This is a genomic window from Aquabacterium sp., assembly GCF_016195855.1.
Classification (GTDB): domain Bacteria; phylum Pseudomonadota; class Gammaproteobacteria; order Burkholderiales; family Burkholderiaceae_C; genus Aquabacterium.
In genome coordinates, this window is the sequence record NZ_JACPYU010000022.1 from 56,096 (window position 1) to 112,729 (window position 56,634).

Consider the following 56,634-nt stretch of genomic DNA (forward strand, 5'->3'; position numbering starts at 1 on the left):
CACTGTTTGCTGAAAAAGCCAAGCAGCTGCTGACACAAGACAAGGTGGCCGTGACCTTCGGTTGCTGGACGTCCGTGTCGCGCAAGTCGGTGCTGCCGGTCTACAAGGAAAACAACGGCCTGCTGTTCTACCCCGTGCAGTACGAAGGTGAAGAGCTCGAGAAGAACGTGTTCTACACCGGTGCCGCACCCAATCAGCAAGCCATTCCTGCCGTCGAGTACCTGATGAGCAAGGACGGTGGTGGCGCCAAGCGTTTCGTGCTGCTGGGCACGGACTACGTCTACCCCCGCACCACCAACAAGATCCTGCGTGCCTTCCTGAAGTCCAAGGGTGTGGCCGAGGCCGACATCCTGGAGGAGTACACCCCCTTCGGTCACTCCGACTACCAGACCATCATCGCCAAGATCAAGAAGTTCGCTTCTGAAGGGAAGAAGACCGCGGTGGTCTCCACCATCAACGGTGACTCCAACGTGCCTTTCTACAAGGAGTTGGGCAACCAGGGCCTGAAGGCCAAGGACGTGCCGGTTGTGGCCTTCTCGGTGGGTGAAGAAGAGCTGCGCGGTGTGGACACCAAGCCGCTGGTGGGCCACCTGGCTGCCTGGAACTACTTCATGTCCATCAAGAACCCGACCAATGACGAGTTCATCAAGAAGTGGTCGGCTTACGCCAAGGCCAAGGGCATCGCTGGCCACAAGGACAAGCCTTTGACCAATGACCCGATGGAAGCCACCTACATCGGCATCAACATGTGGGCCCAGGCTGTCAAGAAGGCCGGCTCTACCGATACCGACAAGGTGATCGCGGCCATGGCCGGCCAGACCTTCAAGGCCCCGGGTGGCTTCATGTCCACCATGGACCCCAAGAACCACCACCTGCACAAGCCCGTGTTCATCGGCGAAGTGAAGGCCGATGGCCAATTCAAGGTGGTGTGGAAGACCCCCGGTCCTGTCAAGGCTCAGCCCTGGAGCCCCTTCATCGAAGGCAATGACAAGAAGAAGGACGAGCCCGAAACCAAATAACTGGTTTGAGCGATCGAGTGCCCGTCCTCTCTGACGGGTTGAACCATGAAGCAGAGCGGTTCGCCCCGTTGGGGTCACCAACGGGGCGTCTTTTTTTCCTGCTGAATTGTTTGAGACAGGACATGTCTGTGACACCACTTCACGCCGAGACCAAGCCGGCGATCACCTCGCGAGCAGGGCGCGCCCTGTCGGCCTCCTTGCTGACCTTGAGCCTGACGCTGGCCCTGGCATTCGCAGTCGGGCCGCGCGATGTCCACGCGCTCACTGCCGACGAGGCCTATGCCCTCTCCGCCGGAGACAACGATGCCCGCATCGCCACCTTGCAAAAGCTGGTCGCCAAGGGTGACCCCGCTTTGCCTGCTTTCCTGGATGCGCTCGCCGCCGACACCGTCAAGGTGGCGGGCAACAAGGCCTACATCGTCTACGGCGACGAGGTGAAGGACGCTGCCACGGGCGCGCCTGCCAAACTGCCCGACGGCGCAGAAGACGTGGTCAACAACAACCGCATGAGCAGCGAGATCGAGGCGGCGCTGGGCGCAGGCAAGTTGCTGTCCAAAGATGTGGCCACGCGCGCTGAAGCGATAGATTCCTTGTCCAAGGCGGCGGACGAATCCAAGCTGCCCTTGATCGACAAGGCCTTGGCTGCTGAAACAGATCCCAAGCTCAAGACCTTGCTCAAGGCGGTGCGCGCCAAGGCCATGTTGTCGTCTTCAGACGCAGGCACCCGCATTGCCGCCACCAAGGCCCTGGCCGAAGACGCCACACCAGAAGCCCGCGCGCTCCTGATGGAGCGCATGGCCGACGGCAGCGAGACGGATTCGGCCGTGAAAGGCTCGCTGCAACTGGCGCTGGACAAAGTCAACCGCAAACTGGCCTGGGGCGAGTACGCCGGCGTGCTGTTCACCGGCATCAGCCTGGGCTCCATCCTGCTGCTGGCCGCGCTGGGCCTGGCCATCACCTATGGCCTGATGGGCGTGATCAACATGGCCCATGGTGAGCTGATGATGATCGGCGCCTACGCCACCTTTGCGGTGCAGAACGTCTTCCGCAACCATTTCCCCGGGGCGTTTGATTGGTACATCGTGCTGGCTGTGCCCGCGTCCTTCCTGGCCGCCGCCGCCGTGGGCGCTGTCCTGGAGCGCGGGGTGTTCCGCTTTTTGTATGGCCGCCCGCTGGAAACGCTGTTGGCGTCCTGGGGCGTGAGCCTGGTGCTGATGCAGGGCGTGCGCAGCCTGTTTGGCGCGCAGAACGTGCAGGTCGAGAACCCCGCGTGGATGTCTGGCGGTTTTGACATCCTCAGCAACCTGACCTTGCCTTACAACCGCCTGGTCATCATCGCGTTCGCGGGCGTGGTGCTGCTGGCCATGACCCTGCTGATTGCCAAGACCCGCATGGGCCTGTTCGTGCGCAGCGTCACCCAGAACCGCCCGATGGCGTCGTGCATGGGCGTGAACACGGCGCGTGTGGACACCATGGCCTTCTCGCTGGGCGCGGGCATTGCCGGCCTGGCGGGTTGCGCCTTGTCGCAGATCGGAAATGTGGGGCCTGACCTGGGCCAGAACTACATCGTGGACTCGTTCATGGTGGTGGTGCTCGGTGGCGTGGGCCAGATCGCCGGCACCGTGTACGCCGCGATGGGCCTGGGCCTGATCAACAAGTTCCTGGAAGGGTGGGCCGGTGCGGTGCTGGCCAAGATCATGGTGCTGGTCATCGTGGTGATCTTCATCCAAAAGCGCCCGCAAGGCTTGTTTGCCATGAAGGGCCGCAGTGCCGAAGCCTGAGGAAATCAAACCATGAGTGCCGTGATGACTTCTTCCATGCCCCATCTGCCTGCGGTCACCGTGCCGCGCAGCGCCTTGGGATCCAAAGGCTGGACGGCCGTGGCCGCCGCCGTGATCACGGTACTGGTGCTGGCCCCCGTGCTCAACCTGCTGGTGCCCGAGGGCTCGGCCTTGCACCTGTCCGACTATGCCGTGGCCCTGATCGGCAAGATCATGTGCTACGCCATCTGTGCGCTGGCCATGGACCTGATCTGGGGCTATACCGGCATCCTCTCGCTGGGACACGGGCTGTTCTTCGCGCTGGGTGGCTACGGCATGGGCATGTACCTGATGCGCCAGATCGGCCGTGATGGCAGCTACCACAGCGATCTGCCGGACTTCATGGTCTTCCTGGACTGGAAGACCGTGCCCTGGCACTGGACCTTCAGCGAGTCCTTCATCGCGCAGATGATCCTGGTGGTGCTGGTGCCCGGCTTGCTGGCCTTCATCTTCGGCTTCTTTGCCTTCCGCTCGCGCATCAAGGGGGTGTACTTTTCCATCATCACCCAGGCGATGACGTTCGCGGCCATGCTGCTGTTCTTCCGCAATGAAACGGGCTTTGGCGGCAACAATGGCTTCACCGACTTCAAGCGCATCCTGGGCATCCCCATCGCGCAACCGTCCACCCGCATGGTGCTGTTCGTGCTCACGGGCATGACGCTGATCGGCTTTTACCTGATGGCCCGCTGGCTGGTGAACACCAAGTTCGGCCGCGTGCTGCAGGCCATCCGCGATGCCGAGAACCGCGTCATGTTCTGTGGCTACAACCCGCTGGCCTACAAGCTGGCCATCTGGACGCTGTCTGCCGTGATGTGTGCCATTGCCGGGGCCCTGTATGTGCCGCAGGTGGGCATCATCAACCCCAGCGAGATGTCGGCCGCATCGGGTATCGAGATTGCCATCTGGGCGGCGGTGGGTGGTCGCGCCTCGTTGATCGGGCCGATCATCGGCGCCTTCTTTGTCAACGGGGCCAAGAGCTGGTTCACCCAGGCGTTTCCCGAGTTCTGGCTGTACTTCCTGGGCGCGCTGTTCATCCTGGTGACCCTGTACCTGCCTGACGGCATCGTTGGTGGTGTGAAGAAGTTGCTCAACAAGAACCCCGAGGTAAAAGCATGACACCGGAGTTGATGGAAGCGGGCACGCAAGCCCTGAACAAGCACTTGGGCCTGGTCACCAGCAACGCAGGGGAATCCGGCGGACGTGCAGCCTCGTATGGGCGCGTGGTGGAGCCCGATCAACTGGATGTGACCCATGGCTCCATCCTGTATCTGGACGATATCTCGGTGAGCTTCGATGGTTTCAAGGCGCTCAACAAGCTGTGCCTGAACATCGCCGTGGGCGAGATGCGCTGCATCATCGGCCCCAATGGCGCGGGCAAGACCACGATGATGGACGTCATCACCGGCAAGACCCGGCCTGATGCGGGCACGGCTTACTTCGGATCGACGATCGACCTGCTGGCCCGACGCGAAAACGAGATCGCGCAGATCGGCATCGGGCGCAAGTTCCAGAAGCCCACGGTGTTCGAGCACCTGAGTGTGTTCGAGAACCTGGAGCTGGCCTTGAAGGCAGACCGCCGCGCACGTGCCTCGGTGTTCTTCAAGCTGAGCGGCGAGCAGCTGGACCGCATTGGCGAGATGCTCAAGCTCATCCACCTCAAGGGGCAGGCGCAGCGTACGGCGGGTTTGCTGTCGCACGGGCAGAAGCAGTGGCTGGAGATCGGCATGCTGCTGATGCAGGACCCCAAGCTGCTGCTGCTGGACGAGCCCGTGGCGGGCATGACCGATGAAGAAACCGAGCGCACGGCCGAGTTGTTCTTGTCGCTGGAGGGCGCGCACTCGCTGGTGGTGGTCGAGCACGACATGAAGTTCATCAACGAGCTGACCACGCGCGGCGCCAACGCCAATCGCAAACGGGTGACGGTGCTGCACGAGGGTTCGGTGCTGGCCGAGGGCACGTTGGCCGATGTGCAGGCCAACGACAAAGTCGTTGAAGTCTATTTGGGGCGTTGAACATGTTGTCGGTTGAAAGCGTTAACCAGTACTACGGCGGCTCGCATATCCTGCGCGGCCTGGACTTCGAGGCCAAGGTGGGCGAGGTCACGGTGGTGCTCGGCCGCAATGGCGTGGGCAAGACCACGCTGCTCAAGAGCCTGATGGGCCTGGTGCCGATCAAGTCCGGCGCCATCAAGCTGGGTGGGCAGGGCATCGACAGGCTCAAACCCTACGAGCGGGTGCGCATGGGCGTGGGCTATGTGCCGCAAGGCCGCGAGATCTTCGGGCGTCTGACGGTGGCCGAGAACCTGCAGATGGGGCTGGCCAGCAAGCCGGGCAGCACGCCTGTGCCGGAGCAGCTGTTCGAGCTGTTCCCCGTGCTCAAGCAGATGATGCACCGCCGCGGTGGCGACCTGTCTGGCGGGCAACAGCAGCAGTTGGCCATTGCCCGCGCGCTGGCGGCCGGCCCGAAGCTCTTGATCCTGGACGAGCCCACCGAAGGCATCCAGCCCAGCATCATCAAGGACATCGGCCGCGCCATCCGCAAACTGGCCGATGAAGGTCTGAACGGCCAGAAGATGGCCGTGGTGCTGGTCGAGCAGTTCTATGACTTCGCCGCCGAGCTGGCGGATCAGTATCTGGTGATGGAGCGCGGCGAGATCATCAAGCGAGGCAGGGGGGCCGACATGGCCACCGATGGCGTGCGGGACTTGATGTCGATCTGAGTCCAGCCGTCAAGGACGGCGCGGGGCATCAAAGAATGGCAGCAAGGCCTTGGCTGCCTCGATGCGCAAGGCCATGGCCACGGTGTCATCGTTCATGACCTTGAGCAGGAAGCGCTTGGGGTCAAGGGCCGGCGCCGTGTCCCTGCTGCTGGCTTCGCGCAGCTCCAGCTGGTTTGGCTGGGGCTGGTCTGGCGATGGCGTCAGTTGCCCGCTCAGCCGCGCCTCAGCGCGCTGAAAGTCGGCGGGCGCGATGCTGTCGAGCCGGGACAGCAACTCTGCCTGGCCATGCTCGCTGGGCGGGAAGTCGAGCCAGGGCGTCTCGGCGAAAACAGGGGCCAGATCAGGCGCCACAAACGCCGACCAACGCTCGGCTTGCGCCTGCGGGGCCGGCACCAGGCTGGCGTGCTGGAACTGCAAGGGCGCCAGCGCAGTCACAGCCGGCAGCATGCGGAGGCGTTCTGGCCCGATGCCTGGCAGATAGCGCACACGCAGGGCTTCCAGGAAGGCTGATGCGCGCGTGGCGGGCAGCGGCTCTGCAAGCGAAAACCAAAGTTGGTAGCCATCGACACCGGATACCGCGATGGCCGGCGCAGGCAGCGCCAGGTCCACCTGCACGCCGTGCCAGACGGCAGACAGCGCGTCCCAGTCAGCCGGCCTGGCCAGTTCCAGCACCATCGCCCGTGTCCGGCCCTGGGCGTCAACGAGCCCGCTCGCCTGCGGATTGGCGTCCTGGTCGCCCGTTGCAAGTGGCAGGTAGAGGCGGCGCCGCTCGGATTGCAGTCTGCTCATGGCGGCTCAGCAGCGCCCGGATCGCCGGCTGCGCGGCTGCAATTTATCCAGCTCGGCCAGTTGTTGCTTGAGCAGAATCAGCAAGGTGCGCGCGTCATCAACGGGCAGGGACAGGCAACTGATGACGGCTTGCTCATCGCGTGCCGGGCGAGGCTGCACCAATACATCCACGCCCAACTCGATCAGGCCCCGGTTGTGCCGGGCCGATTTCAGGCGCTGAATTTCGATGTCGTAAGTTTTCATGTGTTTTCCCGCGAGTAAGGCAAGGCCCGATTGTCGGGCAATCTGTGACGGCATAGCCCGCTCATGCCTGGGTTGAATGCACCTGGCTTCTCGCAACGCCCCTGCGGCGCAACCCCAGTTTGCGCAACTCGCTGACCCACAGCACGGCGCTGCCCATGGCGACACAAAGCCCCCATTGCGCCAGGGTCAGCGGCGCGGTGCCAAAGGCCAGGTTCAACCAAGGCAGCTCGACCACCGCGATCTGCAAGCCCAGCCCCAGTGCCACGGCGGCCCACAGCCACCGGTTGCTGAACAGCCCTTGAAACGCGCTGTCGGTGTCGGAGCGGGCATTGAAGGCATTGAAGAACTGGCCCATTACCAGCACGGTGAAGGCGGCCGTTCGGGCGGTGGTCAGGTCCTGCGTGCCCTCCAGCAAACCGCCGGGCAGGAACAGGTCCAGCGTCACCAGCGTGGCCAGCGCCAGCGCCAGGCCTGACTGCAGGACCGTGGCCCACATGCGGGCATCGATCACCCGGTCGCTGGGGTGGCGCGGGCGGCGGGCCATCACGTCGTCGCTGGATGGGTCCACGCCCATGGCCAGTGCAGGCCCTGAGTCCGTGATCAGGTTGATCCACAACAGTTGGGTGGCCAGCAATGGCAGCACCACGTCACCGGACGCGTCGATCAGCCCAAGGACACGGGCACCGACCACGGCCAGCAGCACCGTCAACACCTCGCCCATATTGGACGACAGCAGGTAGCGCAAGAACTTGCGGATGTTGTCCAGGATGTTGCGGCCTTCGCGCACCGCGGCCACGATGGTGGCGAAGTTGTCATCGGCCAGGATCATCTGCCCGGCCTCCTTGGTGACCTCGGTGCCCGTGATGCCCATGGCCACGCCGATGTCGGCCAGCTTGAGCGCGGGTGCATCGTTGACACCATCGCCAGTCATGGCGACGACATGGCCCTGAGCCTGCAGCGCCTTGACGATGCGCAGTTTGTGGGCCGGTGCGACGCGGGCATACACCGAGGTGCTACCTACGGCTTCGGCCAGGCGGGCATCGTCCATGGTGTCCAGATCGGCGCCGGTCAAGGCCGTGGCCCCAGGCGCGACGATGCCCAGGTCGCTGGCGATGCGGGCGGCGGTGCGGGGGTGGTCGCCTGTGATCATGATCACGCGGATGCCGGCGCGGTGTGCCTCCTTGATGGCCTGCGCAGCCTCGGCGCGAGGCGGGTCGATGATGCCGACCGTGCCCACGAAAATCAGGTCGCGCTCCAGGGCCTCGCCTTGCTGCTCGTGCTCATCGGGGGCCAGGGGCCGGTAAGCCACAGACAAGGTGCGCAAGGCCGCATCGGACAGTGCGTTCACATCGGCCAAGGCCTGCGCCCTGGCGTCGTCGCTCAAGGCGCGCACCTCCAGGCCCACCCGGACGTGGGTGCAATGGGCCAGCAGCACGTCTGGTGCGCCCTTGGCGATGATGACGCGTTCACCGTCGTGCTCATGGTCAATGGCCAGCGTCGACATCATCTTGCGGTCAGAGGTGAAGGGGATGTCGGCGATGCGCTCGAAGCGTGCCTGGCGACGCTCATGCACACCCAGCTTGCGCTCGGCCACGAGGAAGGCCGCCTCGGTCGGGTCGCCCTGGATCACCCAGTTGCCATCGGGCGCCTGACGCAGATCCGCATTGCCGGCCAGGCTGCCCCCGCTGAGCAGTACGACGTGTTCGCTGTGCATCGGGCCGTGCGACAGGACTTCACCCGCCTGCGCCTGATCCAGGTGGTGCAGTTGCCCCTCGGGCGCGTAACCCACGCCACCGACGCGGCTGCTGCCGGACGAGGTCACGGCGCGCTCGATGGTCATCTCCGAGCGTGTGAGCGTGCCGGTCTTGTCAGAGCAGATCACCGACGCCGAGCCCAGCGCCTCGACCGAGGACAGGTTCTTGACGATGGCCTTGCGCCCCGCCATGCGCTGCACCCCCATGGCCAGGACCAGCGACAAGATGGCGGGCAGCCCCTCCGGCACGGCCGCGACAGCCAGGGAGACACCGAGCAGCAACACGGACACCAGGTCGTGCAGTGTCCGGATGTTGGACACCAGCAGCACCGCTGCGATGACCGCGATGCAGATCAGGACGACCGCGCGGCCCAGCATGCGGCCGATCTGACGCACCTCCTTTTGCAAGGGTGTGGCTTCCTCGATCGTGGTGTTGAGCAGATGGGCAATGGCGCCAATCTCGGTTGCCATGCCGGTTGCCGTGACCACGGCCCGCCCGCTGCCTTGCGCCACGGCCGTGCCCTTGAAGACCATGTTGCACCGCTCGGCCAGCGGCGTGGCAGCCGGCAAAGGGGCGGGCTCCTTGAGCACCGCTTCGCTTTCCCCAGTGAGCGAGGCCTCCTGAACGCGCAAGACGCTGGCCTGGATCAGGCGGGCATCCGCCCCGACGCTGTCGCCTTCGCTGAGCAACAAGAGGTCGCCACAGACCAGCTCGGTGCTGGGCACGCGCTGCGGCACGCCATCGCGCAGCACGGCAGACGTCACGCCGGTCAGGCGGATCAAGGCTTCGGCCGCGCGGCGTGACCGGGTCTCTTGCACAAAACCCAGCAGGGCATTGAGTGCCACCACCACCAGGATGACCAGGGCATCCATGGGCCAGCCTTTGCGCCCTTCGAGCGCCCAGACAACCAGGGTGATGAAGGCAGCGACCAGCAGCAGGTAGACCAGCGGGTCTTGAAATTGTGTCAGCAGGCGTCGCCAGGAGGGCGTTGGGGCCTGGGTCTGCAAGGCGTTGGGGCCGGCCTGTGTAAGCCGCCGTTGTGCTTCGGCCGCGGACAGGCCCGTGTCCACCGAGGTGTCGAACTGACGCGCCACCTCTTGCTCGGTGAGTTGACAGGGGGCGAGGGACTGGCTGGTGGCAGCAGGCATGGTCGTTTCCTGCGGGCCACTATAGCGGGCGAACGACCGGCTCAGACGCCCTTGCCTTTGGCCCCATACGGGCAGTGACCTGGCCTGGGCCCGACCTGGGGGTGACTGCGGCAGGTGTTGGGCCGTTGCTCGTACACCTTGCAGCGCCGGGTGACGGCGTCCAGAAAGTGGCAGTCGCCATTGGCGCGCCGGGCGAGGGTGAAGATGCTGTACTTGAAGTTGAAGTGCTCGATCAGGCCTGCCTTGCTCAGGCGTTTGGCAATCTGCTTGGGCGCCTCATGCTCCGCCTCGAAGGGGTCGACCAGTTGCAGCCGCACCAGATCCGGCAGCTTGACCTCGACCGGCATGGTGCAGCAGTTGGCCACGCAGGTGTCGCACAGGCCATTGCGGTAACGGGTCCAGGTGTCAGGGCGGTCAACGTCGACAAAGTAGATGGAGGGCTTCATGGCGAGGGCGGGGCAGCACAGTGCGCATTTTGCCCGCTCGGGAATCTGGTCCTCGTTCACGCCATGAAACACACAGGGTCGCCAAGCAGGTAGACTCGGCGCTCTTTTCCAATCAGGACAGTCGAAAGGACCTGCCATGCCCGTCATCACCACCGCCTCCGGCCTGCAATACGAAGATACCGTTGAGGGCTCTGGCGAGGTCGCCAAGGCCGGCGCTTATGTGACCGTGCACTACACCGGCTGGTTGTACGAAGGCGGCGTCAAGGGCGCCAAGTTCGACTCCAGCAAGGACCGCAATGACCCCTTCGAGTTCCCCCTGGGTGCCGGCCACGTGATCCGCGGCTGGGACGAAGGCGTGCAGGGCATGAAGATCGGCGGCAGCCGCACGCTGGTGATCCCGCCTGCGCTGGGCTACGGTGCCCGCGGCGCCGGCGGCGTGATCCCGCCCAACGCCACGCTGATGTTCGAAGTCGAACTGCTGGGCGTCTGATCGCTCATGTTCGCGCCCAGCCAGGAGCAGGTTCGCCGCTTCTTTTGCGAGGCCTGGTCCAAACACCAGGCCGGTCAGCCCCTGACGCCGCTTGAGGCGCAGGCGGCCGACTGGATCGCCGAGCACCCTGAATACCATCAGGACCTGGCTGACGTCGAGGCGGCCATAACCCGCCAGTACACGGTGGAGGAGGGGCGCACCAACCCCTTCCTGCACCTGTCCATGCACCTGTCCATCACCGAGCAGGTCAGCATCGACCAGCCGCGCGGCGTCAAGCTTGCCATCGAGCGCCTGGCCCACCGCCTGAACTCCCTGCACGAAGCCCACCACGTCGCCATGGAAGCCCTGGGCGAGATGGTCTGGGAAGCCCAGCGCTCGGGCAAGCCATTTGATGGCGAGGCCTATATTGATCGCATCCTGATGCACGCAACGCGTTGATCGGGGCGCTGTCAAGTGTGACTTTCATCACGGATCATGTGTGCGATGTGTGACGTAGTCCATCCACACAGGGGATGCGTGCGGCTTTAAGCGCATCCGGGCAGGCCCTAAACTCACAGGGTTGTAGTCCGCTGTATCGGGTGCCTCATGCCAATTCTTGCGATGTCCGCCGGGACGGTCACTGCCGTCTGGGGTAATGCCTTTGTCCGTTTGCCCAATGGTTCGCTCAAGCCCGTGCAGGTGGGCGACAAGGTCAAGGGTGGTGAGCGCATCCTCACCGATGAAGACGGTATCGTCGAAATCTCGCCGGCCAAGGGCGCTTCTGTGCTGGTCAAGGCCATCGCGGCACCTGAGACGGTCAACAAGGCGATTGCGGGCATTGAGGGGCAGGACCCCGACCAGGCGCCTGCTGCAGGCCTGACCGGTGGTGCCGAAGGCGGCATGCAGCCAGGCTTGCGCGTGGACCGCGTGTCCGAGTCAGTGGGGCAACAGGCCTTCGATTTCGGGACGGGGCCTGGGCAGGCCAACGCGCCCTTGGGATCATCTGCCGATCAACGCCTGCTGGCCTCGCCCCAGGCGGCTCCTGAAGTGGCGCCGCAAGCCAGCATCAACAACGTGGATGTCAACGAAGGCGCAGGGTCTGCCGTCTTCACGATCACACTGGACAAGCCTTCCTCCAGTCCGGTGACGATCCAGTACACCACGCAGGAAGGCAGCGCATCCTCCAATGGTGATTTCACGCCCACCAGCGGCAGCGTGACCTTCAACCCCGGCGAGACGAGCAAGTCGGTGACGGTGCCGGTGAAGAACGACGCGGTCTACGAAGGCTCGGAGCAGTTCACTGTCAAGCTGAGCGCGCCCACGAATGCAGCGCTTGCCAAGGACACCGGCTTGGCCACCATCCACGACGACGGCACAGGCAGCGTGCCCACTGACGTCGTGCCAGACGATGACCGCCCGCACGTGGTTATCGTGAGCGACGCCCAGACGACAGAAGGCGGTGAGCTGGCTTTCCACGTTCAGGTTTCCAACAGCAGCACCACGGTGACCACCCTGACGCTCAAGCTGTCAGGCCTGGGTGAGCATCCCGCCACCCCGGGCACCGATACAGCCCCCGAGATCAAGGTGTCGGTCGGCAATGGTGAGCCTTTGCCCGCCCAGATCGACGCGGATGGCAACATCACCTTCCCCTTGCCCGCCTTCACGGGACCCGAGACCGACATCGTCGTTCACGTGTACACCAAGACCGATGGCCAGGTGGAAGGCCTCGAGGCGCTGCAGTTATCCGTCACGACGCCGCACGATACGGTGATGCCGGCCAACACCGGCACCGGCGTCATCGTGGATGCCGACACCAAGCCCTACATGCTCGTGCTCAACGGCGAACCAGCCGTGGAAGGCAGCCCGGTTGGCTTCAACGTCGTGCTGACGCACGCCTCCAGCGAGTCGGTCACAGTCAAGCTGGCTCTGGCCAATCTCACGGATGCCAGCGGCGTGCCTGAGGCTGACGGCGCGCGCATCGGCCTGGATACCGGGACGCAACTCGAATACGAGACGGCCGATGGCAGTTGGGTGCCCGTGCCGTCCTCAGGCTTGCTGACGTTCTCCCCTGGTGACACCTTGCTCCATGTTCGTGTCGCCACCGTGGACGACAAGGAAGTCGAGAGCATCGAGTACGTCAAGCTGGTTGCCACGGTTGTGGCGGGCGACACGGCCAATGGCCTGAACGTGCCTACATCCAACAAGACCGCCCTGATCGACAACGATCTGCCTCCGGTGGACGCCATCCATGACCATGTGTCGGCCACCGACACCAATCTGATGATCGTGCTGGACACCTCGGGCAGCATGAACACCGACAGTGGCATCCATGGGCTGACGCGCATGCAAGCGGCCATTGAGGCGATCAACAACCTGCTGGACCGCTACGACCAGATCGGCGATGTGGCCGTGCGCCTCGTGACCTTCTCGACCAACGCCAGCGAGCAGGGCACGGGCTGGCTCAGCGTGCCTGATGCCAAGGCCTTGTTGAGCGCCCTGGAGCAATCCGGCGACGGCGCCACTTATTACAACCGGGCCCTGTCGGAAGCGAAGGCGGCTTTCGAGACGGTTGAAGGCAAGCTGGACAACGCCCAGAACGTGGCCTACTTCCTGTCTGATGGCGTCCCCACCGAGCCTCACGTCGGCACCAACTTGGGTGACGGCAAGCTCTCGGCAGAGGCGCAACTGGATTGGTTGCGCTTCGTGGACAGCCACCAGATCAAGAGCTATGCGATCGGCATGGGTGGCGACGTCAGCAAGACCTTCCTTGACGGGATTGCATTCGATGGCCAGGCCGCGGCCGACACCGATGGTGTGGTGGTGTCCGACTTTGCGCAGCTCGACCAGGTGCTCAGCGGCACGACCAACGACTTCGTGCAGGGCAGCCTCTCGGTCGGTGGTGCGCTGGGGCAACCCGGTAGCCCCTTCCTGCATGTGTCCAGCATCGTGGTGGATGGCACCGAGCATGCGTTCCAGACTGGCGTGTTGACTGTGCACACCAATCTGGGCGGCCAGTTCTCGATCGACATGAGCACGGGTGAATACAGCTATGCCGCACCGGCCATGCTGGCCGATGGCGTGGCCAACGAGACCATTGGTTTCAGCCTGATCAACGACCAGGGGCAGACATCCACCTCGACCCTGGGCATCCAGTTTAACCACACCCACGTGATCGCAGGCACGAGCCTGGGCGAGTCCCTGACTGGCCACACGACGGCCGATTGGTTGATGGGCCGCTCGGGCGATGACATCCTGATTGGTGACGGTGGCAATGACCAGCTGTTTGGTAATGCCGGCAACGACGAGTTGCATGGCGATGCCGGCGATGACCTGATCGTGGGCGGACAGGGCCATGACACCATGTTCGGTGGCAGTGGCTCCGACGTGTTTGCCTGGCACTTCAGCGACCGTGGCGCTTCTGGTGCCGAGGCCGATCGTGCTGTAGACACCCTCAAGGATTTTGACGCGCACGCACCATCAGCTGGCGGTGACGTGCTGGACCTGCGCGACTTGCTGCAAGGTGAGAACACCACCGGCGGCACGGGCAACCTGGATCACTACCTGCAGTTCGACACCTCGGGCGGCAACACCGTCATCAAGGTGGCGCCCACCGGCGACTTTGTCCCCGGTGATGCCAGCGCGGGAACGGCTTCGCAGCACATCGTGATCGAGGGCGGCCACCTGCTGTCGGATCTGGGGCTGGATGCGGGGGCATCGAACCTGCAGATCATTGCCAAGCTGCTTCAGCAAGGCAACTTGCTGGTCGACCACGCCTGATCACGCTGGACCACGAAAAGGCCCCACGCATGAAAAAGCCCGCTTGGTAAAGCGGGCTGATCTGCGCGGTGGCCTTGCGCTTACTCTTACTGCTTGAACTTGGGCTGAGGCACCGTCTTCAGGTCGGAGGGCAGGCCGCCAATGTAATTGGCCAGCATCTTCAATTCAGGCAAGGTGAACATCTTGGCCTGTGCGCCCATGATCGGGTTGGCGCGGCCAATCTGCGGGTTGTCCGAGGTCTGATAAGCCTTGAGCGCCACATACAGGTAGTCAGCATGCTGGCCTGCCAGCTTGGGGTAGCTCGGGTCGATGGGCTTGTTCAGGCCCTCACCGTGGCAGGCCGCGCAGTTGCCCTTGGTCAGCAGTGCCTGAACCTCGGGGCTGGGTGAGCCGCCTTTGCCGGGGCGCTGAGGCATGTCCTTGCCGCTGGCCTCGTAGAACACGGAGATATCGGCGATGTCCTGGTCCGACAGCGGGGCGGCGACGCCCTTCATGGTCGGGTGCTTGCGCTCGCCCTTGCGGTAGGCCGTCAGGGCTGCGGCGATGTACTTGGCGCTCTGCCCGGAGATCATGGGCACCTTGTGCACCTCCGGGAAGCTGGCCTGGTAGCCGATGATGCCGTGGCACCCGATGCACATGGCGATCTTGGACTTGGCGGCGGCGGTGTCACCGGGCTTGCTGTCCTGCGCCATGGCGCCCGAGGCGATGAGGCCCGCCAATGTCAACAGACCGAGGTTTTTGAAGATATTTGACTGTGTTTTCATGTGTCAGGCAGGGGAAAATAACCGGCAGGTGGAAAAACACGAGACTGCACCCCATTATTAGGGTCCAGCCTATACTCGAACACAGTAACAACCCGGTTGAGTCAGCGCATGAAATTCCAAGGTACCGATCAATATGTCGCCACAGACGACCTGAAACTGGCCGTGAATGCGGCTTTGAAGCTACAGCGCCCCTTGCTTGTCAAAGGCGAACCGGGTACGGGCAAGACGATGCTGGCCGAGCAGGTGTCGGAAGCCCTGGGCATGCCCCTGCTGCACGTCTACGAGACGCGCCAGCTCGTCAAGGCCCGGCACCGCCCACTGGTGATCATCACCTCCAACAACGAGAAGGACCTGCCCGATGCCTTCTTGCGCCGCTGCTTCTTCCACTACATCCGCTTCCCGGATGCGGCCGTGATGAAGCAGATCGTGGAAGTGCACTTCCCGCACATCAAGCAGGACTTGCTGACGGCGGCCATGCGCCATTTCTACGAGGTGCGCAACCTGCCTGGCCTGAAGAAGAAGCCCAGCACCTCCGAGCTGATCGACTGGCTCAAGCTGCTGGTGGCCGAGGACATCCCGGTCGAGGCGCTGCAAAGCAAGGATGAAAAAGTCAGCGTGCCGCCGCTGGTGGGCGCCTTGCTCAAGAACGAGCAGGATCTCAGCCTGTTCGAGAAGCTGGTCTACATGGCCCGCAACAACCGCTGAAGCGACAGCCTGGCTCGCCGATCAGGCCTGCCGGCTGTGCATGGGCCGGTCGGCGGCCATCACCACGCGGTTGCGCCCCTCGGCCTTGGCCTGGTAGAGCGCTTCGTCTGCGCGTTTGAGCAGGGCTTGCAGCGTTTCGCCGGGCTCGCCCGCGCAGGCCAGGCCCGTGCTGATGCTCACCGAGATGTGCTCGTCACCCCAGGGGATGTTGATCAGGCACACCGCCTCGCGCAGGCGCTCGGCCGCTTGCATCGCACCATCGTGCAGCGTGTGAGGCAGCAGGATGCAGAACTCTTCGCCGCCATAACGCGCCACGCGGTCCACCTCGCGGGCCTGCGCCTGCAAGGTGCGTGAGACCGCGCACAGCACGGCGTCGCCTGCGGCATGGCCCAGGCGGTCGTTGATGCGCTTGAAGTGGTCGATGTCCACCAGCAGCACGGTGTAGGGGTCGCCGAAGCGCTGCAGGCGCTGGTCTTCGCGGTCCAGCAGGTACTCGATGGCACGGCGGTTGAGCAGCCCGGTCAGCGCGTCGTGGTGAGACAGGTGCTCCAGCCGGCGCACCAGGCGCATCACGACGATGTAGCCCAGCACGAAGCTCGCCAGGATCGACATGGCCACGCTGGAGAACACCATGGCGAACTGGGCCGCCTCGGTAGACCATCTCATCCAGGGCCAGTGCACACCGGGCGCTGTGTAGGTGAGGGCAACGAGCCCGAACACGATCACCGCGATGCTCAGCATGCCTGCGTGCATCCAGGCGGTCACGGCGTTGAACTCCGTGCGCAGCGGGGTAAAGGTCTCGCGCGCCGTGCGCCCCAGCGCCCAGGTCATGGCCAGGCTGCTGACGATCACGCCCGTGGCATGCCAGCCTTCGCGCAGGCACACGACCAGGTTGAACAGGGTCACGCCAACGACCAGGATGGTGTGCGCAACATCGGTCAGGCGGATCTTCAGGAAGAACTGCAGGCCGCGGCGCAGCGACACGGCACCCAGCACCACCAGCGAGCCGGCCAGGGCAATGCGCTGATCGGCCGTGCCGACTTCCGGCAGCACCGGCAGGGCCAGGGCCAGCCCGTTGGCCACACTGGCGAGCAGCCAGTGGCGTGCCGCCTTGCGTGAAAGCCCCAACCACGAGCCAGCCACCCACCACATCACCGTCGTCAGACAGTGAGTCAGCAGGATAAAGGCCAGCAACAAATGGCGAGCTTCCATGTGGCGACTTCAGTGATGCAACAGGTAAAACCTCAAAAGACCTGCAAGGAAACAGGACGCGTCAACACGTTTTCGGCTATCCGGGGCCAAAATACAGTTTGATTCGCAGGACCGCTTCTATGCTCATCGACTTCTTCTTCGCTTTGCGCTCCGCCCGGCTGCCGGTCACCATTCCGGAGTACCTCAGCTTGCTTGAGGCTATCAAGAATGACGTGATCGGGCCGTCGTTGGATGAGTTCTATCACCTAGCCAAGATGACGTTGGTGAAGAATGAAGCGCATTTCGATAAATTTGACCGGGCGTTTTCCGCCTATTTCAGGGGGGTAACGGAGTCCATTGACCTGACTCGTGACATTCCTCTCGAATGGTTGCGCAAGCATTTCGAGCGCGAACTCAGTCCGGAAGAGAAAGCCAAGATCGAAGCCATGGGGTGGGACAAGCTCATGGACCGCTTCAAGCAGTTGATGGAAGAGCAGAAAGAGCGGCACGAAGGCGGCAACAAATGGATCGGCACCGGTGGCACCTCGCCCTTTGGTGCCAACGGGTACAACCCCGAGGGCTACCGCGTCGGCCAGGAGAAGTCCCGTAACCGCAGCGCCGTCAAGGTCTGGGACAAGCGCGAATTCAAGGACTATGACGATACAGTGGAGCTTGGCACCCGAAATATCAAGGTAGCCCTGCGGCGTTTACGGAAATTTGCACGCCAGGGGGCGGCCGAAGAGCTGGACCTGGATCACACCATCCATGCCACGGCGGCCAATGCCGGCATGCTGGACATCAAGATGATTCCCGAGCGCCACAACACGGTGAAGGTGCTCTTGCTGATGGACGTGGGCGGCACGATGGACGACCACATCCACCGCGTGGAGGAGTTGTTCTCGGCAGCCAAGACCGAGTTCAAGCACCTGGAGTTCTACTACTTCCACAACTGCGTGTACGACTTCATGTGGCGCAACAACCATCGTCGCTACACGGAGAAGATCCCGACGTTCGACATCATCCGCAAGTACAACAAGGACTACAAGCTGATCTTCGTGGGCGACGCCACCATGAGCCCCTACGAGATCCTGCAGGCCGGCGGTAGCGTGGAGTACAACAACGAAGAGCCGGGCGCCGAGTGGATCAGCCGCCTGACGCACGCCTTCCCCAACTTCGTGTGGATCAACCCCGAGCCGCAAGGGGTGTGGAACTATCGGCAAAGCGTGTCGATCATGCAGCAGCTGATGGGCGGGCGCATGTTCCCCATGACCTTGCAAGGTCTGGAGGCGGCCATGAGATTGCTCAGCAAATAAATTGATGACGGTATCCGGGCTGAAAGGCATCTGGGAGGGCACGCTGCGCAGGTCGTCGCGCTTGCCCCTGTGGGTGCTGGCCGCGGCCTGGCTTGTGGCAGCGCTCGCCCCGGCCTGGGCGCAGCAAGATCCCGCGCCCGATGTCGGAGACGGCGACGCGACCGCGGTCGCACCTGCGGCGGCCTTGCCCTCCTCGACGGCTTCGTCCGTGTCGCCGGCAGACACCGTGCGAGCCGAGCGGGGCAAGCCCGTCGTCTGGCAACTGGTGATCGAGGCGCCCGCGCCGCTGGACAAGCTGCTGCGCACCTATCTGGATCTGGCGCGCTTCCAGGAGGAGTCCAGCAAGGACCAGAGCCTGGGCATACGCCGCAGCGAGCTGCGCCGGCTGGTGGTGTCTGCCCCCGAGCAGGCCAGAGGGTTGCTGGAAGCCGAGGGCTACTTCAATGCGCAGATCACCACGCGGGTGAGTGATGACCTGCCCGATCAACCCAGCAAGCCGGTGGTGGTGAGCATCCATGTGGAGCCCGGTCCACAGACCGTGATCAGCAAGGTGCAGTTCGTGTTTGAAGGCGATCTGGATGCCCGCCTGTCCAATAGCGACCCGCTCGCGCAGGCTTTGCTCGACAAGCTGGAGCGCGGTTGGGGCTTGCCGCAGGGGCAGGTGTTTCGCCAGGCGGACTGGTCTGCCGCCAAGAACGCGGCGCTGGCGCGCATGCGCGCCGATGGCTACCCCACTGCGACGTGGAGCGGTACCTCCGTGACGGTGGATGCTGAAACGCAGACAGCCAAACTGTTTCTGGTGGCCGACTCTGGCCCCGGCTTCGCCTTCGGTGACATCCGCGTGGAAGGGCTCAATCGCCAGCCGGCATCGGCCATCGTGAACCTGGCTCCTTTCCACAAGGGTGAGTCCTACAGCGAGAAAAAGCTGCTGGACTTGCAGGAGCGCATCCAGAAGCTCAATATGTTCGACACGGTGTTTGTCACCACCGATCTGGACCCAACGCAAGCCACGTCCACCCCGGTTGTGGTGCAGGTGCACGAGCAGCCCTTGCAGACCGCCTCCACCGGTATCGGCATCAGCAGCAACACCGGGCCGCGCGTGTCGGGCGAACACCTGCATCGCAACATCTTCGGGCTGGACTGGCAAAGCAAGACCAAGGTGCAACTGGGCCGCAATGAGTCCACTGGGCAGCTGGATCTGACCTCGCACCCCTGGCCCGGTAATCGTCGCGGCCTGATTTCCGTGCAGGGCTCCTACCTGGTTGACAGCGAAGACACCGTCACCACCAGCCAGTATCTGCGCGTGGGCCAATTGCGAGAGGGCGAGCGCCTGGAGCGCACGGACTACCTGGAGTTCCAGCGCGCCGAGGTGCGGTCGGCCGCGAAAGTGGTGGTGTCCAACGCCTCGGCCGTGAGCGGCACCTCGCAATGGGTTTATCGCGATGTGGACAGCCAGATCCTGCCAACCAAGGGCTACACGGCACTGGGGCAGCTCACCGGTGGCCGCACCTACTCGGCCCTGGATGACGAGGGTTACTTCGGGCGCACGTACGCCCGCGTGACCTGGTACAGGCCCTTGTGGGCGCACTGGTATGCCACAGCGCGCGGTGAGATCGGCCAGGTGTATGCGCGGGATGAGGTCAGCGTGCCCGACACCTTGCTGTTTCGCGCCGGTGGGGATGATTCCGTGCGCGGTTATGCCTACCGCTCACTGGGTGTGACGCGCGATGGCGTGGTGGTCGGTGGCCGGGCCATGTCGACGGGCAGCATCGAGCTGGCTCACCCCTTGTCCAGCAAGATGCCCAGCCTGTGGGGCGCGGTGTTCCTGGATGCGGGTGACGCGGCTGACCGGTTTGGCGACCTGCAGCCCAAGGTGGGTTATGGCGTGGGCGTGCGCTGGCGCAGCCCTGTAGGGCCTTTGCGCCTGGACCTGGCCTATGGCAACGAGGTGCAGCGCTGGCGGATGCATTTCAGCGTGGGGATCAGCCTGTGAGCGTGGCCGGCAAGCTCATGCGCACCGTGCTGGCCTTGATGGCCGCTGTGGCGCTGCTCGTCGGGGCAGTGTGGGCCCTGGCGCACAACGAGGTGTTCACGGCCCGGGTATTGCCCCTGTTGCCGGGTATCAAGGTGGTGGCACCGGAGGGTGCTTTGCTGGGTGACTTCAAAGCGGCACGGGTTGACATCGCTTTGCCACGCGGTGGGCAGCTCAGCCTGACCGCGGTCGCCTGGCAGGACCTGCGCCTGAGCTGGGACAACCACGCCGCATGGCACATCGGGCTGGATGTGGCCTCTCTGACGGCGCGCCGGCTGAACTTGAACTGGGTGCCCAACCCGGTCAGCACGCCCTTGACGGCCCCGACGGACCTGAGCCTGCCGCTGTCCATCCAGGCGCGCCGAGTGACGGTGGCCAGCGCCGAAAGCAAGTTGTGGCTGGAGCCGCTTCAGGATGTGGATGCGGTGGTGGCGGCGCAGCATCAGGTGGGCGGCCGGGTGGTGCACCAGGTCAAGCTGGCCCATGTGAGCTGGCTGGGGTGGCACGTCCAGGGTGATGCCAGCCTGGCTGTAGGCAAGCAACTGCCACTGGATGCCAGGCTGCTGGCGCAACAAGCACAGCCGGCGCAAGCCAACAAGGGACAAGGTGAGGGCGGCGGCCGCATCGCGCTCCAGGCGAAGGGCCCTCTGGCGGCTTTGCTGTTGAAGGGGCAACTGGCCTGGCAGGCATCGCCGCCTGCGGCAGCCCAGAAGCTCCAGTTTGATGCCGATGTGACGCCTTTTGCCGCCTGGCCTTTGCCGCGCCTGCAGGCGGCCGTGGCCGGTTTGAACCTGGCTGATCTGGTCTCCAGTTTGCCCGAGACCCGTTTGCAGGGGCAGGTCACCCTGGCCCCGCAGGCCGCTCATGATTTGCAGGCGCGTCTGGATGTCCGTAATGAAGGTGCGGGAGCCTGGGACGATGGTCGCGTGCCACTCAAGCAGGTGCGCGGTCGCATCTCGCTGCCCGGGGTGCGGGCAGCCAAGGATCTCGCGCAGGCCGGGCGTCAGGGAGAGCTGGATCTGGTGGCTGTGTTGCCATCGCTGCCGGGGCATGCCGATGGCCATGTGAGCCTGCAAGGCGGGTGGGGCGGTGCACGTGTGCTGAAGGCCACCTGGTCATCGCTGGAGCCGCAGGCGCTGCACCGCCAGGCACCACCTTTGCAATTGCAGGGCAGCCTGCAGCTCAAGCCTGATTGGGCGCGCCAGGGGCCAACCGGGCCAACCGGGCAAACGGGGCAAACGGGGCAGGCAGCGAAGGCAGCCAAACCAGCCCCCGACGATGCGGGCACCTGGGCCCATCTGCGTGCGGCTGTTCTGGCCGATGTGAAGGGCTCGTATGGCCCCAGCTTCGCCGCTGCGGCAAGTGGCGCCCGGCGCGCATCGGTCAAGGTGGATGTGCCGGTGTCGCTCAACCTTGATGGCCGCTATGGCCCGGGGCAGTTCGATGTGGCGTCGCTCAAGCTCCAGGCCCAGGGGGCGCAGGCTGATCTGAGCGATGCCTTGCTCAAGTGGGGTGCCTCGGCGCCGCAGCCTGCGTGGTCGGTCAAGGGGCGCCTCAAGGTGGAGGCCTTCGACCCGAAAGTGTGGCTGCCCTGGCCCAGCGGCATGGATGGCCGCAACCAGCTGACCGGCCAGGTGGATGTGGCCCTGGATGCGAACTGGCGAGGCCAGTTGGACCTGCACATGGCGCCCAGCTGGCTGGCTGGCGTGCCGCTGTCCGGGCAGGTTCAGTGGCACTCCCCGCTGGACCGCTCGTTGATGGCCCTGGTGCTGGACGTGAACGCCGGGGGCAATACCCTCAATGCGACGGCGGACGTGCCCTGGCACTTTGATCCCAAAGGGCGGCCCAAATGGAGCGAAGGTGCACGCTGGCAGGGCGCGGTGCATGCGCCCTCGATCGGCAGCTTGCAGCCCTTGGCGCCTTTGCTGGGGGCGCGGCAGGTGTCGGGTGTCATCGATGGTGAGTTCAAGGGCCGAGGTGTCTGGCCGGCTTTGAGCACCGATGGGCAACTCAAGGTCAACCGCCTGCAATGGGTGAGCACGGACGGCGTGCCCATGGGGCTGGCCTCTGCACAAGCCAGTTGGGTGATCGAGGGTCTGTCGGATGACGCACCCTTGCGGCTGCAACTGGAGGTGTCGCAATGGCAGACGGCCCATGTCCTGCTGGACCAGGCCCAGTGGCAGATCGCGGGGACGCTGCGGCAGCACCAGTCCACGTTGTCGGCAGACCTGACCCACAAGCCCGGCCAGGGCGGCAAGACCATGGTCTTCCATGTGGCCGGGGCCGCGCAAGGTGGCTGGCAGTCGAAGGCGGCCACCTGGCAAGGGCAGCTCAACGGGCTGTCGTTGAGCCTGGGTGGCACCAAGCCTCGTGACCTCCTGGCGGTGCAACCCGTTGCCATCAGTTGGCGGGAGGGCCCTCCAGGCCGATCCCTGCAGGTGGGCGCGACGGCCTTGAACATGCTGGGTGCCGGCATGCACCTGCGCGGCCTGAACTGGCAGGCCTCGCCTGATGCGGGGGATGCGCTGGGCGAGCTCAATCTGGCGCTGGATCTGGACCCCTTGAACCTGCCGGCCTTGCTGGCCTCGTGGCAACCGCAGGCCGGCTGGGGTGGCGATCTCATGCTGAGCGGCGGCATCACCTTGAAGCACAGCCTGCGTCAACCCTGGGTGGTGGATGCGTCTGTGGCCCGGCAGTCGGGTGACCTGTCTTTGAGCGAGCCGACCATTCAAGGCAGCAGCGCACAGCGCCTGGGCATCCGCGAGGCCCGTGTGGTGCTGCAGGCGCGCGATGGCGTCTGGGCTTTGAGCCAGCAGTTCGATGGCCGGGTGCTGGGCGTGCTCAAAGGGCGGCAGGTGGTTCATGCGCACAACCCGACAGACCTGCCCTCGGGCAGCGACCCTCTGTCGGGTGAACTCGATTTGCAGATCGCCAACCTGCGGCCCTGGGGTACCTGGGTGCCGGCGGGCTGGCGCCTGACGGGGCAGATGCAGGCCAAGGCCGAGGTGGGTGGCACCCTGGGTGCGCCGCAGTACCGCGGGCAGGTCAGGGGGCAGAACCTGGGGCTGGGGCAGGCGCTGCTGGGCGTCAACTTCACTGATGGCCAGTTGCAGATGGACCTGGAGGGCGAGCACATCCGCCTGACCCAGTTGGTGGCGCAGGCCGGCGCTCAAGGCGGGCGCGTCAGTGTCGAGGGCGATGCGACTCTGGGCGCGGAGCCGAAGGCCCGTTTGTCGCTCAAGGCCGATCGCTTTGCCTTGCTGCAACGTGTGGACCGCCGGGTGATGGTCAGCGGGGATGTGCAGGCCGCGTTGGGGGCCGAGAACATCGATGTGGACGGGCGGCTGCAAGTGGATGAAGGGCTGATCGACATCACGCGCTCGGATGCGCCCACGGTGGGTGACGACGTGAACGTGCTCAACCGCCCGGGGCAGGATCCCGAAGAGCAGGCGGAAGCCAGCAGCGCCACCACGGCCCCCAAGCGCAAGCTCAACGCGAATGTGAGCGTGGACCTGGGGCACAAGCTGCGGCTCAAGGGCAAGGGGCTGGATGCCTTCCTGGCGGGCAAGCTGCGGGTGAGCACACCGGGCAATCGCCCGGCGGTTAACGGCACCGTGCATGTGGAGAACGGCACCTTTGCCGCCTATGGGCAAAAGCTGGTGATCGAAAAGGGTGACATCGCGTTCACGGGCCCGGTCGAGAACCCGCGGCTGGACATCCTGGCCATGCGGCCTCAGTCGCCTGCTGCGTCGGCCAGTGACGTGAAGGTGGGTGTCAACATCACCGGCACGGCGCAGGACCCGCGCGTGCGCCTGTACTCGGACCCGGCCATGTCGGAGACCGAAAAACTGTCCTGGCTGGTGTTGGGGCGTGCCCCCACGGGCCTGGGGGGCGCGGACATCGGCTTGCTGCAAAGTGCGGCCGTGGCACTGCTGTCTGGCGAAGGCAGTTCACCTTCGGACAACCTGGTGGCCATGCTGGGCCTGGATGAGCTGACGGTGCGCCAGTCAGAAAGTGCCGGCGCCGTGCGTGACACCGTGGTCAACCTGGGCAAGCAGGTGTCGAAGTACTGGTATGTGGGTTACGAGCGCAACCTGAATGCCACCAGCGGCAACTGGCAGCTGATCTACCGCCTGGCTCAGCGCGTCACGGTGCGGGCGCAGGCCGGTGACGACAACGCGGTCGACTTCATCTGGTCCTGGCGCTGGGATTGACGCGTGTGGGCCAAAGAGGTGGCGCGGGCTCAGTGCCCGTCCGCGTGCAGCTTCTTGTGGATCTGGCGTGTGGCCCACCAGATGCCTGCGAGCACCACCGGGATCAAGGCGCCAGCCAGCATTTCGGGGTTGATGGGCGCGCCCGCGGCCTTGGCAGCTTTGCCGCCATACAGAACCAGGCTGATCACGTAGTACGAGATCGCCGCGATCGACAGGCCTTCCACGGTACTTTGCAGGCGAAGCTGCAGCTCCTGGCCGCGGGTGAGCTTTTCCAGCAGCATCTGGTTTTGCGATTCGGTGGCGATGTCCACGCGGGTGCGCAGCAAGGCGCTGGCACGCTCGATCCGCTGTGACAGGGATGAGAGCCTTTGCGCGGTGGCCTGCACGGTGGCCATGGCCGGCGACAGGCGCTTGAGCAGGAACTCACCGACCATCTGCGTGCCGGGGATGGCGGTCTCGCGCAGTTGCTCGATGCGCTGCTCGACCAGGCCATGGTAGGCGCTGGTGGCCGAGAAGCGGTACATGTGGCGGGCGGTGGCGCGCTCGACGCGTGCGGCCAGGCCGATCAGTTGGGTCAGCAACTCCTGGTCTGATGTCTCGGTGCTTTCCATGTGGGCCGTGATCTCGGCCAGCTGCAGCTCCGATTCGGTCAGCATGGCGCTGATGTCCTTGGCAATGGGCAGGCCACGCAGCGCCATCAGCCGATAGGTTTCCAGCTCCAGCAGGCGCTGCGAGGTACGGCCCGCACGCAACTCGGATGTGTTGGGTGGCGAGATCACCAGCAGGCGCTCAAAGCCGCTGTCACGCAGGCGGAAGTCCGTCATGGCGCAGGAGCGACGGATGCCCAGCAGTGACGCCACGGTCTCGCGGCCTTCAAACCAGGGGGCGGCCAGGGCGCGCATGGCGGCCGGGTCATCGACATCGCCATGCACCATGGCCATCGTGATGGCGGCCACCGTGCGCCCGGGGATGCTGGCCAGCCAGGCCGTGTCCACCACAAGCGAGCGCATCAACTCGGCCTCGTCACCCGTTTCCAGCACATGCGAGGGCAGCGCCTGCACGATCGAGTAACGCGTGAACTCGGTGTGGCGCTCCCATTTGAGCGTGTGGTTGGCAAAGCGCAGCCGCAGGAAGTTGCCCGCCAACTGGTCCTGGGGCAGGTCTTGCTGGCCAGGCAGCAGGCGCAGGTGTTGCCATTCCTGCTCGCGGCTCACACCTTCGTTGAGCACCGCGACGTAGACCACCAGGGCCGGCAGGCGGATGCGGGCCGGCGGGCGCGCATGGACCTCGTTGTGCAGCACCTCGCGCAAGGCGTCGTCAACGGGAAGGGCCTTTGGCAAGGCTGGGGGCAGGGCAGAGGTCATGTGCGCGTGAGCGGGCGATGGACAGCCCCTTGATCCTACAGGGCAATCCGCCTGAACTTACTTGAGCACGAGGCCATTGACATCACGCACATGAACAGTGATGGGGATGCCTTGCCCCACGCTTTGCGTGACGGTGCAGAAGGACTCGAACTGGGTCAGCACGCGATCGAGATGCTGCAGTTGATCGGCCGGCACGCCCAAATGGAGCTCGGCCGTCATGGCCAACACCCGCACGCGGCCTTCGCTGTTGCGCCCGACTTCGGCGCTGACCTGGCAGCTCAGCGGCTCGGGTTGCTGCTTGAACTTGCGCAGTGCAAACAGCAGCGAGTCAGACAGGCAGTTGCCCACCGCCGCAGCAAGCAGCTGCACGGGGGAGGGGCCTTGCCCCTGGCCGAGCGGCGCGGGCTCGTCTGCCAACAGCGGTGGAACGCCGTCGTCGAAGGCGACCTTGAATTGATAGTCCTGCTGTTGGGTCAGGGACACTTGGACAACTTGATCGGCCATGTTGGGCTTTCTTGAAGGGCGTCTGTCAACGTCCGTGAGGACTCGGCGAAGGATGCTTTCACTTTATTGACAGACAATATATTTGTCAACATAATGTCCATCATGCAAGTGAAGGACATCGACCTGAATGCCCTGCAGGCCTCCGCCGAGCAGGCATGCGCGCTGTTGAAAGTGCTGGCCCATGCGGACCGGCTGGTCCTTCTGTGTCGCCTGGCCCAGGGCGAGTTCTGCGTGAGCGAGTTGGAAAGCGACCTGGGTATCCGCCAGCCGAGCCTGTCTCAGCAGCTCGGGGTGTTGCGTCAGGAGGGCCTGGTCGACACGCGCCGCGAAGGCAAGCACATCTATTACAGGCTTGTCAGCGAAGACGCCCGGGCCATCATGGAGGTGCTCCACAGCAGGGTATGCGGCTCGGCCATGCCAGACAAATCTTGTTGACCTTGTTGATGATTCGATTGGAGACCCATGAGCTTGAGCGTGCCTGTGAATCCCGTTTGCCCCGAGTTCGCCGTCTGCGGCCAGATCAACGTGGCCGATGTGGCGGTTTTGGCGAAGCAGGGCTACCGCAGCATCATCAACAACCGGCCAGACGGCGAGGGTGGCCCTGATCAGCCAAGCAGCGCGCAGATCGAGGCTGCGGCCAAGGCGGCGGGTTTGGGCTATGTGTACTTCCCGATTCCCAACCTCATGATCAGCGAGGCGCAGGTGGCCGCGTATCACCAACTGTGCGCGGACTTGCCGCACCCCATCGTGGCATTCTGCCGCTCGGGTGGGCGTGCCAACGCCTTGTTCCAGGCCTGCGGCTGCCAGGTGGGCCGGGCAGGCTGACACATGACGCAACCCAGGCGCCTCTTGCCCGGCACCGACGTGCCCTGGAGCTGGCCCGCGCCCTGGATGCGTCAGTGGCGACGGCCGTGGCTGCATGGCGACCTGACCGCCGGTGTGGTGGTGGCCGTGATGCTGGTGCCTCAAAGCCTGGCTTACGCCACTTTGGCCGGTTTGCCTGCGCAGGCCGGTTTGCTGGCCAGCCTGCTGCCTTTGCTGGCTTATGCCTTGTTTGGCAGCAGCGCTTCGCTGTCGGTGGGCCCCGGTGCGATCACGTCGCTGATGGTGGCCCAGGCCTTGGTGCCCTTGGCGCAGGGTAATGCGCCACGCTATGCCGCCATGGCGGCCGGCCTGGCGCTGGCGTCTGGCCTGTTGATGTTGTTGATGGGCTTGCTGCGCATGGGTTTTTTGTCGCAGTTGCTCAGCCGCCCGGTGGTGCAGGGCTTCACCGTGGCGTCGGCCCTGTTGATCTTGTTGGGGCAACTGGCCCCCCTGTTGGGTTGGCCCTCGCTGGGCTACACCTTGCCGGACATGGTTCAGGCCGCCTGGGCTCAGTTGAGTCATGCCCCCACCGGTTTGGCGGCAGACGCCATCGTGGGTGGTGCGGCGCTGGCGATGCTGGCTTTGGGGCAGCCCATCGTGCACGGCCTGGCCCGGCTGTTGAGGCTCGCACCGACAACATCAGCGGTGCTGCTCAAGCTGTGGCCGGTGTGGGTGCTGCTCGCCGCGGCCTGGTTGGCCAAGGCCTTGAACGCCCATGAAGGCCTGCACGCGGCACTGGTCGGGCAGGTGTCATTGGGCGATCCCTTGGTGGCTGTTTCGGGCCCGTGGTGGCAAGCGCTGCGTCTGGCTGATCTGCGTGATCTGTTTGTGCCCACCGTCCTGCTGGCCATGGTGGGTTTCGTGAGCAGCGTGTCTGTGGCGCAGACCTTTGCACTCAAGCACGGCGAGCGCATCGACGCCGACCGCGAACTGTTGGGCTTGGGGCTGGCCAATCTGGGCAGCACGGTGTTGGGCGGGATGCCGGTGTCGGGCGGGCTGTCCCGCTCGGTCGTCAACGAGGCGGCGGGCGCGCGCAGCCCGCTGTCTGGCGTGATCACGGCCTTGCTGTTGGGGGCGTCCCTGCCGGTGCTCATGCCCTGGCTGGCCTGGCTGCCCAAGGCGGCTTTGGCCGCGGTCATCATCTATGCGATTGCCAGCCTGGTGGAGCTGGGCTCGCTCAAGGCCGCCTGGCGTTATGAGCGTACCGAAGGCTGGGCGTTTCTCAGTACCGCGCTGGGCGTGCTGTTCATCGGGTTTGAAGCCGGCCTGGGGCTGGGCATGGCCTGGTCCATGGGCGCGATGGTCTGGCGGCACAGCCAGCCGCACGTGGCCGTGGTGGGGCGTTTGCCGGGCACCGCGCACTTCCGCAATGTGGCCCGCTACGAGGTCGAGACCTTGCCCGACACGGTGTTCGTGCGGGTGGACGAGAGCCTGGATTTCACGAACATCCAGCGTGTCGAGCTCAAGTTCTGCGAGCTGGTTCACGCCCATGGCACAGCGCACCATGTGGTCTTGTTGCTGTCGGCGGTCAATCACATCGACCATACGGCTGCGCAAGCGCTGATGGCCTTGGATGAGGCCTTGGCCGATCAGGGCAAGCAGCTTTACCTGGCCGAAATCAAGGGGCACATCATGGATCGCCTGAAGGCGGCACGCGTGGACACCCGTTTTGCAGGCAGGCACTTCTTGAGCGCGCAGGATGCCTGGGCTGCGCTGACGGCTTGAATTTTGTTTGTTCAACAGGAGAGAAGCATGAAAGCGAATGTTGGTGGTCTGGATCGGGCCGCACGTATCACGGTGGGTGTGGTGCTGGTGGCCCTGGCGGCGACGGGTACGGTTGGGGTCTGGGGGTGGATCGGGCTGGTGCCCATTGCCACGGGCCTGTCGGGCTGGTGTCCGGCTTACCTGCCGTTTGGCATTTCGACTTGCAAGATGAAGTGATGTGAGGGCCTCGTGAGGGGCTCTTTTTTTGTGTGTGCTTGGGGGGGGCGTTTTTTCGGCGCGCGCGGGGCGCGGCTGAGGTGGCATGCGTCCGGGCTTCATGTTGGCGGTCCTGCTTTGCAAGCAGGACTCCCCTGTGCTGCTCGCGCCAAGGTGGCGCTGGCGAACTCGCTGCAGGGCCTGCAGCCCTTACGCTCGAACAACGCCAGCGAGTCAGATCACGAAGCGCACTGCGTGCGCCCACCTCGCCACTGCGCTGCTCGGCGCCACCAAGGCGCCCGGCCGCATGCCACCTCAGCCTTGAATCGCCCCGCTTGAGTGCCGCCACGATTGTGGGTGCCTCGCCGTGCAGTGAAGCGCGAACAAGGCACGGTCGCAGTGGTAGCAACGCAATGGCAATGGCAATGGCAATGATGTTGTCGCATAGAAGCCAGGCTCCTGCCTTCCACCAGAATCTAGGACCTGTGCATGCCACAAGCGAGGTGGACAAGGGCTGAGCCGGCAGTTGGCGGGGCGCCTTGGTGACGCCGAGCAGCGCAGTGGCGAGGTGGGCGCACGCAGTGCGCTTCGTGATCTGACTTGCTGGCGTTGTTCGACCGGAGCGGCCGTCAGGGCGCGCAGGGAGTTCGCCAGCGCCACCTTGGCGCGGGCAGCGCAGGGCAGTCCTGCCGCAGGCAGGACCGTCAACATGAAGCCCAGCCAACTGCCGGCTCAGCCCCCACCTCGCGCTCCCCCAGCAAGCAGCTCAAGCAGTCACGCACCATTCCCTGCCAGACATCCTCCGCCATGCACAGCCTTTGAGCACGCCCGCACACCCATAAGCCACCACCACAACGAAAGCCCACCCAACACGCACCAACACCGCGAATTCACCCTGGCACGCTTGCTGCTCTATCCCATTCGGTATTACCAGATGTTCAACCCGTAATAACCGTGAATGGGCCAGATCATGATCTCAACGACAGCAGTAAAGCGTTTGATGGGTGGCTTCAAGGCATTGACCTTGGCTGCCACCCTGGTGGGTACACAAGCAAGCTGGGCCGCACAGCCCCTGAAAATCGGCTACAGCGACTGGCCGGGCTGGGTGGCCTGGCAGGTCGCCATCGACAAAGGCTGGTTCAAGCAAGCCGGTGTGGACGTGAAGTTTGAGTGGTTTGACTACTCCGCCTCCATGGACGCCTTCTCGGCCGGCAAGATCGATGCCGTGACCATGACCAATGGCGACACCCTGGTGACCGGCGCCGGTGGCGGCAAGGGCGTGATGATCCTGCTGACCGATTACTCCAACGGCAATGACATGATCGTCGGCAAGCCTGGCATCAAATCGCTCAAGGACCTCAAGGGCAAGAAGGTGGCCGTTGAAGTCGGCCTGGTCGAGCACCTGCTGCTGCTCAACGGCCTGAAGAAGGCGGGGCTCAAGGAGTCTGACGTCACCCTGGTCAACGCCAAGACCAACGAGATGCCTCAGGTGCTGGCCTCTGGTGACGTGGCCGCCGTGGGCGCATGGCAGCCCATCGCAGGGCAGGCCATCAAGGGCGCGCCCGGCTCCAAGCCGCTGCTGACCTCGGCCGACGAACCCGGCCTGATCTACGACGTCCTGACCGTGAGCCCTGCCAGCCTGGCCGCGCACAAGGCCGAATGGCAAAAGGTCGTGCTGGTCTGGGACAAGGTGGTCAGCTACATCGAAGACCCCAAGACCCAGCCCGATGCCGTGAAGATCATGGCTGCTCGCGTGGGCGTGCCAGCTGATGCCTACATGCACTTCCTCAAGGGCACCAAGCTGCTGTCCTTGAGTGAAGGCAAGAAGGTGATGGTCAAGGCCGATGGCTTCAAGTCCCTGTATGGCTCATCCAGGATCGCCGATGACTTCAACGTCAAGAACGCGGTCTACAAGGAAGCGCAAAAGATCGACAGCTATATCGATCCCAGCCTGACGAACGCGGCCGTCAAGTAAGGCACGTTGCTTCGTCGCTGTCTTCCTTTCTTTACTCAAAGCGGTACACCTCTCATGAGTCAGACCGGATGGTTCGCCGTGCGCGCAGCCTTGTCGCCGCGCCGCAAGCTGGTGCTGGGCATCGGGGCCTTTGTCTTGCCCTTGTTGCTCTGGTGCGCAGTGAGTTACCTGCCGTTTTTGTGGCACCCCCAGGTGCTCGTCACGCAGCCAGGTGACGTCGACTACTTCCAGGTCGGCATGCGTGTAGACAAAGAGGTGTTCCGCGATGAGTTGCACAACATGCAGGAGGCCGGCAAGGGCCTGCCCGCAGGCGAGCCGGCCAACCCGGTCTATCTGCCGGCCCCTCATGAGGTGCTCAAGGCCTTCTACAGCGCCTTCACCACCGCACCCGAGCAGAAGGATGCACCCTGGCTGCACGAGAGCCTGTGGCACAGCATGAAGATCATCTTCTGGGGCTTTGTGCTCTCGTCGCTGATCGGTGTGCCGCTGGGCATCGTGTGCGGCACCTACAGCAGCATTGCCCGGCTCAACGAGCCCTTCATCGAGTTCTTCCGCTACCTGCCGGCGCCGGCCTTCGGGGCCCTGGCCGTGGCCATTCTGGGCATCCACGATGGTCCCAAGATCGCCATCATCGTGATCGGCACCTTCTTCCAGCAAGTGCTGGTGATCTCCAACACCACACGCAAGCTGGACTACGCCTTGCTAGAAGCCGCGATGACGCTGGGCACCCGGCGCTGGCGCCTGATCTCGCGTGTGGTGGTGCCCGGCATCCTGCCCGACCTTTACCGCGACCAGCGCGTGTTGCTGGGCTGGGCCTGGACCTACCTGATTGTGGCCGAGCTGATCGGCACCAGCTCGGGCATCACCTTCTTCATCACGCAACAGGCGCGCTACCAGCACTTCGAGAACGTGTACGCCGCCATCGCGATGATCGGGATCATCGGCCTGGGCATCGACCTGCTTCTGGCCTGGGCCGGGCGGCACCTCTTCCCCTGGGATAACGCGAGGAAAGGCCATGTCTGACATGAACATCTCCTATCTGGACCAGAGCGATGCCGTCAAGGCCCGCTTTGACAAGCTCAAGCAGCGCGAAGTGATCCTGGAAGTCAAGGGCTTGGGCAAGACCTATGAATCCCACCAGGGGCCCGTCTCCGCCTTGCAGGACATCAACTTCAAGACGCACAGGCGTGAGTTCGTCTGTGTGATCGGGCCTTCGGGTTGCGGCAAGTCCACCCTGATCCGCATTCTGGCCGGGCTGGAGTCCCACAATGCCGGCGAGGTGCTGCTGGATGGCAAGCCGGTGAACGGCCCCGGGCGCGATCGGGGCATGGTGTTCCAGGGCTACACGCTGTTCCCCTGGCTCACCGTCAAGAAGAACGTGATGTTCGGCCTGGAGGTCAACGACGCCGGCCGCAATGAGGCCGAGTCGCAAGCGCGCCAGTGGCTGGAGCTGGTGGGCCTGAGCAAGTTCGCCGACCACTACCCGCATCAATTGTCTGGAGGCATGAAGCAGCGTGTGGCCATTGCCCGCGCCCTGGCCAACCAGCCGCGCATCCTGTTGATGGACGAGCCCTTTGGTGCGCTGGACGCCCAGACCCGCGCCAGGATGCAAAGCCACCTGCTGGAGATCTGGAAGAACATCGACATCACGATCTTGTTCATCACCCACGATCTGGACGAGGCCATCTTTCTGGCCGACCGCATCCTGGTGCTCAAAGCGCACCCGGGTGAGGTGCAGGAGTTGATCGAGGTGCCCGTGCCACGGCCCCGTTCGGCCATGCAGATCACCAGCCCCGAGTTCCGGGCCACCAAGGCCAGGCTGGAGGCCTTGATCCACCCGCCTGCCGAACAACCTGAGCACGACGAGGAGGCCATCACGCCCAAGGTGATCCGCCTCACGGACGTGGCCGACAACGTCGAGTGAGGGGCGCACCATGCAATGGTCTCAACTGACCTGGGCCGAACTGCCCGACCAGCTCACAGCCGCATCGGATGCGGCCATCCTGCCCGTGGGCGCCACCGAGCAGCATGGCCCACACATGGGTTGCGGCATGGACGCCGTGATTGCCGATGTGCTGTGCAAGGCCGTGGCCGAGCGCACGGGCGTGCCCATGTTGCCCACCTTGCCTTACGGCTGTTCACTGGGGCACAGCCGGCGCTGGCCAGGCACCATCGCCGTGCAACCCATCACCCTGATCGAGTTGGTCAAGCAGATCGGTGATGGGGCGTATCACAGCGGCGTGCGGCGGCTGTTCATCATCAACACGCATGTGACCAATGCCGCGCCGCTGCGTTGCGCCCTGGAGATGCTGCGCGCCGAACACGACGACCTGATGGTGGCGGTGATCAATTCGCCTCAGATCAGCGAGCGTGTGCGCCAGTTCCACTTTGCCGATGCCGAGGACTGGCATGCCAACGACGCCGAGACCTCGCTGATGCTGGCCGTGGCGCCCGAGATGGTGCGCCCCGATCGCCTGCACGAGGCCGATGACCCGGACCGCACCGAGGGCCAGGTCTTTGCCCACCCGGTCAACCGCACCAGCCTCAATGGCGTCACCGGGACGCCCAGCCTGGCCACGGCCGAGAAGGGCCAGCAAGGCTTTGCCTGGATGGTGGAGGACCTGTCTGCCTTGATCCGCAGGGGCATGGTGCAGACGCCGCCCCTGGCCCATTCGTATTTCGATCGCGTGGCCTGAGTCCAGCCGCCACGTCTGTTCCCCTTCATCGTTTGTTGCTAACGGAGTTCAGCATGCATGCCTCTCAAGAAGTTCAGGCCATTCAGCAATCGCTCAAGGCCAAGGGTGTGAAGTACTGCATCGGCGCTTATGTCGATATCCACGGCATCCAGAAGGCCAAGGTCGTGCCCATCGACCACTTGCCGCAGATGGCCGCCGGCTCGGAGCGCTACACGGGCTATGCCCTCGATGGCCTGGGCCAGGCGCCCAATGAGGACGAGTTGACATCCGTCCCCGACTTGCGCCACATCGTTCAACTCCCCTGGGAGCCCAAGATCGCGTGGATGCCGGCCGACAACCACTTCAAAGGCGAGCCTTACCCTTTGAGCACCCGCGTGGCCCTGCAAAGCGTGATGGCCCAGGCCGCCCAGATGGGCTATGGCATGAACCTGGGCATCGAGTGCGAGATCTTCCTGCTCAAGCAACAGGCCGATGGCACGCTGGCCGTGCCGCACGCCGGCGACAAGCTGGTCAAGCCTTGCTACGACGTCAAGGGCTTCACCGACAACTTCAGCTGGCTGGACAAGGTGGCCACCTGCATCAATGACCTGGGCTGGGATCTGTACTCTTTCGACCATGAGGATGCGAATGGCCAGTTCGAGTTCGATTTCAACTACGCCGATGTGCTGACGACCTGCGACCGGCTGACCTTCTTTCGCATGATGGCCAAGCACTATGCCGAAGAAGAGGGCCTGCTGGCCACCATGATGCCCAAGCCCTTTGCTGACAAGACAGGCAATGGCGCCCACTTCAACATGTCGCTGTATGACCTCAAGACCGGCAAGAACCTGTTTGCCTGCGACCCCAAGGACGACCCGCGCGGCATTGGCCTGACACCGCTGGGCTACCAGTTCGTGGGTGGCATCCTCAAGCATGGGCGAGCCCTGTGCGCGGTGTTTGCGCCTACCGTCAACAGCTACAAGCGGCTGGTGCGGCGTGGCGCCATGAGCTATTTCTCTTGGGCGCCGGTGTTCAACTCCTATGGCTCGAACAACCGTACCAACTCGGTGCGCATCCCGGCGGGTGGTGGTCGTTGCGAGTCGCGCAATGCCGATGGCGCGGTCAACCCCTACCTGGCTGCAGCGCTGGCCATGGCCGCGGGCCTCGAAGGCATCCGCGAAGGCCTGAACCCGGGTGAGCCCAACGAAGATAACCTGTACGAGTTGAGCGACGCTCAGCGCGCCGAGCGGGGCATCGAGTTCCTGCCGCAGACCTTGCAGGAAGCCGTGGCCGCCTTTGCCGCGGACCCGCTGGTCGAGCGCACGCTGGGCAAGGCCTTGCGCGACGAGTTCATCAAGTACAAGACGCAGGAGTGGGAGGCCTACCACCTGTCCGTCAGCCAATGGGAAACAGCGCGCTACAGCGCCATGTTCTGACACCATGAGCGATTTGCCCGACACCAAAGGCAGCCCTGTCACGCGCATCAGCATCTCGATGCCCGAGGACCTGCTGCAGGAACTGGACGTGATGGTGGCCCGGCGCGGCTTCGAGAGCCGCTCCCAGGCCATCGGCGCGATGATCAACGACCAGTTGCTGGAGCACAAGCGCCAGCTGGGCGAGCAGGTGATGGTGGGGACCATCACCTTGCTGTATGACCGCTCGGTCAAGGGCCTGCAAAAGCAGTTGTCCGACCTGCAGTGCCACCACATCGACGAGGTCATCAGCTCCTTGCACGTGCACCTCATGGACAAGCAGATGCTGGAGGTCGTGCTGGTCCAGGGGCCGGCCACCAAGCTGCAGGCCATTGCGGATGCCATGAGCACGCTGCGGGGCGTCATCACGGGCCGGCTGCAGCTCATGGCCGCCACGATCCCGCCGGTTCACCCGCTCACCAGGGGCTAGCCAGGGGCGGTGGCAATGCCTCCCTTTACAAACCGGCAATATGGACATGAACGGACACAGGGGACGGACGGGCTGATAATGCGGGGCGCTGGCACCGAAGGGTTCGCTTCGGGCCGCCCCCAATTCGCACAGACCATGATCGCCACACAACAACATCGCCGCTTCGCATCCGCCATCGCCCTGGGGCTCATCAGCCTGAGCTGGGCCCCGTCGAGCTTCGCCGTGGAGATTTCTCCGCCGCCGACCCTGAGCAACAAGGCCTTCTTGCTGATGGAGTTCGACACGGGGCAGGTGCTGGCATCGTCCAACCCGGACCAGCCGCTGCCGCCCGCTTCGCTGACCAAGATGATGACCAGCTACATCGTCGAGCAGTCGTTGAAGTCCGGCCGGCTCAAGCCCACCGACCAGGTCCGCGTGAGCCTGAACGCCTGGTGCCGCGGCTCCAGCACCGAGTCCTGCATGTACCTGCCGCTCAACAGCTCGGCCTCCGTGATGGACATGCTGCGCGGCATCATCGTGCAGTCGGGCAATGACGCCTCCAAGGCCATGGCCGAGCACCTGGGCGGCTCTGAAGACGCCTTCGCCCAGACCATGAACAGCGAAGCCAAGCGCATGGGCATGGCCCACACGCACTTCGACAATGCCACGGGCCTGCCTGCGCCCACGCACCTGGCCTCCGCACGCGACCTGGCCGTGCTGGCGCGCGCCATCATCCGCGACAGCTCGGACTACTACCCGATCTACGCCGAAAAGGAGTTCAAGTTCAACGGCATCAAGCAGGGCAACCGCAATGCCTTGCTGTACACCGACCCGACCGTGGACGGCCTCAAGACGGGCCACACAGAGGCAGCCGGTTACTGCCTGACGGCCTCGTCCAAGCGCAACGGCATGCGTTTGATCTCGGTCGTGATGGGTGCCAACAGCATGCAGGACCGCGCTGACCAGACCCGTGCGCTGTTCAACTGGGGCTTCAGCTCGTTCGAGAAGGCCAAGGCCGTGGGCGCCAACACGCCGCTGGCTTCGGCGCCCGTGCAGTTCGGCAAGGCCGATGTGGTGCCGGCTGGCGTGCTGGCTGACTGGAGCCTGATGGTGCCGCGTGGCCAGGCCTCGCAGATCAAGACCACGGTGCAGCTCAACCCCGAAGTCAAGGCGCCGGTGGCCCAGGGCACGGTGCTGGGCAAGGTGGTCGCCACCATTGACGGCAAGCCTTACGGTGAGCAGAACCTGGTGGCCTTGCAGCCGGTGGAGCAATCGGGCATCTTCCTGAGGGCCTGGCAGCACATCCGCAAGCTCTTCAAGTAAGCATGCTGGTCCATCCTCAGTTCGACCCGGTGGCCTTGTCCGTCGGGCCCGTGCGCTTTCACTGGTACGGGCTCATGTACCTGCTGGGCTTCGTGCTCTTTCTGGTACTGGGCCGCAGGCGGGTGAAGCAGGGCCTGGCGCCCATCACGGCGCCGCAGGTGGAGCAGTTCCTGTTCTACGGGGCAATGGGGGTGGTGATCGGTGGGCGGCTGGGTTATGTGCTGTTCTACAAGCCGGCCTTCTATCTGGCCCATCCCATGGACGCGCTGCACCTGGGGCAGGGCGGCATGTCCTTCCATGGTGGTTTTCTGGGTGTGGTCATTGCGGGCTGGCTGTTTGCGCGCCGCCATGGCGTGTCCTACCTGCGCCTGTTCGACTTTGTCGTGCCCTTGGTGCCGCTGGGCCTGGCTGCAGGCCGGATTGGCAATTTCATCAATGGCGAGCTCTGGGGGCGGGTAACCAGCCCGGATGCGCCCTGGGCCATGGTGTTCCCGCATGCGGGCGATAGCTTGCCCCGTCACCCATCGCAGCTGTACGAGTTTGGGCTGGAAGGCCTCGTGCTGTTCACGGTGATGTGGCTGTTCACGCGCAAGCCTCGGCCGGTGGGGCAGGCCACGGCCTTGTTCATGATGGGCTATGGCCTGGCGCGCTTCACGGTGGAGTTCACCCGCGAGCCGGACAATTTCCTGGGCCTGCTGAGCATGGGCTTGAGCATGGGCCAGTGGCTGAGCCTGCCAATGATCCTGATTGGTGCCGTGTTGTGGTGGCGGTTCAGCCACCAGGCTGTTCGTCAGGCCAGTTGATGGCTGGCTGAGGCTTCAGCGGATCTTGCCCAGCAGGGTCTCGATCTCGTCAAACATCTCGCCCATGGCGGCGGAGTCCTTGGTCAGATCGGCACCCAGTCGGGTTTGCAACTGCTGCTCCATGAAGCACACCGTCATGCGCACATAGGTGCTGTCCAGTGCTTTGCGCACGGCAGCCATCTGGGTGGCAATCGGCAAGCAGCCTTCACCCTCTTCGATCATGCGCTGGATGCCACGCAACTGGCCTTCCGCGCGCTTGAGGCGGTTGAGGATGTCGGTGCGGCTTTTGTCGTTGTCCAGGGCGGCCATAGGGTGCGTGCGTCCAAGAGATAAGGGGCAAGGCTTGATTGTGCCCAATCTTTGCCCCTTTGGTTTGCCCGTGGATCAGTGGTCTTTGATCTTCATGATGCCCATGGCTTTCATCACCAGGCGCTCATAAATGGGCTCCGAGGTTCCCTTCTTCATCTTGCGCATGAAGTACTTCTCGAAGGCGATCTTGGCCAGGTGCACCCAGTAACCTTCGCTGAACCAGCTCACATTACGCGGCGGGATCTGAGGCAGCGCCACAAAGGCTGCGCCATGGTCACCAAAGTCAGCCAGGCACACCGCATTCCAGGTGGCGTGTTCATGCGGTTGCACGCCATCCAGCAGCGCGCGGATGTTGTGCGCGGTGGCCGTCACCATGGACTCGATCATGTAGCCCGTCTTGGGAATACCGGTCGGGATGGGCGTGGGTTCCGGCGGTGTGATGGCCACGCACACGCCCACCGCGAAGATATTGGGGTAGCGCGGGTTGCGCTGACGTTCGTCGATCAGCACAAAGCCCCTTGGGTTGACCAGGCCTTCGATGCCGAAGATCGCATCCACCCCCTTGAAAGCGGGCAGCATCATCGAGTACTTGAAGGGCAGGGTGTGCTCCTTCTTGGGCTTGCCATCCTCATCGTGCTCGGTCACGTGCATGAGGCCGGCTTCGACCTTGGTGACCTTGGCATTGCAGATCCAGCGCACCGACTTGTCCCGGAAGATGGACTCCATCATGCTTTTGGAGTCACCCACGCCGTTGAGCCCCAGGTGGCCGATATACGGCTCGGAGGTCACGAAGGTCATGGGGACCTTGTCGCGGATCTTGCGGCGACGCAGGTCGGTTTCCATGATCATCGCGTACTCGTACGCGGGCCCGAAGCACGAGGCACCTTGCACGGCGCCCACGACGATGGGGCCAGGGTCGGCCACGAACTGCATCCAGGCTTCCCGGGCGTGCTCGGCATGGTCCACGTGGCACACGGAGTGCGTGTGGCCTTGCGGGCCCAGCCCCTCGATCTCGTCAAACGCGAGCTTGGGGCCAGTGGCAATCACCAGGTAGTCGTAGGGGATCTGGCGGCCATCGATCAGCTCCACCTGGTTTTGTTCCGGGTGGACACGCTTGGCGCCGACGGGGATGAAGTCGACGCCCTTCTTGTCGAGAATCGGCGCGATCGGCAACTCGATCTCATCGCGATCCCGCCAGTCCACGGCCACCCAAGGGTTGGAGGGCACGAAGTGGAAGGTGGGGGTGTTGGAGATGACAGTGATCTTGTCATCCGGCCGCGCGTTCTCCTTCATCTCGAAGGCCATGGGCAGGCCACCAATGCCGGCGCCCAGAATCACGATGTTTGCCATGTCGATCTACTTACCTATACGGGTATGGGTATATTGAGATGATCAACCTTTGCGCCTGCTGAGGGTACAGGGTTTGCACTGACGGCTGCCGATTTTCAGCGAATCTTGCCCAGCAAAGCCTCGATTTCCTTAAGCACGGTGCTCGTATCGGAGGGCGCATCGGGCCGGCCCTGCATCTGCTCTTGCATGAAACACATGGTCATGCGCACATAAGTGCTGTCCAGTGCCTTGCGCACCGCGGCCATCTGCGTGGCGATGTCTGCGCAAGGGTCGCCCACCTCCAGCATGCGCTGGATGCCGCGCAACTGGCCTTCTGCCCGTCGCAGGCGGTTGCGTATGTCCGTGCGGCTTTTTTCGCTGATGAGCGCGGCCTGATCGCAGCGCGGCGCCGGTGTGTCCTGGCTGGGGCTGCGGGGCTTCATATCAGGCTCGCTACGGTGTTTACACGGCGCAGCTTGCGCCGTCCTTGAAGCCCAGCTTGCGCAAGATGATGGCCATGGGGCAGAAATTGGTGAAGCCGAACTGGAAGAGGTTGGCTCCCACAAAGGCCGTGAAGGCCAGGGCCCACTTGGACACAAACAAGGGGCTGCCCTCCACGCCCAGGGCGAGCGAGAGCATGATGAACAACCCGGCAACGATGCGGATCATGCGTTCAACGGTCATGGTGGTTTCCTTTCGAATCAAGAGTGCGCCGCCATCCATCAGGCGGCTTCATGCTGACGCCGGTAGGCGGCGTAGTACAGCACCGGGATGACCACCAGCGTGAGCAGGGTGGACACCAGAATGCCGAAGATCAGGGACACGGCCAGGCCGTTGAAGATGGGGTCGTCCAGGATGAAGAAGGCGCCCACCATGGCGGCGATGCCGGTCAGCGCAATGGGCTGCGCCCGCACGGCGGCTGACTGCACCACGGCCTGCTTGAAGGCCATGCCGCGCGCCACCTGCAGCTCGATGAAGTCCACCAGCAGGATGGAGTTGCGCACGATGATGCCGGCCAGCGCGATCATGCCGATCATGGACGTGGCCGTGAACTGCGCGTGCAGCAGCGCGTGGCCGGGCATGACGCCGATGATGGTCAGCGGGATGGGCGCCATGATGATCAGCGGGGTCCGGTAGGACTTGAACTGGGCGACCACCAGCAGGTAGATCAGGATGAGGCCCACGCCATAAGCGGCGCCCATGTCGCGGAAGGTCTCGTAGGTGATCTGCCATTCGCCGTCCCACTTCAGCGCGTAGGCGCGGTATGGGTCTGAAGGCTGCTTGATCCAGTACTCCTGGATGCCCCCGGTGCCGGGCAGGGCGGCTTCACCCAACTTGCTGCGGATGGCAAACAGGCCATAGAGCGGGGAGTCCAGCTGGCCAGCCATGTCGCCAAACACATAGCTCACTGGCAAGAGGTCCTTGCTGAACAGGGGCTTGTCGATCACGCCGCGCTCGATGCGCACGAGCTCTGACAGCGGCACCAACTGGCCATTGGCGGCACGCAGCGGCAGGGCCAGCAGCTTGTCCAGCCCGATCTGGGATTCACGCGGCAACTGGATGCGCACGGGGATGGGCATCTTGGCCTGCCCGTCGTGCAGGTAGGCCGGATCGGCACCAGACAAGGCAGCCTGCACGGCCTGCGCCACGCTGGCCACGGGGATGCCCAGCGATTCGGCGCGTTGGCGCTGCACGCGCAGGAACACGCGGGCCGCGTCTTCCTTGAGGCTGGTGTCGATGCCGACGATGTCCGGCGTGCCAGCAAAGGCCTTGGCCACGCGTTGGGCCAGTTGCGCACGGCCAGCTTCATCGGGGCCGTAGATCTCGGCCACCAGGGGCGACATGACTGGCGGGCCAGGCGGCACTTCCACCACCTTGACACGGGCACCATGGCGCGCGGCGATCCTCTCCAGGTCGACACGCAGGCGCTGGGCAATCACGTGGCTCTTTTCATGGCGGTGGTGCTTGTCCACCAGGTTGACCTGCAGATCGCCTTGTTCGGCATCGGCACGCAGGTAGTACTGGCGCACCAGGCCATTGAAAGTGATCGGGGAGGCCGTACCGGCATAGCCTTGCAGGTTCAGCACCTCGGGTTGCCTGGCCAGGAAGGCGCCCATGTCCTGCAAGGCGGCTGCCGTGTCTTCCAACGGGGTGCCGGCGGGCATTTCCACCACCACCTGGAATTCGCTCTTGTTGTCAAAGGGCAGCATCTTGAGCACCACGCCCAGGCCCGATGAGGGAATGGTGGCCAGGCCGATGGACAGCATCAGCGCTGCCACGATGCCCAGGCCCATGGCCCAGCGGCGGCCGCGGTACACCAGCAAAGGCATCAGCACACGGTCGAACAGGCCTTGCAGTCTGCCGGCCAGCCCGGTGGGCGTGGCGGCCGAGTGCCCGCCATCGCTTTCGCCATGGGCTGCAGCGTGCGGCTTCATCAGCTTGAGCGCCAGCCAGGGTGTGACGGTGAAGGCAATGCCCAGCGACAGCGCCATGCCCAGGCTGGAGTTGATGGGGATGGGGCTCATGTAGGGGCCCATCAGGCCGCTCACGAAGGCCATGGGCAGCAGGGCGGCGATCACGGTCAAGGTGGCCAGGATGGTGGGGCCGCCCACTTCATCCACAGCCGCCGGGATGATCTCGCGCAACGGCTTGCCGGGCTCCAGCTGTTGATGGCGGTGGATGTTCTCCACCACCACGATGGCGTCGTCCACCAGGATGCCGATGGAGAAGATCAACGCAAACAAGGACACGCGGTTGAGCGTGAAGCCCCAGGCCCAGGAGGCGAACAGGGTGGCCGTCAGCGTCAGGATCACGGCGGCGCCCACGATCACGGCCTCGCGGCGGCCCAGCGCCAGGCCCACGAGCAGGATCACGGAGCCGGTGGCGAAGGCCAGCTTCTGGATCAGCTTGTTGGCTTTCTCCGCAGCGGTTTCACCGTAGTCACGCGTGATGCTCATTTCCACATCGGCGGGCAGCACGGCGTTGCGCAACTCGTCCAGGCGCTGGCGCACGGCGCGGGCCACGTCCACGGCGTTCTGGCCGGGCTTCTTGGTCACCGTCAGCGTGACGGCGGGGAAGCTGTGGCCGGCAACCGCAACCGTGCTGGCGCCAGCGCCTGGCGTGAACCACACATGGCGAGACGCTTGCTGCGCGCCCCATTCGACACGGGCCACCTCGCGCAGGTACACCGGCTTGCCCTGACTGACGCCGACCACCAGGTTGCCCACATCGTCGGCAGAGCGCAAGAACTCGCCTGTCTCGATGCTGAGCATCTGCGAGCGGCCATCGGCCTGGGGATGGAGCACGGTGCCTGAGGGCAGGCTCTGGTTGGCCGCAGTCAAGGCCTGTTGCAGGCCGCCGATGTCCACGCCGCGCTCTCGCAGCCGGCTGGGGTCGAGCGTCACCATCACGGCCTGGCCGGGGCCGCCGATTGTTTGCACTTCGCGGGTGCCGGGCACACGTTTGATCTCGGCTTCCAGGCTGCGGGCGACACGTTCCAGCGCCAGTGCAGCCTGCGCATCCTTGCTCCACAAGGTCACCGCCAGCACGGGCACATCGTCGATGCCTTTGGGCTTGACGATGGGGGGCAGGGCGCCCAGGTTGCGCGGCAGCCAGTCCTGGTTGGCATTGAGCACGTCGTACAGGCGCACCAGGGCATCGGTGCGGGGCACGCCGACCTTGAACTGCACCGTGAGCACGGCCATGCCGGGGCGCGAGACCGAGTAGGTGTGCTCGATGTCGGCAATCTGGCCCAGCACCTGTTCGGCCGGGCGCGCGATCATGTTCTGCACGTCCGTGCTGGATGCGCCGGGGAAGGGCACCAACACATTGGCCATGGTCACGTTGATCTGGGGCTCTTCCTCGCGCGGGGTGACCAGCACGGCAAACAGGCCCAGCAGCATGGCCACCAGGGCGAGCAAGGGCGTGAGGGCATTGTCCTGAAAGGCGCGTGCCAGGCGCCCGGAGAGGCCCAGGGGTGACGGGGTGCTCATGGCTTGACTTGGGCGGGGTTGACGGGGCTGGCGTTGAACAGGCCCGCCTTGATGGCGTTGTCGGCAATGGTGTCACCGGCGCGCAGGCCGCTGAGCACCGTCACGGTGGTGGCCTGGGCGCTCATGGGTGCGGTGCGCACAGCCTGCAGCATGAACTGGCCTTCGCGCACCACGTACACGCCGGTCAACTCACCGCGCTGGACCACAGCCTGGGCCGGCACCGTCAGGCCGGCCGCAGCCGCACCGTTGGACGAGGGGGCCGCCATGCCGCTGAACCTGACGCGCACCGTCTGGCCGGGCAGGGTGGCCGTGGCGGGCAGGTCGAGCCGCCATTCCACCGTCTGGGAAACCGGGTCGGCACCAGGCAAGGTGACCACGCGGGTGGCGCGCACCCAATGCGGTGTGGCCTGGGCGCTGTTGGCGGGCAGGAACACTTCTGCGGCCTGGGCTGTTCGCACGCGATCGGCCTGCGACGCGGGCACCTGCACCACGGCGCGCATGGCCTGGGGCGAATACATGGTCAGCACGGGGCGCCCCGGCGCGGCCAGGTCACCCACGTCTACCTGGGTGGACAGCACCTTGCCGTCAAACGGTGCGCTCAAGGTCGTGAAGCCTTTGGCCAGCGCTGCCTGTGCCTGGCCAGCCTTGGCCGCGTTCACGCCTGCCTGGGCGGCACGCCATTGCGCCTGCGCACTGTCCAGGGCTGCAGCACTGATGAAGCCTTGCGCCTTGAGCGCCTGGCTGCGCTCCCATTGCTGGCGGGCGTTGGTCAGTTGGGCATCGGCCTGGGCCACATCGGCCTGGCTGCGCGTCAGCGCGGCCTGGGTGTCCCGGTCATCGATGCGAGCCAGCGCCTGGCCGGCCTTGACGCTGTCGCCGGCCTTGACCAGCAAGGCGGTGATGTTGCCCGGAACTTGCGCGGCCACGGTGCTCTGGCGCACCGCCTGGATCACGCCATCCCACTCCATGGTCGCGGCCTGGGACTGCGCCTGAACCTTGATGGTGGGGACCATGAGCTTGCCGCCCTCGCTGTGGGCAGGCATGGACGCAGCCGCCAGCGTGGCGCCGAGCAGCATGGCGATGGCATGGTGTCTGGCCATGAACGTTCTCCTCATTCCTATACGGTAGGGAGTATACATATACCCTACAGGGTATGCAAGCAAGGCGCTCGAAACCCGCTCCGCTCCGGCCTGGCCGACCCAGGTTCAGCCAGGGATCAGCACGCTCGACGACGGCTTGGCCGGGTCGTAGTAAACCTTGACCTTCTGCCCGGGCTTGAACGGCGCGATCTCGGTGAGTGCCTGCTGCTCGTCAAAATGGTTCAGGCCAAAGGCCCGCAGGCGGTCACCCGTATAGGTGATGCCCTTGACCGTGTAGCGGTAACGCACCTCGGTGAACCAGTGGTGGGTGGGCGTGCCGCGCTGGTCGCCGGTTTCGTTGTGCTGCCTGGCGCGGGCCTCCAGCATCTCGCCCTCGACAGACGGCCAGTTGGGGCTGCCCTCCTTGATCTGCCAGGCGCGCCAGGCTGCCAGGCCCAGGATGGCCACGAAGGCGATGATCAGGTACTTTCCCAGGTCGTCAGGCATGGCTTGCTTCGGTCGGTGTGTGTGGCGTGTGGTGCCGGGGTTGCAAATAGATGATGCGCCATCGTGGTTGGTGCCGATTTGCGCGAAGATCAGGGCTGTCCCAGCTTTACCCGCTTCTTTTCGTTTATGCCTCAATCTGCCCCTTCGCACAGCCCTTTTTACGCCCACCTGTCGCGTCTGCGCTTCATCAAGCGTTGGGGTTTGATGCGCAACGCGGTCGAGGAGGATGTGGCCCAGCACAGCTGGGAAGTCGCCATCCTGGCGCATGCGCTGGCGGTCATCGCCCGCGATGTGCTGGGCAAGCCGGTGGACCCCAATTCGGTGGCCACCCGCGCCTTGTTCCACGACGCCACGGAAGCCATCACTGGCGACCTGCCCACGCCCGTCAAGTACTCGCCCGCCATGCGCCATGCCACGGCCAACCTCGAAGGCGAGGTCTGCGAGGAAATGCTGCGCCTGTTGCCCGAGTCGGTGCGCCCCGCCTTGCGCTCGGCCATGGACCACCACGAATGGCCGGACGACGAGGCCCGCCTGATCAAGTCGGCCGATCGCCTGGCCGCCTGGCTCAAGTGCCGCGCCGAGCTGCGTTATGGCAACACGGAGTTCGCACAGGCGGCCACCCAGGTGCGCAGCAAGATCGACGAGCACATGACGCCCGAGGTGGCGTACTTCCTGGAGACCTTCGGCTCGGCCTACGAGCTGACGCTGGACTCCTTGATGCAAGGGGAGTGAGCCCTTGGCATTCGATAGACCAAGCTGGCGGGATGTTCTGGCTGGCTTGTCGGTAGCCGGGCTGCTGCTGCCCGAGGCTGTGGCCTATGCCGGCATTGGCAACATGCCGCCTCAAGCGGGCGTGCTGGCCCTGTTTGCCGGCTTGCTGAGCTATGCCTTGCTGGGCACCAGCCGGTTTGCCATTGTGTCGGCCACCTCGTCCTCGGCGGCGGTGCTGCTGGCGGCCACCGGGTCGCTGGCAGACGGGAACATGGTCTTGCGCATGGAGCTGGCTGCGGGTCTGGTCATGTTGACTGGCTTGCTGTTCCTGCTGGGGGCCAGTGCCAAGCTGGGGGCGGTGTCGGCCTTCATTTCCAAGCCCGTCCTGCGTGGGTTCGCCTTCGGTCTGGCGGTGATCATCATCGTCAAGCAACTGCCGCGTTTTCTGGGCATCAGTGTGGCTGGCCACGATGCGCAGTCTGTGCTGCAAGGCGTCGTGGTGCACACGGCGCAATGGCATTTGCCCAGCCTGACGCTGGGCGTGCTGACCCTGTTGGCGCTTTGGGTTTTTGCGCGCCCCGGGCGGCGCTGGCCGGGGGCCTTGCTGGTGATGGCTGCGGGCATGGCGGCGCAGCACCACTTGCGTCTGGGGGAGATGGGCATTGCCCGCGTGGGGGTGATCGAGTTGCACCTCAATCAACCGGCCCTGCCTGCGCTGGCCCGAGAGCAATGGCTGCGTCTGGGGGAGCTGGCCGTGGCCATGGTGCTGATCCTGTACGCGGAGTCCTACGGCGCGATCCGCGCGCTTGCGCTCAAGCATGGTGACGAGGTCAAACCCAACCGCGATCTGCTGGCGCTGGGTGTGGCCAATGTGCTGAGCAGCATGGTGCATGGCATGCCGGTCGGGGCGGGGTACTCGGCCAGCGTGGCCAACGAATCAGCCGGAGCACAAACCCGCTGGGCGGGGCTCGTGGCCCTGGCCGTGCTGCTGGTGGTGGCGTTCAGCCTGCTGCCGCTGGTGGCCTATATCCCTGAGCCCGTGCTGGGTGCCATCGTGATCCACGCGGTGAGCCACATGCTCAACCCGCAGGTGTTCAAACCGTATTTTGTCTGGCAGCGTGACCGGCTGGTTTCCTTGCTGGCGGTGGCCGCCGTGCTGTGGCTGGGCGTGCTCGATGGCCTGTTGGTGTCGATTGGCATCAGCCTGTTCATGACCCTGCGCGGGCTGGCCCAGGCGCGCCTGGCCGTGCTGGGGCGACTGGACGAGGGGCATGACTTCATCGACCTGAAGCTGTCGCCCATGGCCGTTCCCGAAGAGGGGATGCTGATCGTGCGGCCCGAGGCGCCCTTGTTTTTTGCCAATGTGGAAAGCCTGCTGGCTCAGGTCCGGGATGAAATGGCGCACCACCCCTCGGCCCACAGCCTGATCCTGAGCCTGGAGGAGTCCCCCGACCTGGACGGCAGCTGTGTCGAGGCCTTGCGTGATCTGAATGCCTCGCTGCAGCAGTCAGGGCGAAGCCTGATGCTGGCGCGCCTGAAGAACCCGGCCTACATCGTCTTGCAGCGCGCCGCTTTGCCCAAAGTGGCGCTGACGGTGCTGAGCATCGACGACGCCGTCAAGCTGGTGAGGGGCGCCCGGGGCAAATAGGCCAGAGCAGGGCAAAGACCAGCCTGGCTCCAACATGGTGCGAGTTTTGCTTGCCTCTTGCGTTCACACAAAACATGACGCTGAGGTTGATGCATGACTTCTTTTATCCGTGCCGCCGAAATCTGGCTGCCCGCTTCTGATCACAGTTTGCTCGAATTTGGTGCGGGCGCTTTTGGCAAGGCGCTGAGCTTTGCCACGGTGAGCCGTGCCATGTGTTTTGGCCGTGCCGAAGGCCTGCCCGGCGAGGCCTGGGACCTGGGCCATCCGGTGCTGCTCAAGCAGTTCGAGGGCTCTCATTTCCGGCGTACCAGTGCGGCCAAGGCCGCCGGCCTGACCTGTGCGGTGGCCATCCCCTTCTTCGTCGGGGGCAAATTGACTGCTGTGGTAACCCTGTTCGGGGGCGACGACCCAGCCAGCAAGGGGGCCATGGAGTTGTGGCGCAACGACACCCGCATCAGCTCGGACATGAGCTTGCTGGATGGCTACTACGGTGGCCTGCCACCCGAGTTCGAGCGCCTCTCGCGCGATGCCTTTTTGCCACGTGGAACGGGTGCACCTGGCATGGCCTGGCAACGCGACGAAGCCGTGATCATGGGCCAGGCTGATACCAACGCGCGCTTCCTGCGCGGTGACGCGGCCACGGACGCCGGCATCTGCCGCGCCATGGCGATGCCCTGCTGCGCCACCAACCATGCCAGCTATGTGCTGATGCTGCTGTCGGGCCGCGAGACCCCGATCGCCAGGCGCATGGAGCGCTGGGTGCTGGACCGTGCGGGCGCTCAACTGGTGCTGGCAGCCGGCCATTGCGAAGTCGCTGGTGATCTGGCGCAATCCGGCGACGTCATCAAGCTGCTGGATGCGGACCCCCTGTTGACCAAGGCCATCGGTTGCGGGGTGCCTGCCTTGACGGACGCGAGCAAGCGCCTGCCCGGCAGCGAGGCCTGCCTGTGGCTGCCCGTGCTGGTGGAGGACAAGGTGACCGAACTGGTGGCGCTGTACCTCTGACGGGGGTAAATTCCGGTAAAGCAGGCCCGCCCCTGTCGGCTAGGAGGGGGTGGCCGGCGTTGAATGTGCATCTTCATAACCGGAAGACCATCATGAAAAAACTGCTTCTTGCTCTGGCAACCCTGGCCGCCGCGCCTGCTTTTGCCCAGACCTCGGTCGGGGTGTCCATCGGCATCAACCAACCGGGCATGTATGGCCGCATCGACATCGGCAACTACCCACAGCCCGTGCTGGTGTACCCGCAGCCCGTGATCATCCAGCCCTCTCCTGTGGCGGTCTATCAACGCCCGATCTACCTGTATGTGCCGCCCGCACATCAGCAAGACTGGCGCCGCTATTGCAGCCGCTACAGCGCCTGCGGGCAACCGGTTTACTTCGTGCGGGAAGACTGGGTGAGGGAGCGCTGGGAGCGCGAGCATGACCGTGACCATGACAACCGTGATTGGGGCCGTGATCACCCCAAGCACGGGCATGCCTATGGTCACGACCGTGACCACAAGGACAAAGACAAGGGCCGCGACAAATCGCACCGCGATCACGGCCGAGATTGATCGCGTGCAGCGTTTGGGCCCGGCGTGAAACCATAATCAAGGCTTCACGCTGAGGAGACAAGCTGATGTTGCGTCCAGTGCAAGGCCGGGGAGCCGATGACGACGGGGCCGTTGAAACCGTGCCTTTTCAAGGCCTGATCCGCTTCGAGCGGCAGGCACCTGTGAGGCAGGTTTCGTATTACATCTGCGGCGAGCTGATCGAGCCGCAGTACTACACCGAGCTGTACTACACCCTGCGCACGGCCACCGACACCGATCTGATCTACATCCACCTGAACTCGCCTGGTGGTGACTTCAACACCGGCTTGCAGATCATCAACAACATCGCCGCATCAGAGGCCAAGGTGGTGACCGTGCTGGAGGCACGTGCCTACTCCATGGCCGCCATGATCTTCCTCAGCGGTGACGAGCTGTATGTCCACGACAACTGCCAGCTGATGCTGCACACCTACTCGGGCGTTTTCTCGGGCAAGGGCAACGAGCAGCAGGCCGAAGTGGCCGCCGTGGGCAAGTGGTTCGAGAAGGTGATGCGCCGCATCTGCGCGCGCTTCATGTCCGATGAGGAACTGGACAACATCATCAAGGGTTCGGACTTCTGGATGAACTCCGACGAGATCCGCCGCCGCCTGGCCAAGGACGCACGCCCTGCAGGCAAGCGAAGCACGGCCCGGAAAACCCCGGCCAGAAAGAGGGCCACGGGCGCCAGCCGGTGAACTGCGCGCGCTGGGCAGCAGCCGGGTCACACTTCGGTTATCGTTGACCCATGCAGCCCATCATCACCGTTCGCAATTTGTCCAAGGCCTACGCCTCGGGCTTCAAGGCGCTCAAGCACGTCAACCTGGACATCCAGCGGGGCGAGATCCTGGCTTTGCTGGGCCCCAATGGTGCTGGCAAGACCACGCTCATCAGCATCATCTGCGGCATCGTCACGGCCAGTGAAGGCCAGGTGCTGGTGGGCGGGCAGGACATCGGCCAGCACTACCGCCACACGCGCAGCCTCATCGGCCTGGTGCCGCAGGAGCTGACCACCGACGCCTTTGAAACGGTGTGGGACACGGTGAGCTTCAGCCGCGGCCTGTTCGGCAAGTCGGCCAACCCTGCCTGGATCGAGAAAGTCCTCAAAGACCTGTCCTTGTGGGACAAGAAGGACAACAAGATCATCACCTTGTCGGGGGGCATGAAGCGGCGCCTGCTGATTGCCAAGGCCTTGTCGCACGAACCCCAGATCCTCTTCCTGGACGAACCGACGGCAGGCGTGGACGTGAACCTGCGTCGCGACATGTGGCAACTGGTGCGCCAGTTGCAGCAAGCCGGCGTGACCATCATCCTGACCACGCACTACATCGAAGAGGCGCAGGAGATGGCCGACCGCATCGGCGTGATCAACAAGGGCGAGATCATCCTGGTTGAAGAGAAGAACGAGCTGATGCGCAAGCTGGGCAAGAAGCAGTTGACGCTGCATCTGACGCAGCCGCTGGCACAGATGCCCGCAGGCTTGTCTGCCTATGCCTTGTCCTTGTCTGCAGATGGCGAGGAGCTGGTGTGCACCTATGACGCACAGGACGACAGCGTGGACGTGCCCACCTTGCTCAATGCCCTGATCGATGCCGGCATCCGTTTCAAGGACATCCAGACCACCCAAAGCTCGCTGGAAGACATCTTCGTCAATCTGGTGAAGGACGCCACATGAACATCCACGCCATTCGCGCGATCTACCGTTTCGAGATGGCCCGCACCCGGCGTACCCTGATGCAAAGCATCATCTCGCCGATCATCTCCACCTCGCTGTATTTCGTGGTGTTCGGGGCGGCCATCGGCTCGCGCGTCCAGCAGGTGGACGGCATCAGCTATGGCGCCTTCATCGTGCCCGGCCTGATCATGTTGTCGCTGCTGACGCAGAGCATCTCCAACGCCTCGTTCGGGATCTACTTCCCCAAGTTCACCGGCACGATCTACGAGCTGCTCTCCGCACCGGTGTCCTCGTTCGAGGTGGTGCTCAGTTATGTGGGGGCAGCGGCCAGCAAGTCCATCATCCTGGGGCTGATCATCCTGGCCACGGCCGGGTTGTTCGTGCCCTTGCATGTCGAGCACCCGCTGTGGATGCTGCTGTTTCTGGTGCTGACGGCCATCACCTTCAGCCTGGTGGGCTTCATCATCGGCTTGTGGGCCGACAGCTTTGAGCAACTGCAGGTGGTGCCGCTCTTGATCATCACGCCGCTGACCTTCCTGGGCGGCAGCTTCTACTCGATCAAGATGCTGCCGCCGGTGTGGCAGACCGTGTCGCTGTTCAACCCGGTGGTGTACCTGGTCAGCGGGTTCCGCTGGTGCTTCCATGGGCAGGCCGATGTCGGTGTGGGCGTGAGCCTGGCCATGACCCTGGGCTTCACGGCCGCCTCGCTGGTGATCGTGGCCTGGATATTCAAGACGGGCTACAAGCTCAAGCGCTGATGCCATCTTGAGGCAACCGTTTGGGGCAACCGTTTGAATCAATCGCCGGGCGCCAGGCACAGCAGCAGGCGCATGGTCACGCCCGTGGGGCCATTGTGCTGCAAATGGACTTCACCGTCGTGGAGTTCCATCACCCGGCGCACGATGTACAGACCCAGGTGATGGCCCGCAGCCAGTGAGGCCGTTTCGGGCCTGGTGGTGCGTTCAAACAGCGTGGGCACGAGCGCCGACGCAATACCCGGTCCTTGATCGGAGACATCCAGCACCAGGGCCAGTGGGTCGTCGCTGTCACTCAGGCGCAGCGTGACCGGGGTGTCCGGCGGGCTGAACTTCAAGGCGTTGGACAGCAGGTTGCGCAAGGCCAGCCTCATCAGGCTCATGTCCATGGCCGCGGTGCGCGTGGCGGTGGCGCGTTCAACCCGGATGCGCCGCCGTTGGTCTTCGGCGAAGTCGGCGATGCTGACCTCGATGAGGGTGTCGATGTCCGCATCCATGCACTCTGCTTTGGAGGGGCGCGCCAGCAGGGTCGCCACGGCCAGGGTGTTGTCGATGCTGGCCAGCACCTGTCCCATGACGGTTCGGGCACGTGACAGGCGCTGGGATGCGGCCGATTCACGGATATCGGTCAGCACGCGGGCGGCGCTTTGCAGTGCGGCCGACGCGTTGTTCAAGGGCTGCCGCACCTCATGGGCCAGCACATTGAGCATGTCATTGCGCTCGGCGAGCAATGCCCTGGTTTCGTGCGCATGGTGTTCGATCTCGTTGCGCAGTTGCTGCTCGCGCTGCAACTCGTCCTTGCGCGCGCGGTGTTCGGTCACATCCTGGATGGCGCCGATCAGGCGCGCGATGCCATCCTGATCGTGCTCGGGCTCGCCGCAGGTGCGCACCCAGATGGCGCGGCCCGTGGCCGTGCGCAGGGGCAACTCCAGATCCCATGAGGAGCCGTCCTCTATGGCACGTTCCACGGCCTGACGGATGAGGGGTTGGGCCTCGGGCGCGTAAAAGCCGACGGCGTTGTCCAGCGTGGGCTGCCAGGCTGCATCTACTTCATGGATGCGCCTGGTCTGGTCCGACCAGATCAGCTCGCCCGAGCGCATGTCCAGCTCCCAGCCACCCACGCCTGCGGCGCGCCCGGTTCGGTCCAGAAAGGCCTCGCTGGCGCGCAGGCGCTCTTCCGCCTTGGTCAACTGGTCAAAAGCCATCTGCTTGCCCAGCGCAGCCCCGAGCACGTCGGCCATCAAGCGCAAGGTCTGCTCGTCGTTACGGTCAAAAGCGGCGGCCTGACTGGACATCACCTTGAGCACGCCAATGGCCTGGCCGCTCTGGAGCAGGGGGGTGCAAACCATGGACCTGACGCCCACCCGGCGGCAGGCGGCCAGGTCCACCCTCGGGTCGGTCTCGGCATCGCTGCAGATGAGCACCTCGGTGCGCCTGACGCACAAGCCGGACAGGCTGGAGGCTTGGGCAAGCCGCATGCCCACATACGGTGCCATGCAGCCGCTGGCGGCGCGGTAGACCATGTCGTCGCCATCCACCAGCTCGACCACGGCACCCATGGCATGGGTCAACTCCTGCAGGTTGTCCACGACGAGCTGCATGAACCTGTCCAGGTCAAAAACGGCCTGAACAATCAGCGATTGCATCTGGATGATGCGTTCCAGTCGAACTGGTTGAAGCGCCAGATGAGGCATGTCGTCTCCCCTTGAGATCGACCCTGTACGGCTTTGGTCTTGTCTTCATTGTGGGCCAGGATGCATGCGCCTTGCCACCGTGTGGCTACAACGCACTCAGGGCCTATTTGACAAGACCTGCTGGAGCTGGACCAAAGTGTGGTTGCAGTCTTGTTCGATCTTGGCGCTCAGGATGGCGTCGGCGCGTGTCAGCCCCTGGTTGATGGCGACGACGGGCTTGCCCAGGCGGTGCGCCAGCTCGGCAAAGCGGTAGCCGGAATACACCGTCAACGATGAGCCCACCACCAACAGACCCCGCGTTTGCTCGATGGCATGGGCGGCACGTGCCACGCGCTCCCTGGGCACGTTGTCCCCGAAAAAGACCACATCGGGTTTGAGCGTGCCGCCACAAGACGGGCAATCGGGCACGCAGAAATGAGCGTAGCAGGCGTCTTCGAGCTGCGCGTCGCCATCCGGGGCTGACTGGGCACTTTCTGCCACAACGGGGTCGAAGTCACGGTTGCCCTGCACCAGCCATTGCTGAACCAGTGCGCGCGCAAAAATCTGCTGGCAGGCCATGCAGCGAACCCGGCCGATGCCGCCATGCAGCTCGATCATTTCTTCGCAGCCAGCCTTCTGATGCAGGCCGTCCACGTTCTGCGTGATGACGGTGGCCAGCGCGCCTGCACGCCACAGCGCGGTCAGGGCGGTATGCCCGGCACCGGGCGAGGCCTGCGCCACCACCGGCCAGCCCACAAAGCTGCGCGCCCAGTAACGGCGCCTGACGGTTTCGGACTTCAGGAAGTCCTGATGCTGGATGGGCTTGCGGTGTTGCCACTGCCCGTGGCGGTCGCGGTAAGCGGGGATGCCGCTGGCGGTGCTCAGGCCCGCGCCCGTGATCACCGCAAAAGGCCCCCGCTCAAGCAAAACAGCCAGCCGATCGATGTCGTGGCTGGCTGCTGCTGGTTCGGTCATGATGACCGGATCTTAGAACAGCTTGAGGCTGATCCAGTAGGCGACGGCGGCCACGAAGGCCGAGGCGGGGATGGTGAGGATCCAGGCCCAGACGATGTTGCCGGCCACGCCCCAGCGCACCGCGCTGGCACGCTGCACCGAGCCCACCCCGACGATGGCGCCGGTGATGGTGTGGGTGGTGGACACGGGCACGCCCATGGCGGTGGCGATGAACAGCGTCAATGCCCCCCCGGTTTCTGCGCAGAAGCCGCCAACGGGCTTGAGCTTGGTGATCTTCTGGCCCATGGTCTTGACGATGCGCCAGCCACCGAACATGGTGCCCGCACCAATGGCCAGGTAGCAGCAGACGATGGTCCAGGTCGGGGGCGACGTGTCTGCGGCGGAGGCATAGCCCGTCGAGATCAGCAGCATCCAGATGATGCCGATGGTCTTTTGTGCATCGTTGCCGCCATGACCCAGGCTGTAGGCACCGGCCGACACCAGTTGCAGGCGGCGGAACCAGCGGTCAATGCGCGAAGGCGATACGCGCCGGCAAGCCCATGCCACGAGCACCATCATCATCGAACCGAAAAGGTAGCCTAGCAACGGCGAGACGAAGATGAAGGTCACCGTGCGCATGATGCCCGCACCGATCAGGGCCCCGGCGCCCGCCTTGGCCATCACGGCGCCGACGATGCCGCCGATCAGCGCGTGCGACGAGCTGCTGGGGATGCCGTAAAGCCAGGTGATCACGTTCCAGGTGATGGCGCCACTGAGTGCGCCGAACACCACGTAGACGTCCACCACACCTTTGTCGGCGATGCCTTTGCCCACGGTGGCCGCCACACTGAGGTGGAAGATGAAGATGGCCACGAAGTTGAAGAACGCGGCAAACACCACGGCCTGGGTGGGGCGCAGCACACCGGTCGAGACGACGGTGGCAATCGAATTGGCAGCATCGTGGAAGCCGTTCATGAAATCGAACAGCAGTGCCAGCACCACCAGCGCGACGATGACCCACAGGGCCACGTGCATGGTTGTCATGTCAGCCTCTCGGGATCAGGAGTTCTCGAGGATCACGCCCTCGATCAGCTTGGCGACGTCTTCGCACTTGTCGGTGACGGTTTCCAGCAACTCGTAGATTGCCTTGAGCTTGATCACTTCACGCACATCGGGCTCTTCGCGGAACAGCTTGCTCATGGCGGCACGCATCACGCGGTCGGCGTCGGTTTCGAGCTGGTCGATTTCTTCGCAGGTCTTGAGGGCGGCTTCGGCGGTCTTTGCGCTGCCGATGTCATCCAGCAGAGACACGGCCGACTTCAGGCGCTCGCAGCTCTTGACGCACAGGTCGGTCAGGCGAACGATTTCCTCGGTCATGCTGCGCACGTCGTACAGGGCCATGGTTTCGGCGGCGTCCTGCATGAGGTCGGCCACGTCGTCCATGGTGTTGATCAGCGTGTGGATCTGTTCGCGGTCGATCGGCGTGATGAAGGTCTTGTGCAGCAGGCGGTTGACTTCACGGGTGACGGTGTCAGCGGCGCTTTCGGCGGCGTCCACTTCCTGGTTGTATTTGTCACGCAGGGATGTGTCGTTGTAGTGCTTGACCAGGTTCGCGAAGGCGTGGGCGGCCACGACGATGTGATTGGCGTGCTGGTTGAACAGCTCAAAAAAATTGCCCTCACGGGGCAGCAGCTTTCCAAAGATCATGGGCTTTCTCGCATGTCACAGGCATGACATTCACTTGGTGTAACCTTGGATTTTAACCGGCAGCCCTCACCTGATGGCCTTCCGTGTGGCGCGATGTGTCAAATGGCGAGACTTTTCCTCAAGGCCGGGGCACATTGCTCAGGATGGCGCGCAGCACCAGGAGTTCGCGCCAGCGCGTGGGCAGCCAGTTTAGGCACGCTCGCAATTTCGCTTGCCGCCCGACGATGTAGCGTGCTCTGGGATGTCTGGCCGCCAGTGCCTGATCCGCGGCAGCCAGGACCGCGTCCATGGGCGTGGCGACATCCTGGCTTGCATAGCGTTTGTAGAAATCCAGCAGCGGGCGGTAGATCGATTGCAACTCGCCGGTGTGTTGCTCGCTCAGGGCGCCGCTGGTGTCCAGCGCCTTGTTCCAGATGGGGGTGTCGATCTTGCCCGGGGCGATGCTGCACACCTTGACGCCGTGAGGGGTCATCTCCAGCCGCAAGGCCGCCGTCATGCCTTCCACCGCGTGTTTGGACGCCACATAGGCGGTCAACCCTGGCGCAGCGAAGACGCCGGAGATCGAGCTGATGTTGACAATGCGGCCTTGTGTCTCGCGAAGCAGCGGCAGGCAGGCCCGTGTCACCGCAAACGTGCCCAGGACATTGACGTTCATCAGTTGGGACAACTCAGCCTGCGAGGTCATCTCCAGCGGGCAGCTGAACGCCACGCCAGCGTTGTTGACCAGGACATCCAGCTTGCCATGCGTTTTCGTGGTTACCGCAAGCAAGGCTTGCTCGATGCTGCTGGCCTCAGTGACGTCCAGGCGCAAAGGGGTGATGCGGCCTTTCGACCGGGCCCGCAGCACCTCGGCATCCCGGTCCTGGCGCACGCCAGCGAACACCTGATGTCCTTGCCGGGCGAGGTGCAGGGCCAGGGCCAGGCCGATGCCGCTGGAGGCGCCCGTGATCAGGATGGACGAGCCAGCACGCATGTGTGGTCTTTCGTGGTGGTCTGTTGCTGGCCAAAGTAG

At 64.3% G+C, this 56,634-nt stretch carries 52 protein-coding genes (2 of these 52 only partly in view); 31 read left to right on the forward strand and 21 right to left on the reverse strand.

The annotated features are described in order from the left end of the window. The 5 genes from urtA to urtE form a co-directional block, all read left to right on the forward strand. Positions 1-1,019: the 3' portion of an urea ABC transporter substrate-binding protein gene (urtA, locus tag HY019_RS18125; protein ID WP_290694853.1), read on the forward strand. 259 nt of this gene lie to the left of the window's left edge; the window shows 1,019 of its 1,278 coding nt (coding positions 260-1,278); its start codon lies off the left edge, out of view; its stop codon occupies positions 1,017-1,019. Positions 1,020-1,141: 122 nt separating this feature from the next. Beyond that, positions 1,142-2,800, forward strand: a complete 1,659-nt coding sequence (gene urtB / locus HY019_RS18130; protein WP_290694855.1) for an urea ABC transporter permease subunit UrtB — start codon at positions 1,142-1,144, stop codon at positions 2,798-2,800. Positions 2,801-2,824: 24 nt separating this feature from the next. Continuing rightward, positions 2,825-3,955, forward strand: a complete 1,131-nt coding sequence (gene urtC / locus HY019_RS18135; RefSeq protein ID WP_290694856.1) for an urea ABC transporter permease subunit UrtC — start codon at positions 2,825-2,827, stop codon at positions 3,953-3,955. Then, on the forward strand, positions 3,952-4,851 hold the full coding sequence (gene urtD / locus HY019_RS18140) for an urea ABC transporter ATP-binding protein UrtD (protein WP_290694857.1): 900 nt from the start codon (positions 3,952-3,954) through the stop codon (positions 4,849-4,851). Before urtC ends, urtD begins: the two co-directional genes overlap by 4 nt. Before the next feature lie 2 nt (positions 4,852-4,853). Further along, the gene (urtE, locus tag HY019_RS18145) at positions 4,854-5,558 is read left to right on the forward strand and encodes an urea ABC transporter ATP-binding subunit UrtE (protein WP_290694859.1); all 705 of its coding nucleotides are present in this window, start codon (positions 4,854-4,856) and stop codon (positions 5,556-5,558) included. A gap of 9 nt (positions 5,559-5,567) precedes the next feature. On the opposite strand, the gene HY019_RS18150 is transcribed toward urtE, so the two are convergent. The 4 genes from HY019_RS18150 to HY019_RS18165 all read right to left on the reverse strand — a co-directional run bounded on the left by HY019_RS18150 (position 5,568) and on the right by HY019_RS18165 (position 9,938). Then, a complete protein-coding gene (locus HY019_RS18150) occupies positions 5,568-6,347 on the reverse strand; it encodes a hypothetical protein (RefSeq protein ID WP_290694861.1) in 780 nt (259 codons plus the stop codon). Between the two features lie 6 nt (positions 6,348-6,353). Continuing rightward, positions 6,354-6,590, reverse strand: a complete 237-nt coding sequence (locus tag HY019_RS18155; protein ID WP_290694863.1) for a hypothetical protein — start codon at positions 6,588-6,590, stop codon at positions 6,354-6,356. Positions 6,591-6,651: 61 nt separating this feature from the next. After that, positions 6,652-9,492 carry a cation-translocating P-type ATPase gene (locus HY019_RS18160; RefSeq protein ID WP_290694865.1) on the reverse strand — a complete coding sequence of 947 codons (2,841 nt, stop codon included), beginning with the start codon at positions 9,490-9,492 and terminating at the stop codon, positions 6,652-6,654. A 41-nt stretch (positions 9,493-9,533) separates the two neighbouring features. Next, on the reverse strand, positions 9,534-9,938 hold the full coding sequence (locus HY019_RS18165; RefSeq protein ID WP_290694867.1) for a YkgJ family cysteine cluster protein: 405 nt from the start codon (positions 9,936-9,938) through the stop codon (positions 9,534-9,536). 136 nt (positions 9,939-10,074) lie between these two features. Between HY019_RS18165 and HY019_RS18170 the strand changes: the two genes are divergently transcribed. From HY019_RS18170 to HY019_RS18180, 3 genes are all read left to right on the forward strand, one after another. Then, positions 10,075-10,428, forward strand: a complete 354-nt coding sequence (locus HY019_RS18170; RefSeq protein WP_290694869.1) for an FKBP-type peptidyl-prolyl cis-trans isomerase — start codon at positions 10,075-10,077, stop codon at positions 10,426-10,428. Between the two features lie 6 nt (positions 10,429-10,434). Next, positions 10,435-10,866, forward strand: coding sequence for a DUF1841 family protein (locus tag HY019_RS18175; protein ID WP_290694871.1), 432 nt, complete (start codon positions 10,435-10,437; stop codon positions 10,864-10,866). Positions 10,867-11,013: 147 nt separating this feature from the next. Beyond that, positions 11,014-14,184, forward strand: coding sequence for a Calx-beta domain-containing protein (locus HY019_RS18180; RefSeq protein ID WP_290694873.1), 3,171 nt, complete (start codon positions 11,014-11,016; stop codon positions 14,182-14,184). An 86-nt stretch (positions 14,185-14,270) separates the two neighbouring features. On the opposite strand, the gene HY019_RS18185 is transcribed toward HY019_RS18180, so the two are convergent. Then, positions 14,271-14,876, reverse strand: coding sequence for a c-type cytochrome (locus HY019_RS18185; protein ID WP_290695077.1), 606 nt, complete (start codon positions 14,874-14,876; stop codon positions 14,271-14,273). A 180-nt stretch (positions 14,877-15,056) separates the two neighbouring features. On the opposite strand from HY019_RS18185, the gene HY019_RS18190 reads away from it, so the two are divergent. Continuing rightward, positions 15,057-15,653 carry a MoxR family ATPase gene (locus HY019_RS18190; RefSeq protein WP_290694875.1) on the forward strand — a complete coding sequence of 199 codons (597 nt, stop codon included), beginning with the start codon at positions 15,057-15,059 and terminating at the stop codon, positions 15,651-15,653. Between the two features lie 21 nt (positions 15,654-15,674). Here HY019_RS18190 and HY019_RS18195 read toward each other — a convergent pair whose 3' ends face one another. Beyond that, complete coding sequence (locus tag HY019_RS18195) at positions 15,675-16,865, reverse strand: GGDEF domain-containing protein (protein WP_290694877.1); 1,191 nt, start codon at positions 16,863-16,865, stop codon at positions 15,675-15,677. Positions 16,866-16,984: 119 nt separating this feature from the next. Between HY019_RS18195 and HY019_RS18200 the strand changes: the two genes are divergently transcribed. The 3 genes from HY019_RS18200 to HY019_RS18210 are packed head-to-tail and all read left to right on the forward strand — an operon-like array spanning position 16,985 to position 24,403. Next, positions 16,985-18,157: a VWA domain-containing protein gene (locus tag HY019_RS18200; RefSeq protein ID WP_290694879.1), complete on the forward strand. Its 1,173-nt coding sequence runs from the start codon at positions 16,985-16,987 to the stop codon at positions 18,155-18,157. A gap of 4 nt (positions 18,158-18,161) precedes the next feature. Continuing rightward, the gene (locus HY019_RS18205; RefSeq protein WP_290694881.1) at positions 18,162-20,150 is read left to right on the forward strand and encodes a BamA/TamA family outer membrane protein; all 1,989 of its coding nucleotides are present in this window, start codon (positions 18,162-18,164) and stop codon (positions 20,148-20,150) included. Next, positions 20,147-24,403, forward strand: a complete 4,257-nt coding sequence (locus HY019_RS18210) for a translocation/assembly module TamB domain-containing protein (RefSeq protein WP_290694883.1) — start codon at positions 20,147-20,149, stop codon at positions 24,401-24,403. Before HY019_RS18205 ends, HY019_RS18210 begins: the two co-directional genes overlap by 4 nt. Before the next feature lie 29 nt (positions 24,404-24,432). On the opposite strand, the gene HY019_RS18215 is transcribed toward HY019_RS18210, so the two are convergent. Together HY019_RS18215 and HY019_RS18220 are read right to left on the reverse strand one after the other, a co-directional pair. After that, the gene (locus HY019_RS18215) at positions 24,433-25,767 is read right to left on the reverse strand and encodes a DUF3422 domain-containing protein (RefSeq protein WP_290694885.1); all 1,335 of its coding nucleotides are present in this window, start codon (positions 25,765-25,767) and stop codon (positions 24,433-24,435) included. Between the two features lie 57 nt (positions 25,768-25,824). Further along, entirely contained in the window at positions 25,825-26,271 is a 447-nt protein-coding gene (locus tag HY019_RS18220) for an OsmC family protein (RefSeq protein WP_290694887.1), read from the reverse strand. A gap of 102 nt (positions 26,272-26,373) precedes the next feature. On the opposite strand from HY019_RS18220, the gene HY019_RS18225 reads away from it, so the two are divergent. The 12 genes from HY019_RS18225 (at position 26,374) to lgt (ending at position 37,712) form a co-directional block, all read left to right on the forward strand. After that, positions 26,374-26,706, forward strand: a complete 333-nt coding sequence (locus HY019_RS18225; RefSeq protein ID WP_290694889.1) for a metalloregulator ArsR/SmtB family transcription factor — start codon at positions 26,374-26,376, stop codon at positions 26,704-26,706. A 39-nt stretch (positions 26,707-26,745) separates the two neighbouring features. Next, positions 26,746-27,096, forward strand: coding sequence for a TIGR01244 family sulfur transferase (locus tag HY019_RS18230; RefSeq protein WP_290694891.1), 351 nt, complete (start codon positions 26,746-26,748; stop codon positions 27,094-27,096). Between the two features lie 3 nt (positions 27,097-27,099). Further along, a complete protein-coding gene (sulP, locus tag HY019_RS18235; RefSeq protein WP_290694893.1) occupies positions 27,100-28,860 on the forward strand; it encodes a sulfate permease in 1,761 nt (586 codons plus the stop codon). Between the two features lie 27 nt (positions 28,861-28,887). Further along, positions 28,888-29,076 carry a DUF2892 domain-containing protein gene (locus HY019_RS18240; RefSeq protein ID WP_290694895.1) on the forward strand — a complete coding sequence of 63 codons (189 nt, stop codon included), beginning with the start codon at positions 28,888-28,890 and terminating at the stop codon, positions 29,074-29,076. Between the two features lie 1,003 nt (positions 29,077-30,079). Further along, positions 30,080-31,030, forward strand: coding sequence for an ABC transporter substrate-binding protein (locus tag HY019_RS18245; protein WP_290694898.1), 951 nt, complete (start codon positions 30,080-30,082; stop codon positions 31,028-31,030). A 54-nt stretch (positions 31,031-31,084) separates the two neighbouring features. Then, complete coding sequence (locus HY019_RS18250) at positions 31,085-32,053, forward strand: ABC transporter permease (protein ID WP_290694900.1); 969 nt, start codon at positions 31,085-31,087, stop codon at positions 32,051-32,053. Continuing rightward, positions 32,046-32,954: an ABC transporter ATP-binding protein gene (locus tag HY019_RS18255; protein WP_290694902.1), complete on the forward strand. Its 909-nt coding sequence runs from the start codon at positions 32,046-32,048 to the stop codon at positions 32,952-32,954. Before HY019_RS18250 ends, HY019_RS18255 begins: the two co-directional genes overlap by 8 nt. Before the next feature lie 10 nt (positions 32,955-32,964). Beyond that, positions 32,965-33,726, forward strand: a complete 762-nt coding sequence (locus HY019_RS18260) for a creatininase family protein (protein ID WP_290694904.1) — start codon at positions 32,965-32,967, stop codon at positions 33,724-33,726. Between the two features lie 53 nt (positions 33,727-33,779). Beyond that, entirely contained in the window at positions 33,780-35,141 is a 1,362-nt protein-coding gene (gene glnT, locus HY019_RS18265; RefSeq protein ID WP_290694906.1) for a type III glutamate--ammonia ligase, read from the forward strand. Positions 35,142-35,145: 4 nt separating this feature from the next. Continuing rightward, a complete protein-coding gene (gene nikR, locus HY019_RS18270) occupies positions 35,146-35,607 on the forward strand; it encodes a nickel-responsive transcriptional regulator NikR (RefSeq protein WP_290694908.1) in 462 nt (153 codons plus the stop codon). 135 nt (positions 35,608-35,742) lie between these two features. Then, on the forward strand, positions 35,743-36,909 hold the full coding sequence (locus HY019_RS18275; RefSeq protein ID WP_290694910.1) for a D-alanyl-D-alanine carboxypeptidase family protein: 1,167 nt from the start codon (positions 35,743-35,745) through the stop codon (positions 36,907-36,909). A 2-nt stretch (positions 36,910-36,911) separates the two neighbouring features. Next, positions 36,912-37,712 (forward strand): prolipoprotein diacylglyceryl transferase, encoded by an 801-nt coding sequence (gene lgt / locus HY019_RS18280; RefSeq protein ID WP_290694912.1) that lies wholly within the window; start codon positions 36,912-36,914, stop codon positions 37,710-37,712. A 15-nt stretch (positions 37,713-37,727) separates the two neighbouring features. Here the strand turns inward: lgt and HY019_RS18285 are convergent, their stop codons facing one another. From HY019_RS18285 to HY019_RS18315, 7 genes are all read right to left on the reverse strand, one after another. Beyond that, entirely contained in the window at positions 37,728-38,021 is a 294-nt protein-coding gene (locus tag HY019_RS18285; protein WP_290694913.1) for a metal-sensing transcriptional repressor, read from the reverse strand. Positions 38,022-38,096: 75 nt separating this feature from the next. After that, on the reverse strand, positions 38,097-39,371 hold the full coding sequence (locus tag HY019_RS18290; protein ID WP_290694914.1) for an FAD/NAD(P)-binding oxidoreductase: 1,275 nt from the start codon (positions 39,369-39,371) through the stop codon (positions 38,097-38,099). Positions 39,372-39,466: 95 nt separating this feature from the next. After that, positions 39,467-39,793, reverse strand: a complete 327-nt coding sequence (locus HY019_RS18295) for a metal-sensing transcriptional repressor (RefSeq protein WP_290694916.1) — start codon at positions 39,791-39,793, stop codon at positions 39,467-39,469. Between the two features lie 19 nt (positions 39,794-39,812). Continuing rightward, a complete protein-coding gene (locus HY019_RS18300) occupies positions 39,813-40,034 on the reverse strand; it encodes a DUF2892 domain-containing protein (protein WP_290694918.1) in 222 nt (73 codons plus the stop codon). A 38-nt stretch (positions 40,035-40,072) separates the two neighbouring features. Beyond that, entirely contained in the window at positions 40,073-43,342 is a 3,270-nt protein-coding gene (locus tag HY019_RS18305; protein WP_290694920.1) for an efflux RND transporter permease subunit, read from the reverse strand. Then, positions 43,339-44,442: an efflux RND transporter periplasmic adaptor subunit gene (locus HY019_RS18310; RefSeq protein WP_290694922.1), complete on the reverse strand. Its 1,104-nt coding sequence runs from the start codon at positions 44,440-44,442 to the stop codon at positions 43,339-43,341. The genes HY019_RS18305 and HY019_RS18310 overlap by 4 nt, the downstream gene beginning before the upstream one ends. A 105-nt stretch (positions 44,443-44,547) precedes the next feature. After that, positions 44,548-44,928, reverse strand: coding sequence for a DUF3592 domain-containing protein (locus tag HY019_RS18315; RefSeq protein WP_290694924.1), 381 nt, complete (start codon positions 44,926-44,928; stop codon positions 44,548-44,550). 126 nt (positions 44,929-45,054) lie between these two features. On the opposite strand from HY019_RS18315, the gene yfbR reads away from it, so the two are divergent. The 7 genes from yfbR to HY019_RS18350 all read left to right on the forward strand — a co-directional run bounded on the left by yfbR (position 45,055) and on the right by HY019_RS18350 (position 51,291). After that, entirely contained in the window at positions 45,055-45,660 is a 606-nt protein-coding gene (yfbR, locus tag HY019_RS18320; RefSeq protein WP_290694926.1) for a 5'-deoxynucleotidase, read from the forward strand. Positions 45,661-45,664: 4 nt separating this feature from the next. Then, positions 45,665-47,287: a SulP family inorganic anion transporter gene (locus HY019_RS18325; RefSeq protein ID WP_290694928.1), complete on the forward strand. Its 1,623-nt coding sequence runs from the start codon at positions 45,665-45,667 to the stop codon at positions 47,285-47,287. 93 nt (positions 47,288-47,380) lie between these two features. Next, on the forward strand, positions 47,381-48,292 hold the full coding sequence (locus HY019_RS18330) for a GAF domain-containing protein (protein ID WP_290694930.1): 912 nt from the start codon (positions 47,381-47,383) through the stop codon (positions 48,290-48,292). A gap of 92 nt (positions 48,293-48,384) precedes the next feature. Further along, positions 48,385-48,843 carry a hypothetical protein gene (locus HY019_RS18335; protein WP_290694932.1) on the forward strand — a complete coding sequence of 153 codons (459 nt, stop codon included), beginning with the start codon at positions 48,385-48,387 and terminating at the stop codon, positions 48,841-48,843. A gap of 65 nt (positions 48,844-48,908) precedes the next feature. Continuing rightward, the gene (locus tag HY019_RS18340; protein WP_290694934.1) at positions 48,909-49,556 is read left to right on the forward strand and encodes a Clp protease ClpP; all 648 of its coding nucleotides are present in this window, start codon (positions 48,909-48,911) and stop codon (positions 49,554-49,556) included. Between the two features lie 50 nt (positions 49,557-49,606). Then, positions 49,607-50,533 carry an ABC transporter ATP-binding protein gene (locus tag HY019_RS18345; protein WP_290694936.1) on the forward strand — a complete coding sequence of 309 codons (927 nt, stop codon included), beginning with the start codon at positions 49,607-49,609 and terminating at the stop codon, positions 50,531-50,533. Further along, complete coding sequence (locus tag HY019_RS18350; RefSeq protein WP_290694938.1) at positions 50,530-51,291, forward strand: ABC transporter permease; 762 nt, start codon at positions 50,530-50,532, stop codon at positions 51,289-51,291. Before HY019_RS18345 ends, HY019_RS18350 begins: the two co-directional genes overlap by 4 nt. 38 nt (positions 51,292-51,329) lie before the next feature. Here the strand turns inward: HY019_RS18350 and HY019_RS18355 are convergent, their stop codons facing one another. The 6 genes from HY019_RS18355 to HY019_RS18380 all read right to left on the reverse strand — a co-directional run. Further along, positions 51,330-52,982 carry an ATP-binding protein gene (locus tag HY019_RS18355; protein WP_363302793.1) on the reverse strand — a complete coding sequence of 551 codons (1,653 nt, stop codon included), beginning with the start codon at positions 52,980-52,982 and terminating at the stop codon, positions 51,330-51,332. Positions 52,983-53,078: 96 nt separating this feature from the next. Beyond that, positions 53,079-53,936: an NAD-dependent protein deacetylase gene (locus HY019_RS18360; protein ID WP_290694942.1), complete on the reverse strand. Its 858-nt coding sequence runs from the start codon at positions 53,934-53,936 to the stop codon at positions 53,079-53,081. A 12-nt stretch (positions 53,937-53,948) separates the two neighbouring features. Then, complete coding sequence (locus HY019_RS18365; RefSeq protein ID WP_290694943.1) at positions 53,949-54,959, reverse strand: inorganic phosphate transporter; 1,011 nt, start codon at positions 54,957-54,959, stop codon at positions 53,949-53,951. Positions 54,960-54,974: 15 nt separating this feature from the next. After that, positions 54,975-55,622: a DUF47 domain-containing protein gene (locus HY019_RS18370; protein ID WP_290639601.1), complete on the reverse strand. Its 648-nt coding sequence runs from the start codon at positions 55,620-55,622 to the stop codon at positions 54,975-54,977. A gap of 118 nt (positions 55,623-55,740) precedes the next feature. Next, a complete protein-coding gene (locus HY019_RS18375) occupies positions 55,741-56,595 on the reverse strand; it encodes an SDR family oxidoreductase (RefSeq protein WP_290694945.1) in 855 nt (284 codons plus the stop codon). Beyond that, positions 56,571-56,634: the 3' end of an NAD-dependent epimerase/dehydratase family protein gene (locus tag HY019_RS18380; RefSeq protein WP_290694947.1), read on the reverse strand. The gene runs 968 nt beyond the window's last position; the window shows 64 of its 1,032 coding nt (coding positions 969-1,032); its start codon lies off the right edge, out of view — the gene reads right to left on this strand; the stop codon is at positions 56,571-56,573. Before HY019_RS18380 ends, HY019_RS18375 begins: the two co-directional genes overlap by 25 nt.

What these genes read in the sequence shown, in the direction of transcription:
- HY019_RS18335 (WP_290694932.1), top strand. Translation starts at nt 48,385, where the DNA reads ATGAAAAAACTGCTTCTTGCTCTGGCAACCCTGGCCGCCGCGCCTGCT.
- urtE (WP_290694859.1), top strand. Translation starts at nt 4,854, where the DNA reads ATGTTGTCGGTTGAAAGCGTTAACCAGTACTACGGCGGCTCGCATATC.
- HY019_RS18175 (WP_290694871.1), top strand. Translation starts at nt 10,435, where the DNA reads ATGTTCGCGCCCAGCCAGGAGCAGGTTCGCCGCTTCTTTTGCGAGGCC.
- nikR (WP_290694908.1), top strand. Translation starts at nt 35,146, where the DNA reads ATGAGCGATTTGCCCGACACCAAAGGCAGCCCTGTCACGCGCATCAGC.
- HY019_RS18240 (WP_290694895.1), top strand. Translation starts at nt 28,888, where the DNA reads ATGAAAGCGAATGTTGGTGGTCTGGATCGGGCCGCACGTATCACGGTG.
- sulP (WP_290694893.1), top strand. Translation starts at nt 27,100, where the DNA reads ATGACGCAACCCAGGCGCCTCTTGCCCGGCACCGACGTGCCCTGGAGC.
- HY019_RS18350 (WP_290694938.1), top strand. Translation starts at nt 50,530, where the DNA reads ATGAACATCCACGCCATTCGCGCGATCTACCGTTTCGAGATGGCCCGC.
- HY019_RS18365 (WP_290694943.1), bottom strand. Translation starts at nt 54,959, where the DNA reads ATGACAACCATGCACGTGGCCCTGTGGGTCATCGTCGCGCTGGTGGTG.
- HY019_RS18215 (WP_290694885.1), bottom strand. Translation starts at nt 25,767, where the DNA reads ATGACCTCTGCCCTGCCCCCAGCCTTGCCAAAGGCCCTTCCCGTTGAC.
- HY019_RS18370 (WP_290639601.1), bottom strand. Translation starts at nt 55,622, where the DNA reads ATGATCTTTGGAAAGCTGCTGCCCCGTGAGGGCAATTTTTTTGAGCTG.
- HY019_RS18150 (WP_290694861.1), bottom strand. Translation starts at nt 6,347, where the DNA reads ATGAGCAGACTGCAATCCGAGCGGCGCCGCCTCTACCTGCCACTTGCA.
- HY019_RS18225 (WP_290694889.1), top strand. Translation starts at nt 26,374, where the DNA reads ATGCAAGTGAAGGACATCGACCTGAATGCCCTGCAGGCCTCCGCCGAG.
- urtB (WP_290694855.1), top strand. Translation starts at nt 1,142, where the DNA reads ATGTCTGTGACACCACTTCACGCCGAGACCAAGCCGGCGATCACCTCG.
- HY019_RS18160 (WP_290694865.1), bottom strand. Translation starts at nt 9,492, where the DNA reads ATGCCTGCTGCCACCAGCCAGTCCCTCGCCCCCTGTCAACTCACCGAG.
- HY019_RS18255 (WP_290694902.1), top strand. Translation starts at nt 32,046, where the DNA reads ATGTCTGACATGAACATCTCCTATCTGGACCAGAGCGATGCCGTCAAG.
- HY019_RS18360 (WP_290694942.1), bottom strand. Translation starts at nt 53,936, where the DNA reads ATGACCGAACCAGCAGCAGCCAGCCACGACATCGATCGGCTGGCTGTT.
- HY019_RS18180 (WP_290694873.1), top strand. Translation starts at nt 11,014, where the DNA reads ATGCCAATTCTTGCGATGTCCGCCGGGACGGTCACTGCCGTCTGGGGT.
- HY019_RS18200 (WP_290694879.1), top strand. Translation starts at nt 16,985, where the DNA reads ATGCTCATCGACTTCTTCTTCGCTTTGCGCTCCGCCCGGCTGCCGGTC.
- HY019_RS18170 (WP_290694869.1), top strand. Translation starts at nt 10,075, where the DNA reads ATGCCCGTCATCACCACCGCCTCCGGCCTGCAATACGAAGATACCGTT.
- HY019_RS18185 (WP_290695077.1), bottom strand. Translation starts at nt 14,876, where the DNA reads ATGGCGCAGGACAGCAAGCCCGGTGACACCGCCGCCGCCAAGTCCAAG.
- HY019_RS18285 (WP_290694913.1), bottom strand. Translation starts at nt 38,021, where the DNA reads ATGGCCGCCCTGGACAACGACAAAAGCCGCACCGACATCCTCAACCGC.
- yfbR (WP_290694926.1), top strand. Translation starts at nt 45,055, where the DNA reads ATGCCTCAATCTGCCCCTTCGCACAGCCCTTTTTACGCCCACCTGTCG.
- HY019_RS18155 (WP_290694863.1), bottom strand. Translation starts at nt 6,590, where the DNA reads ATGAAAACTTACGACATCGAAATTCAGCGCCTGAAATCGGCCCGGCAC.
- HY019_RS18305 (WP_290694920.1), bottom strand. Translation starts at nt 43,342, where the DNA reads ATGAGCACCCCGTCACCCCTGGGCCTCTCCGGGCGCCTGGCACGCGCC.
- HY019_RS18310 (WP_290694922.1), bottom strand. Translation starts at nt 44,442, where the DNA reads ATGGCCAGACACCATGCCATCGCCATGCTGCTCGGCGCCACGCTGGCG.
- HY019_RS18165 (WP_290694867.1), bottom strand. Translation starts at nt 9,938, where the DNA reads ATGAAGCCCTCCATCTACTTTGTCGACGTTGACCGCCCTGACACCTGG.
- HY019_RS18330 (WP_290694930.1), top strand. Translation starts at nt 47,381, where the DNA reads ATGACTTCTTTTATCCGTGCCGCCGAAATCTGGCTGCCCGCTTCTGAT.
- HY019_RS18315 (WP_290694924.1), bottom strand. Translation starts at nt 44,928, where the DNA reads ATGCCTGACGACCTGGGAAAGTACCTGATCATCGCCTTCGTGGCCATC.
- HY019_RS18345 (WP_290694936.1), top strand. Translation starts at nt 49,607, where the DNA reads ATGCAGCCCATCATCACCGTTCGCAATTTGTCCAAGGCCTACGCCTCG.
- HY019_RS18250 (WP_290694900.1), top strand. Translation starts at nt 31,085, where the DNA reads ATGAGTCAGACCGGATGGTTCGCCGTGCGCGCAGCCTTGTCGCCGCGC.
- glnT (WP_290694906.1), top strand. Translation starts at nt 33,780, where the DNA reads ATGCATGCCTCTCAAGAAGTTCAGGCCATTCAGCAATCGCTCAAGGCC.
- HY019_RS18340 (WP_290694934.1), top strand. Translation starts at nt 48,909, where the DNA reads ATGTTGCGTCCAGTGCAAGGCCGGGGAGCCGATGACGACGGGGCCGTT.
- HY019_RS18220 (WP_290694887.1), bottom strand. Translation starts at nt 26,271, where the DNA reads ATGGCCGATCAAGTTGTCCAAGTGTCCCTGACCCAACAGCAGGACTAT.
- HY019_RS18355 (WP_363302793.1), bottom strand. Translation starts at nt 52,982, where the DNA reads ATGCCTCATCTGGCGCTTCAACCAGTTCGACTGGAACGCATCATCCAG.
- HY019_RS18300 (WP_290694918.1), bottom strand. Translation starts at nt 40,034, where the DNA reads ATGACCGTTGAACGCATGATCCGCATCGTTGCCGGGTTGTTCATCATG.
- HY019_RS18290 (WP_290694914.1), bottom strand. Translation starts at nt 39,371, where the DNA reads ATGGCAAACATCGTGATTCTGGGCGCCGGCATTGGTGGCCTGCCCATG.
- HY019_RS18205 (WP_290694881.1), top strand. Translation starts at nt 18,162, where the DNA reads ATGACGGTATCCGGGCTGAAAGGCATCTGGGAGGGCACGCTGCGCAGG.
- HY019_RS18195 (WP_290694877.1), bottom strand. Translation starts at nt 16,865, where the DNA reads ATGGAAGCTCGCCATTTGTTGCTGGCCTTTATCCTGCTGACTCACTGT.
- HY019_RS18295 (WP_290694916.1), bottom strand. Translation starts at nt 39,793, where the DNA reads ATGAAGCCCCGCAGCCCCAGCCAGGACACACCGGCGCCGCGCTGCGAT.
- urtD (WP_290694857.1), top strand. Translation starts at nt 3,952, where the DNA reads ATGACACCGGAGTTGATGGAAGCGGGCACGCAAGCCCTGAACAAGCAC.
- lgt (WP_290694912.1), top strand. Translation starts at nt 36,912, where the DNA reads ATGCTGGTCCATCCTCAGTTCGACCCGGTGGCCTTGTCCGTCGGGCCC.
- HY019_RS18190 (WP_290694875.1), top strand. Translation starts at nt 15,057, where the DNA reads ATGAAATTCCAAGGTACCGATCAATATGTCGCCACAGACGACCTGAAA.
- HY019_RS18275 (WP_290694910.1), top strand. Translation starts at nt 35,743, where the DNA reads ATGATCGCCACACAACAACATCGCCGCTTCGCATCCGCCATCGCCCTG.
- urtC (WP_290694856.1), top strand. Translation starts at nt 2,825, where the DNA reads ATGACTTCTTCCATGCCCCATCTGCCTGCGGTCACCGTGCCGCGCAGC.
- HY019_RS18260 (WP_290694904.1), top strand. Translation starts at nt 32,965, where the DNA reads ATGCAATGGTCTCAACTGACCTGGGCCGAACTGCCCGACCAGCTCACA.
- HY019_RS18375 (WP_290694945.1), bottom strand. Translation starts at nt 56,595, where the DNA reads ATGCGTGCTGGCTCGTCCATCCTGATCACGGGCGCCTCCAGCGGCATC.